Genomic DNA, 57671 nt, shown 5'->3' with positions numbered 1-57671 from the left:
ATTCCGTAATGGGATAAATCTACGTGATAATGATGTTCAATCCAAAACACAATCCATAATACCAATACAAACAACAACGGAAATAAGATTACCGAAGGTGTGAATTTAAATGGGTTGTCTTTAATTGGTTTTTTTTGTTTCAAGGTTTCAGGGTTTCACTTTTTTTTGTTTAAGAATTTCAATCTTTCAATCATTTTAATCCTTAAATCTTTTAATCAATCATTCAAAGATAAAGCCAAATGTTGTTTTATGCTTTTTTGTCAGTTTTTAATTTTGATATTGTACCAATTATTGGTAGTTTTGAATATAATTTATGGATTATGGGCAAAAACACATCAATTGTATTAGGAAGTCATTTTGAAGAATTTATTAAAAAATCTATAAATTCTGGAAGCTTTAACTCTGCTAGTGAAGTCATTAGAGCCAGTTTGCGTTTATTGGAAGAAGAAGAACTAGCCAAACAAGAACTTATTATGCAATTAAAACAAGGAGAAAATAGTGGTTATGTTTCTGACTTTGACACTACTAACTTTTTGAATGAAATGAAATCTAAATATAATAAAAAATGATAATTTATGAATTATCAAGACTTTCAAAATTAGATTTGGAAGAAATTTGGGTTTGGACTTTAGATAATTTTTCTATTAATCAAGCTGATTATTATATTGAAAATTTAATTTATAAGATAGAGGAGCATTGCAAACATCTTGATAATAAAATTGTAGTTGAGCAACACTTTCTTGATTATAAATATGTGTTATATCAATCACATTATATTTTTTATTTAAAAACTTCAGAAAATAAGATTTCTATTGTTCGTGTTTTACATCAAAACAGGAATATTACAAGAATTTTGAAAAACCATTCTTAATAAAACCTACATAAAATCTTTAGCCCTGATGGGAATGGCATCCTTTTTTGAAAAAAAAGATAGAATGGACAGCAGGAAGAAACCTTTCTAAAAATGCCTGAAGTTAGAGCTCCAAAAAAATAAAATTATTGTATTTTTACAAAATGAATGCACCATTAGCAGAACGAATTCGCCCAAAGAAACTATCGGAATATATTAGTCAGTTGCACTTAGTTGGAGAGCAAGGTTCGTTGACACATCAGATAGCGAAAGGAATTATTCCGAGTTTGATTTTGTGGGGACCACCTGGAACGGGAAAAACCACTTTGGCTCAAATTATGGCTGAAGAAAGTAAACGTCCGTTTTATATTTTGAGTGCGATTAATAGTGGTGTAAAGGATATTCGTGAAGTTTTGGATAAAGCGAAGCAAAGTGGTGGTTTATTTACGGCAAAAAATCCGATTTTGTTTATTGATGAGATTCACCGTTTTAGTAAATCGCAACAAGATTCGTTGTTAGCTGCTGTGGAGAAAGGTTGGGTAACTTTAATTGGAGCAACGACTGAAAATCCGAGTTTTGAGGTGATTCCGGCTTTGTTGTCAAGATGTCAGGTTTATGTTTTGAATCCGTTTTCTAAAGATGATTTGGAAGCTTTGTTGCATAGAGCGATTAAAACCGATGCTTATTTGAAATCTAAAGATATTCAACTTAAAGAAACGGAAGCTTTGTTGCGTCTTTCTGGTGGTGATGGTCGAAAATTATTGAATGTTTTTGAATTAGTCATTAATGCCAGTGAAGGCGATTTGATTGAAATTACGAATGAGAAAGTAATGCAATTGGCTCAAAAAAACACAGTTTTATATGACAAAACGGGTGAAATGCATTATGATATTGTTTCCGCTTTTATAAAATCAATTCGCGGAAGTGATCCAAATGGTGCGGTTTATTGGTTGGCTCGTATGATTGAAGGTGGTGAAGATGTAAAGTTTATTGCCAGAAGAATGTTGATTTTAGCCAGCGAAGATATTGGAAATGCAAATCCGACCGCATTAATTATGGCTAATAATACGTTTCAGGCTGCGACAACAATTGGTTATCCTGAAAGTCGAATTATTTTGAGTCAGTGTGCGGTTTATTTGGCAACTTCTGCTAAAAGTAACGCGAGTTATATGGCTATTGGAAAAGCTCAACAAATCGTAAAACAAACTGGTGATTTGCCTGTTCCGTTACATTTACGAAATGCTCCAACTAAACTAATGAAGGAATTAGGTTATGGTGATGAATATAAATATTCGCACGACTTTGCTAATAATTTTGCTGAACAGGAATTTTTACCTGATGATTTATCGGAAACTAAATTCTTTGACCCTGGCGAAAATGCTCGTGAAAAGGAAATTCGTCAGTTTTTGAAGAATCGTTGGAAGGATAAGTATGGGTATTAGTATGAGTTGATATAAACTAAAACTTCGCATCAACTTCTTCAACCACTAAAACATCATTTTGATAACTTTCAAATTTTGAGTTTTTACCGTTGAAAGTAAAAATTCCTTGAATACTTCCTTTTTTAGCAATGAAGATTGCAGGGTTTGTAGTTTTTGAAAGTTCGAATTTTATCTTTTTATTTTCGTCGACTAGATTATAGCCGTTTTTAGTTAGCACAGAAACTAATTTTGCATTTTCAATACCAATTTCCTGTTTACTTGATGTCACTTTCTCTTCGGTTAAAACAGCACTTTCTTTGACTTCTATCTTATTTTCAGTAGAAATAGCATATTTATTTTTAACATTTGTAAATCCTTTCATTGAAATTAATGCAGCTCTCGTTACTTCATTATATGCTGCATTTATATTTTTTTCTCTCGACTCTGTTTCATCACTAAAAGAGACAACATTGTTTTGACAATCTTTTAATTCAATTTTCATTTTTGTTTTAAACATATTGCTGTCTTCAATTAAATCTAAAAACAATGCATTACATCTATTGCTAGCTACTTCTAAAGGTAATTTATCAGTTGTATAAAACACTTGGAAACCTTCTTTTTCAAAGAATGATTTACATAAAACATTTAGATTATATTCATTTTCAGCTTTTAAGAAATCGAATTTCTTTGGCATAATAATAACTTTATAATTTTCTTGTGCTACAGAAAGCATAGAAAAAAACAATATTGATAAAAAAACAATTTTCTTCATTTTATAATATATTTTTTAATTCTAAAAGATGATTTACTTGGTAAACATCGTGATTAATTTCTGTTTTATGCTCGTTGAAAAAGATTGCATCTATACCAAAATCTAAAGCTCCTAAAACATCTGCTTCAAAGCTATCACCAATCATAATGCTTTCTTCTTTTGAAGCTTTTGCAATTCCTAAAGCGTAATCAAAGATAATAGGATTTGGTTTTTTTTGTCCGGCTAATTCTGAATTTGTTATGGTTTCAAAATAATGCCCAATGTTTGAATTATGCAACTTCTTGTCTTGAACTTTACTAAAACCATTAGTTATTATATGCAATTGATAATTTGGTTTTAAATAGTCTAACAACTCAATAGCTCCGTCAAAAAGATGATTGTATTCTGGTAAATACTCAATATAATCATCAGATAATTTGTGAATAATTTCGTCAGAAACTTCAAATTTCAAAGCATCAAAAACATCTTTCAATCTATAATAACGTAAATCTTGATGTGAAATCTGATTGACTTGATACAACTTCCAATAATGTTGATTTCTTGGAATATAAATGTTTAAAAATTCTTCTAGAGAAATATCAAAACCTTGATTTTTAAAAATTGCATCAAACGCAAAACCTGAATTTTTATCGAAATCCCAGAGTGTATGATCTAAATCAAAGAAAACGTGTTTTTTATGTTTGAACATCTTATTTTTTTACAATTACAGCATCTTCGATGTGATAAATCCAATCTTCTATATCTGTTTCGTTGTATCTAAAAGTTCCTTTTAAAGTCACGTATTGATCCGTATTTAGTTTTGGCAAACTTCCTCTGAATTTAATTCCAGCTAAAGTTTCTGGCCCAGATTTTCCACAGAAAAAACAAGCTGCAAATACGTTTTTACTAATCGCATAATTCTTCGAATCAATTGGAATAATAAATCCACTGATTACAACCGTTTTCTTTCCTAAAGTTTTTAATTTTGAATTCACGACAGGAAAATCTACTTCTCCATAATCTTTTACTGTTTTTTTACTGTATGAAATATTCCCTAATAATTTCCATGTCAAAGTATCTTCTGCAACTACTTTATTAGTAGAAGTTTTGAAATTTTTATTTGTTGAATTTGAAAAACTAAATAAGAAAAAAGCAACAAAAAGTGCTACAATAATTTTGGTAAACTTACCCATTTGCTAATGTTTTTGATATATTTAAATTATAGGCTTTTATAGCCGGAATTAACGCTGCAATGATTCCAACAAAGATAGTTAGTAAAAAAAGAATTCCTTCTTTATCCCAAATAAATTCATAAGGATTGAAACTCATTTTAAAATCATCTTCTGCCGAATTGGAAAGCAACATCAAAGCAATTCTTCCAAGAATCGTTCCAAAAAGGAATCCAACCACACATAATAAAAGACTTTCTATCATTACTAATAGTAAAAGCTTAAATCGTCCTGCTCCACTTACTCTTAATAAAGCAAACTCAAATTTTCTTTCTTTTAATGTATTGAATAAAGCTATAAAAATTGAAATTCCAGAAATCAACATAATTCCGTAGGCTAAATATTGAAGAGCATCAATTCCGATTCCGAATAATTTGAATAAACGATTGACTTCAATTGCTGGAGAAGCTACTTGCATTTTTGTATTTTGAGCGATGATTCTTGGCCAAGTTACAATTCCCATTTTATTTCTGAATTTTAATAAAACTGCTGTAATTTCCATGTTTGGTTCGTCAATTGTCAAATCATTTTCATGATCATGTTGAATATGTCCTTGTTCTCCATGAGCTGGATTTTCTGCAACATGATCGTGTTCGTGATCATCATGAATATGTCCTTCTTCTCCATGAGCTGGATTTTGAGAAACTTCTTCCTCATGATTATGTCCTTCATGACTTCCGTGCATTTGCCAAACACTTGGAATGTTACAAATAATTAAATTATCTACAACTTTTCCGGTTTTTTCAGTAATTCCAACAACAGTGTAAGCTTCATTTTCATGAACTTCTCCTTCTGCTGCATCACCATGAGAACCAAAGAACGTATCTCCTACTCTAATGCTTAATTTTTTAGCAATGTCATTTCCAACAACTACTTCAAAATTATGTTCGAATAGTTTTCCTTCAGAAATTTTTGCTCCATATTTCTCTAAATAATCTGGAGTTGTTCCTAAAATTTTATAACCTCTATAATTATCTCCAAAGGCTAAAGGAATTGCTTTTTCTAAAAAAGGGCTTTTCATCCAAACTTTTGCAGAATCATAACTAATATTCCCAGTTGGTGCATCTACTTGATAAACTGATGAAAGTATTAATTGCAAAGGACTTCCTTGTGCTCCCATTACTAAATCTACACCATCAATATTACTGTTGAACTTTTCTTCAAATTGTTTTTCTAATAAAATTAAAACTGTAATTATCGCAACACTTGACATCAATAAAATGACACTCAAGATTGTATTTAAAGGTTTAAACCAAATATTTCTCCAAGCTAATTTTGCTATCATATCATTGTTATTTGGTTGTGAAACTTCTCTTTTATTCTGCTATCGTGTGTTACAATTATTAAAGCCGCTTTGTATTCTTTTGATAAGGTTGTAAGTAATTCAATTACTGTTTCTGTATTTTTATCATCTAAACTTGATGTTGGTTCATCTGCCAATAAAACTTTTGGTTCATTAATCAAAGCTCTAGCAATTGAAACACGTTGTTGCTGTCCAACACTTAATTGTGAAGGCAATTTTGAAGCATGATCTTCTAATCCTAATTGACATAATAGTTTTTTAGCTATTGCCGAATTTTTCTTGCCTGTTGCTAACCAACTTGTCATTTCTAAATTTTCTAAAATAGTTAAAGAAGCTATGAAATGTGGTTTTTGAAAAACTATTCCGATATTTTTCCCTCTAAAAGAATCGTTTTTTCTTTCGGATAAAGTAACAATATCTGTTGAATCAATTTCTATAGAACCTGTTTTTGGACGCAACAATCCTGCTAGAATATGTAAATACGTGGTTTTTCCTCTTCCTGAATTTCCTGTAATTAGAATAACATTTCCAGCCGTGCAAAATAATGCTGGCATGTGAAATAATTCTCCCTTTGGATATTGAAATGTAATGTCTTTAGTACTTATCATACTTTTCTAAATTCTAATTTCTGAATTCTAATTTTATAAGTGGCAAGGTAAGAATTTGAAACGTATTAATTTCTTAAACTTTTCTAAAAAATTCCTTCATCATTAAAGCTATAAAAACCATTTTCTGTTATGATAATATGATCTAAAACCGCAACATCTAAATATTTTGAAGCCTCTTTAATTTTTTTAGTGATTTGAATGTCAGCTTCACTTGCTACTAATTTTCCTGATGGATGATTATGAGTCAAAATGATAGATACAGCATTTTGCTCAAAAGCAATTTTGAAGATTAAACGAATGTCTACAACTGTTCCTGTAATTCCACCTTTTGATAATTGAGCTTTATGAATTACTTTGTTGGAATTATTTAGGTATAATATCCAAAATTCTTCGTGAGGCAATTCACCAATTATAGGTTGCATGATTTCGAAAACCATTTTACTTGAGGTAATCTTTTTTAATTCAACTGCTTCTTCTGCTCTTCTTCGTCTTCCTAATTCTAATGCCGCAGCAATGGAAATGGCTTTTGCTTCACCAATTCCTTTAAAGTTTAATAATTGACTTACTGAAACTTTACCTAAAGAATTCAAGTTGTTATTTGTTGATGCTAAAATACGTTGACATAATTGCACTGCGCTCTCATTTCGAGAACCAGAACCAATTAAGATAGCAAGTAATTCAGAATCCGATAAGGAAGATTTTCCTTTTAATAGAAATTTTTCGCGTGGACGATCGTCTTCCGCCCATTGGTTGATTGGTGTGTACATATTTTATTTGGCTTATATTAAAGTACAAAAGAAAATAATTTTATAATAACTTCAAAATAAAAACGTTAGAATTTTTTATACTTGACACAAATTGCACGAATCATCGCAAATTAAAAATCAAAATGAAACAATTTTTATACATATTTACACTATTATTTACGCTACTTTCATGTAAAAAAGTAGTGAAATCGAATGAAATAGTTTTTTCAAATCCTACAGAAATTATTCAAGATAGTATTATTAAAAAACCGAATTCGTTTGCAGAAAAATTATCAAATGCTGTGATTTCTATAATTGATGATAAAATAGTTTACACACCAAGTTATGTTGCCATAAAATATCCAAATGGTGATGTTCCTTCAAAAACTGGAGTTTGTACTGATGTAATCATTCGTGCTTATAGAAAATTGGGAATTGATTTGCAAAAAGAAGTTCACGAAGATATGAAAGCTAATTTTTTTAAATATCGAAAAACTTGGGGTTTAACAAAAACTGATACAAATATTGATCACAGAAGAGTACCAAATTTGGAAGTGTTTTTTGAACGAAAAGGAGAAAAATTAATTGCTTCTCAAAACGCATCTGATTACAAAACTGGTGATTTAATAACTTGGATGATTAACGGAAAACTACCTCATATTGGAATTGTAACTCATTTAAAATCTGACGATGGAAAACGAAATCTAATTGTACACAATGTTGGTGGCGGACAAATTTTGCAGGATTGTTTGTTTAGTTATGAAATTGTTGGGCATTATAGATATGAGAAATAAATGATTCTAAAATTTAGTTTCTCTTGTTATTTTAATATCATAAAAACCAAACTCTTCAACAAATAATGCTTTAATATTTTTTTCAACTTCATTTGGATTGAAAAAATTTTTATCTTTTTTGCTCTCAATATAATTATCTCTTGCAATCCTTTTAATTAAATTACCGAAAGTCTTATCCTTAAAATCTAACGTAAAAAATCTACCTAAAAACGAAAGTGTAATAAATGATAATATACCTACTATTATATAATTAGTTGAAAATAAATCATGAAAAAAGCTACTTATTAAAAAAATAAAGTTTAATAAAATAAAAAAAGAATAAATATGAGGAGTTCGTAATACATCTAACTTTAACCCTAGCTCATTCTCAATAAATTTAATTGATTTTTTTCTTTTCAATAATGGAAAAATTTTATTCAAGCTTGTTATAGGTTGAATATTTTCATCATTAAAAATTTTGAAATCAATAATTATTTTTTTTACTTTATTAAATAAATAATGTGAAGTACAACTTTTATATTCAATTTCATTTTTTAAAGATAATTTTCCATTAACTAAATCTATTAAATCTCCAAAAGAATTAAGTTTTGAAACTTCATCAGTAAACTTTACTTGAAATGAGTTCTCAAGTTTAGTTAAAAAATCTTCTACATCGAGCGAATCAATATTACTTAGAATTCCTTTCAAATTATTATAGAATTAATTCATCAACCCTTTCACTTCCTCAAAATCCAAACCACCATAATTACCTGAACTCATTAACAATAGAGCAGAATTATCGAAATTTTGTGCAAATAAAAAGTCTTTAAATTCTTTTGGATTGGTGTAAATAATTAAATCTTCTCTTTCAAACGATTGTGCTATTTGGTCGTATGTTACTTCTTCTAATTGTTTTATTTTTACTGCATCTGGTGAATAGAAAACTACAGCAACATCTGCAGAATCTAATGCTCCTTGGTATTCCTTTAAGAATTCTGCATTTAAACTACTATAAGTATGTAATTCTAAACAAGCAATTAATTTTCTATCTGGATATTGATTTTTAACAGCTTTTGTAGTTGCAGAAACCTTACTTGGTGAATGCGCAAAATCTTTATAAGCTACTTTTCCATTTCCTTCTGCGATTTTCTCTAAACGTTTGCTTGCTCCTTTAAAAGTGGCAATGGCTTCGTAAAAATCAGCTTCATCAACTCCCATGTTTTGGCAAATCCATTTGGCACCAGCTAAATTGTTTAGGTTATGTGCTCCAAAAACTTCAATTGGCATTGGACCTTCTGGCGTGTCTAATAAAGTTGTTCCGTTTTCGACTGTGTAACTTGGTGTTTGATAAGGTAATTTTCGAATAGGATTTTCAGTTTCTTCAGCAACTTTTTTTACGGTTTCATCTTCTTCATTGTAAACTAAAATTCCACCTCTAGTGATTTGATTTGCGAAAATTTCAAACTGTTCCACATAATTTTCAAATGTTGGAAATACATTAATATGATCCCAAGCAATTCCGGAAAGCAAAGCAATATTTGGCTGGTATAAATGAAATTTTGGTCGTCTATCAATTGGTGAAGATAAATATTCATCGCCTTCTAAAACGATAAAATCATTCTCGTGCGTTAAATGAACCATCGTATCAAAGCCTTCTAATTGAGCTCCAACCATATAATCCACTTCAATGTTATGAAAGTGCATTACATGTAAAATCATTGAAGTAATCGTAGTTTTTCCGTGTGAACCACCAATTACAACTCGTGTTTTATTTTTAGATTGTTCGTATAAAAATTCAGGATAAGAGTAAATTTTCAAGCCCAATTGTTGTGCTTTTAACAATTCTGGATTGTCTTCTTTTGCGTGCATTCCCAAAATAATAGCTTCAATATCTGAAGTGACTTTTTCTGGAAACCAACCCATTTCATTTGGCAATAATCCTTTTTTATCTAATCTTGATTTCGAGGGTTCAAAAATAGCATCATCGCTACCTGTTACTTGATATCCTTTATTATGTAAGGCTAGAGCTAAATTGTGCATGGCTGCTCCACCAATGGCTATGAAATGTGTACGCATTTGAAATTCCAATATTTAAAATTCCAAATTCCAAAAAAAACTAATTTGGAAATTTAGGATTTGATTATTATTTTATTTTTTAAATTCTTGTTTTAACTGATTTGCTTTCGTTTTATCCTTCATTTTATTCCAATACAAATCATATAATTTTTCATAAGTTGTATTTGAATTTCCTATTTCGTGTGCTTTTTTATAATTTGCTTCTGCTTTTGAATAACGTTCAAAATACACATCAATATAACCTCTTGCTAAGTAACCGTCAACTTTAGACAAGTTCATTAATTGTGTTGCATATTTTTGGGCTTTGGTTTCACTTCCTCCAACAATTCCGGGTAATTCGATATATAACATTACTAAAGCCCAACGCGTATCGATATGTTTTTCGTCTAATTTAGCAGCAGTTAAAAAAGCAGTTTCAATATCAGAAATCATTCCTAATGCTCTGAATTTATTAACACTTTTAGCTTTCATGCCCATTGCACCACCATATTTGTAATGATAATTTGCAGTAGAAGGAAATTTGAGTTTTAATTTTTCATAGAGAGAAATAGCTTCATCCCATTTTTTTTCTTTTCCAGCAATGTCTCCTAAATATTCAATGGTTTTTGAATGATTTGGATTCGTTTTTAAATAGTCTTCAAATAGTTTTTTTGCATCAGAAAGTTTATTTTCTGAATACAATTTTTCTGCTTTTTCAAAACTTGATTGAGCTATCATAACTGAAGAAAATAATAAAAAAAATAATAGTTTAATTTTCATTGCTTTAAATTATGCTCAAAAATACTAAAATGATTTTAAAAAAAATCATTTATACTACTAAACAAAAAAGGCTTTCTAAAAATAGAAAGCCTTTTTTGTTTTTATTGCTAATTAAAAAATTACTCAGCTGGAACATTCAACATTTTCCAAAGCTTATCTTTCAATTCTCCTAATCCTACATTTGTAATTGAAGAAATAAACATATAAGGAGTTCCTTTAAATTCTTTGTCTAATTGCGCTTTTAGTTCGGTTTTTAATTCTTCATCAAGCATATCACATTTTGAAATTACAACCAATCTGTCTTTATCTAACATTTCTGGATTGTATCTTCTTAATTCATCTAACAAAATTTCATATTCTTTTTTAATATCATCAGCATCAGCTGGAACTAAAAATAACAAAGTCGAATTTCGTTCAATATGTCTCAAAAAATAATGCCCTAAACCTTTTCCTTCTGCTGCACCTTCAATAATACCTGGAATATCTGCAATTACAAAGGATTGAAATTCTTTATAAGCAACGATTCCTAAATTAGGCTTTAAAGTTGTAAAAGGATAATCGGCAATTTTTGGTTTTGCAGATGTTAATACTGATAATAAAGTCGATTTTCCAGCATTTGGAAATCCTACTAAACCTACATCAGCTAAAACTTTTAATTCTAAAATGATATCAACTTCTTCAGTTGGCATTCCTGGTTGAGCATATCTTGGCGTTTGATTTACTGAATTTCTAAAATTCCAGTTTCCTAAACCACCTTTTCCTCCTTTTGCAAGAATTTTTGTTTCATCATGTTCTGTAATTTCAAATAAAACATCACCTGTTTCTTTATCTTTTACAATGGTACCTAATGGAACTTCAATGTATTTATCACCACCATCAGAACCAGAACTTCTCGAACTTCCTCCATCACCACCGTGACCAGCCTTTACGTGACGCAAGAATTTTAGACTAAATAATGTCCAAAGATTTTTATTCCCTCTAACATAAACGTGTCCACCACGACCTCCATCTCCACCATCTGGACCTCCTTTTTCAATAAATTTTTCTCTATGTAAATGCGACGAACCCTTTCCTCCTTTTCCGGAAGAAACATATATTTTTACGTAGTCGACGAAATTTCCTTCTGTCATAACTTTAATTAGTGTTTAGCAATTAGTAATTAGTGATTAGCCAATTTCAATGCTAAAATTATTTTTGCAAAGGTAAGATTTATTACTCAAACTACTATTTTATTCTTTATTGATGTTTTTTACTAAAATTTTATCAATTTTTACGCCATCCATATCAATTACTTCAAACTCTAATTTATTCCAAATTAATTTCTGACCTTGTTTAGGAATTGCTCCTAATTCAGTAATGATTAAACCACTAACTGTTGTTACTTCATAATCTGACAAATAATCATCCATTTCAAAATAGGTTAGAAAATCATGTAGTGAGTAATGTCCATCTACCAACCAAGAACCATCTTCTCTTGCTAATAGTTGAAATTCTTCTTGATAAAAATCGGAAGCATCACCAACCAAAGCTTCTAAAATATCATTTAAAGTAATCATTCCTTGAAAAACTCCATGCTCATCAGTCACCAATGCATAATGAATTTTTGAGGTTTTAAAATGTTCTAATGCTTTATAAGCTAAAGTATATTCGATAAAATAAATGGGTTCACTTATAAATTGTTTTAAATCGAAATCTCCAGTTTCAAAATTTGAAAACAATTCTTTTAAGGAAACAATTCCAACTACATTGTCCAAATTATCTTTACAAACAGGGTAAAAAGAATGTAAATTTTCTAAAATTTTAGCTCTAATTTCTTCAGTTGTGTCTTGTTGAGATAAATATACTACTGAATTTCTATGTGTCATGAGAGAGTTTACTTTTCTATCTCCAATATGAAAAACACGTTCAACGATGTCTTGCTCAATTTCCTGAACTTCTCCTCCTTCTGTTCCTTCTTTTATAATGGCTTTGATTTCTTCTTCCGTAACTTTTCCGTCAGCTGAAGGTTTTATTTGTAACACTTTCAATAAAAACTCAGTTGAAATCGTCAACAACCAAATAAATGGCATCGTAATTTTTGACATATATTTCATAGGAATGGCCAAAGCTTTTGCAATTCCCTCTGGATGATTCAAACCAATTCGTTTGGGTAATAATTCGCCTAATACTAATGAGAAAAACGTCAAAATTATTACAACTATAGCAACGGCAATTGAATCTGCATAAGGCTGTAAGACTTCAAACGAACTAACAAAATTTTTAACATCTGTAGTGATTTTATCTCCAGAAAAAATACCTGTTAGAATTCCGATTAAGGTAATTCCGATTTGAACGGTTGATAAAAATTTATTGGGAGAATTAGCTAATTCTAAAGCAGCTTTTGCTTTTATATTTCCTTTTTTGGCAGCTGTTTCTAAACGAGTTTTTCTTGCAGAAATTAAAGCAATTTCAGACATTGAAAAAACGCCATTTAATAGAATTAAGAATAATATAATAAGTATTTCCATAAGTAAAGTTAAAAAAAAAGAGCTATTTAAATGAATAGCTCTTTAATGATTACAAATATCTAAAAAAAATTATAAAGTATCTATAACCTTACTCAATCTTTCTGTTACTTCTGCAATACTTCCAATTCCGTCAACAGATTTGAATTTATATTGTGCCTTGTAGTAATCCATCAATGGAGCCGTTTTTTGGTTATATTCGTCGTAACGATTTCTGATTTTTTCTTCATCTTGATCATCTGGTCTTCCTGATGTTTTTCCTCGTTCTAATAAACGTTGTACTAAAATATTATCATCAGCTTCTAAAGCAACTGTTGCCGTAATTTTTTGATTTTTTGAACTTAGAAAAGCGTCCAATGCTTCTGCTTGTGCAATCGTCCTTGGAAATCCGTCAAATAAAAATCCTTTTGCATCTGGATTTTTATCAACTTCACTTTGCAACATTTTAATGGTTACTTCATCTGGAACTAAATCACCTTTATCCATAAAAGTTTTAGCTAATTTTCCTAAATCGGTATCATTTTTTATATTGTATCTAAAAATATCTCCTGTTGAAAGATGTACTAAACTATATTTCTCTTTTAAAAAATCGGCTTGAGTTCCTTTACCTGCTCCAGGTTTTCCGAATAAAACTATATTAATCATTTCTGTTTGTGTGTTTGCTATGGCTAATTGATATACATCTGGTAAATTTCTTCCTAATCCATCATAATCTAATCCAAATCCAACGATGAATTTATTTGGAATTCGAATTCCAACATAATCTAATTTTATGTCTTTTTTATAAGCTTCAGGTTTAAAAAATAAGGTTGCAATTTTTAAATGCTTTACTTTTTTGTCTTTTAATATTCTTTTTAATTCTTCAATTGTGTTTCCAGTATCAACAATATCTTCAACAATTACAACGGTTTTTCCTTCTAAATCTTCGTTTAAACCGATTAATTGTTTTACTTCATTTGTTGTTTCTGTTCCTTCATAAGAAGCTAGTTTTACAAAACTTACTTCACACATTCCTCTATAATATTTCATCAAATCTGAAATAACTTTAAAAGAACCATTCAAAACTCCAATAAAAACAGGAACTTCGTCAAAAAAATCATCATCCATTTGTTTTGCCATATTTTGAATTGCAAAATCTATTTCGTCTGATGAAATAAAAGGTGTAAAATGTTTATCGTGTAATTGTATCATTGTGTAGTTGTTCCGAAATAAATCGGTTTTGTTGTTTGTAATTAAAAATAAACAACAAATTTACTAAACATGAAAGGATTACGAATAAAGTATTTCAACTTTTTTGCAAAATTGATATATTTACAGCATGAAATCGTCACAAACCCTATTTGCTTTAGCAAAAACCTTAAAAAAAACGATACCATATATGATCTCTAAAAATAAATATTTCCATATATGAATTCAGAAATGTTTGCAAAAATTGACCAAAGTACAGCTCACAAAAAAAGCAGAATTACAGTAAGTAATTTTGCCATGAAAAGTGATGAAAATTTAGCTGAATTAATCGAAATTGCTTTTGATATTTCGCACAAAAATCACGTAAAAGCCTTTTGGTCATTAGAATTAGTTTGCAATAAAAAACTAAAAATGTTCGTACCCTATTTAGATAGGTTTTGTGAAGTTCTTCCTAAATTGAAAGAGGATTCAGCTGTTAGACCAGCCACAAAAATTTGTATGTTTTTAGCCAAAAGCAATCACAGAAAAAACGGAATTGAGTTGTCAAAAGACCAAGAACACACTATTATTGAAAATTTAGTAGATCGATTAATTCAAAATGAAAAAGTAGCTGCAAAAGTATATTCCATGAAAGCTTTATTTGTTTTAGGAAAAAAATACAATTGGATTTACGAGGAATTAAAGCCAATAATCACGCAAGATGCTTTTGAACATTCAGCAGCTTATCAAGCTTGTGCGCGTAATATTTTGAAGAAGTTAAATTAAAATTATATCTTTGATTATCAAACCAATAAGGCGATGAATTTACAAGAAAAAAAACGTGCAATTATTAAAAAAATAGAAGAATCTACTTCAGATGATTTTATTTCAAAAATTTATAACAACATAAATCAAGCGAATTCTTGGGACGAAACAGATGATGGAAAAGATTTGATTATTAAACTTCTAGAAAAATCGCAACAAAGTGCAAAAGAAGGAAAAACACATTCTTTTGATAATGTTTTGAATGAAGTAAGAGATAAATATGGTCTAAAATGATTCAAATTGAAATTTCTTAAGAAGGCAGAATTTCTTTTCTAGATGTCTCAGAATTTGTGCTTTTTAAATGGAATTATAAAATACTTCAAAATTTTATTGATTTAGTAGATCAAACTCAAAAACAACTGCTAATTAATCCTCAATTAGGTAAATTATTTACAAAAACTATCCGAAAAGTTGTGTTGCACAAAAATGCTTCTCTATTTTATGAATATGATGAAGGAAATCAAAAAATCATATTTTTACTTTTTATAGACAATCGACAAAATCCAAAAGATTATTTAAAATTATTGTAACGGAATTTCAAATGTTTATCTTTGTGGAAAGTAAGTTTTAACTAAAAAAGAATCTGAAACAAGTTCAGATTAAATTATATGAATTATTTCTCTTCTGATTTTAAATTAGGAATTTTAGGTGGTGGTCAATTAGGAAAAATGCTTTTGGCTGACACAAGAAAATTTGACATTCAAACTTTAGTGCTTGATCCAAGTGAAGAAGCACCATCACAATTTGGCTGCAATGCTTTCTACAAAGGAAGTCTAATGGATTTTGACACGGTTTACAAATTTGGAAAAATGGTTAATTTATTGACAATCGAAATTGAAAACGTAAATCTTGACGCTTTAGACAAACTAGAAGAAGAAGGTTTAGCTGTTTTTCCATCTCCAAAAACCTTGCGTTTAATTCAAAACAAAGGAAAACAGAAAGATTTTTATGTCGAAAAAAACATTCCTACTTCAAAACATTTGCGTTTCGTAGGTTTAAATGATTTAAAACAATCTCTTGAAAAAGACGAATTAGAGTTTCCTTTCGTATGGAAATGTGCTCAATTTGGTTATGATGGAAATGGTGTAAAAGTTTGTCGTTCTTCTATGGACTTAACAAATCTTCCAGATGTGGAATGTATTGCTGAAGATATGATTCCCTTTAAAAATGAATTGGCAGTAATTGTTGTTCGTTCGTTTTCTGGAGAAGTAAAAACGTATCCTGTTGTAGAAATGGAATTTCATCCTGAAGCTAATCAAGTTGAATACGTAATTTGTCCTGCAAGAATTGACGAAAAAGTAGCTCAAAAAGCCATTGATGTTGCCTTAAAAGTTTCTGAGAGTTTCAATCACGTTGGTTTATTAGCTGTTGAAATGTTTCAAACAGAAGAGGATGAAATTTTAGTAAACGAAGTCGCACCAAGACCACATAATTCCGGACATTATTCTATCGAAGCAAGTTATACATCACAATTTGAAAATCATTTAAGAGCTATATTAAATCTTCCTTTAGGAAATACTTCAAGCAAAGTTGCCGGAATTATGGTGAATTTGGTTGGTGAAGAAGGATTTGAAGGTCAAGTTGTATATCAAAACATTGAAAAAATAATGGCAATTGACGGAGTAACACCTCATATTTACGGAAAAAGACAAACTAGACCTTTCAGAAAAATGGGTCACGTTACAATTGTAAACGAAGATATGGTTGAAGCTAGAAAGATTGCTGAGGAAGTTAAGAAAAGTATTAGAGTTATAAGTTAATTGAAAGATTGAAAAAATTGAAAGATTGAAAAATTAAACAAATCTTTAAATTCTTAAATCTTTAAATCTTTAAATAAAAAAAATGAAAGTAGCCATCATAATGGGTTCAAAATCCGATTTACCAGTAATGCAAGATGCCATCGATATCTTAAACGGATTTGATATTGAAATCGAAGTAGATATTGTTTCGGCACACAGAACTCCAGAAAAATTATTCGATTTTAGTCAAAATGCACATACTCGTGGAATTTCAGTGATTATTGCTGGAGCTGGTGGAGCTGCTCATTTACCTGGAATGGTTGCTTCTATGTCTCCATTACCTGTGATTGGTGTTCCTGTAAAATCTAGCAATTCGATTGATGGTTGGGATTCTGTTTTATCCATTTTACAAATGCCTGGTGGTGTTCCTGTAGCAACTGTTGCTTTAAATGGTGCTAAAAATGCCGGAATTCTTGCTGCTCAAATCATCGGAACTTCTGATAAATGTGTGTTAGATAAAATAATTGCTTACAAAGAAGGATTAAAGCAAACCGTTTTAAAATCTTCGGAAGAATTAAAAAAATAAAAATTTAAACCATTTAAATAGTAAGTTAAATTAAGTTATATATCAATTCTTAATCAATCTTAATACTTTAATGGCAAAAAACATTATAATGAAACTACTTACCCAAACATTCCATACAAAATTCGAAACAGCTCCATTTTTGCAAATTAAAATGGAAGATTACAAACCTGCTTTTGAAGAAAATATCAAAAATGCAAAAGCTGAAATCGATGCCATAATAAATAATCCAGAATCTCCAACTTTTGAAAATACTTTAGAAGCTTTAGATTTTGCAGGAAATCCTTTAGATAGATTATCGTCTATTTTCTTCAATTTAAATTCGGCTGAAACTTCTGAAGAAATGCAAAAAATAGCACAAGAAGTTTCTCCATTACTGACAGAATTTAGCAATGACATTACTTTAAATGAAGATTTATTCAAAAGAATAAAAGCAATTCACGATCAAAAAAATGATTTAACTTTAACTACGGAACAACAAACTTTATTAGACAAAAAATACAAAAGTTTTGTTAGAAATGGTGCTTTGTTGAATGACGAACAAAAAACAAAACTTCGTGAAATTGACACACAATTAGCCAAACTGAAACTGACTTATGGTGAAAATGTTTTAGCTGAAACCAACAATTATCAGTTACACATCACAAATGAAGCCGATTTAAAAGGTTTGCCTGAAGGTGTAATCGAAGCTGCAAAGTCAGAAGCAGAAAACAGAAAACTAGAAGGCTGGGTATTTACTTTAGATTACCCAAGTTATATACCTTTTTTAACGTATGCAGATAATCGTGAATTACGTAAAGAACTTGCTATTGCAGCAGGAAAAAAAGCATTTCAAAGCAATGAATTTGACAATCAAAATAACGTAAAAGATATTGTTCGTTTGCGTCATGAACGAGCTAATTTATTGGGTTATCCTTCACATGCTCATTTTGTTTTGGAAGAACGTATGGCTCAAAATCCAGATAAGGTAATTTCATTTTTGAATGATTTGTTAGAAAAAGCAAAACCTGCAGCAGAAAGAGAATTTGCTGAATTAACTGCTTTCGCTAAAGAATTAGACGGAATTGATCATTTAGAAAAATGGGATGGTGCTTATTATTCTGAAAAATTGAAGCAAAAATTATTCAATTTAGATGATGAAAAACTAAAACCTTATTTTAAATTAGAAAATGTTTTAAACGGTGCATTTACAATTGCTAGAAAACTATACGGATTAACCTTCACAGAAGTTTTTGATATTGAAAAATATCATAAAGATGTTACAACTTACGAAGTAACGGATGAAGATAACCAATTAGTAGCTGTTTTTTATGCTGACTTTTTTCCAAGAAAAGGAAAACGAAATGGTGCTTGGATGACTTCATTTAAATCACAATCGATTAGAAATGGTAAAAACGATAGACCACATATTTCAAATGTGTGCAACTTCACACCACCAACAGTGACTAAACCTTCACTCCTAACCTTTAATGAAGTAACAACTTTATTTCACGAGTTTGGTCATGGTTTGCACGGAATGTTAGCCAACACGGTTTATCCAAGTTTATCTGGAACTTCTGTCTATTGGGATTTTGTGGAATTACCAAGTCAAGTGATGGAAAATTGGTGCTATGAACCAGAAGCTTTAGCATTATTTGCTAAACATTACGAAACTGGTGAAATTATTCCACAAGAATATGTAGAAAAAATCAAAGAAAGTGCGAGTTTTCAAGAAGGAATGGCAACCATGCGTCAAATAAGTTTTGGCTTATTAGATATGACATATCACGGAAAACCACAAACAATAGATAATGTAAAAGCATTTGAAGAAAAAGCATTCGAAAACACAAAACTATATCCAGATGTTGCAGAAAATTGCATGAGTACATCTTTTTCTCATATTTTCCAAGGTGGTTATTCTTCTGGATATTACAGTTACAAATGGGCAGAAGTTCTAGATGCTGATGCATTTGCTTATTTTCAAGAAAAAGGCATTTTTGACAAAGAAGTAGCTACAAAATTCAAAGAAAACGTACTTTCAAAAGGTGGAACAGAACATCCAATGACTTTGTACAAAAAATTTAGAGGCCAAGAACCAAAACCTGAAGCTTTGTTGAAAAGAGCTGGGTTGATCTAAAAATAAGATAACCGAATTTCAATAGTTCGGTTTCTTTTTAAAATAAACTTTCATTTATTTTTGAAACTTTAAAAACTTTTATATATCTTTGTCTCATCAAACTGAAATAAATCCAAAATGGAATTCAAAGAAGCAAAAAATAAATTCGTTCAAACTTGGGGTGCATTAGGTAGTCAATGGGGAATTAATAAAACCATGGCTCAAATTCACGCCCTATTAATGGTTAGCAATGAACCTATTTCTATGGAAGACGTTATGGAAGAATTACAAATTTCTCGCGGAAATGCTTCAATGAATTTACGTGCTTTAATGGATTGGGGAATTGTTTACAAAGAATACAAAGCCGGTGAAAGAAGAGAGTTTTTTACTGCTGAAAAAAATTTAGACGAATTAGCCGTAAAAATCGCAAGAGAAAGAAGCAAAAGAGAAATCAAACCTGCTTTGAAAGTTTTAAAAGAAGTTTCAAGTATAGATTCAAATGCCACAGAAGAAGAAAGACATTTTGTAGATCAAACTACCAAATTATACGATTTTGTTTTAAAAGCTGACAATATGTTAGAAAAAGCTACAGAATTTAAAGACAATTGGTTAGGAAGATTGGTTATAAAAATTATGAAGTAGAAACTGAAACAAAAAAATTTAACTTAAACTTTCATTTTTTTCTGAAAGTTGTAAAAAAAAATAAAACAATATGAGCTTTTTAACTGCAGAATGGAATGATTTACTTTTCATCAATTACGAGATCGATTCAAAATTGCTAGAAAAATATGTTCCAAAAGGAACTGAATTAGATTTATGGAATAACAAGTGTTACATAAGTCTAATAGGTTTTATGTTTGAAAACGTAAAAGTCTTAGGTTTTAAAATTCCATATCACGTAAATTTTGAAGAAGTAAATTTACGTTTTTACGTCAAACGTTTCGAAAATGGAATTTGGAAACGAGGCGTTGTATTTGTCAAAGAAATTGTACCTAAGCATGCTATAACAATTGTTGCAAATACTTTGTACAATGAACATTATCAGACATTACCTATGCGTCACACTAGAACTTCTGATGCTAATTCGCTACAATTCAAATATGAATGGAAAAACGACAATTATTGGAATTCGATTGCAGTAAAAACGAAAAAAGAACTTCTTTCAATTGAAAAAAATTCCGAAGCAGAATTCATATCAGAACATTATTATGGTTATACCAAATCAAACCAAAAGAGAACGGTAGAATATGAAGTTACACATCCAAAATGGCAACAACTAGAAGTTATGGATTATCAAGTTGATGTTGACTTTGAATTGGTTTATGGAAAAGAATTTGCCTTCCTTCAGGATCAAAAACCAGTTTCCTGTTTTATGGCGAAAGGTTCTAAAATTACGATTGAAGGAAAAAAATCCATAAAAGAATAACAACTCAAAACTTAGATTTCTTCCAAAAGAAAACAAAACATTTAACTATGAAAACACTAAACAACCAAACTCTAATTTACGATGAAGATTGTCCAATGTGTAACATTTATACTTCTGGATTCATAAAAGCAAAAATGCTAGATTCTCAGGGCAGAAAATCATTTGCAAACATAACTATTGAAGAAAAAAACTTTGTTGATTTAGACAGAGCTAAAAATGAAATAGCATTAGTTGATTCTAAAAACAAAACTACTTTATATGGAATTGATAGTTTGCTAAAAATAATTGGTTATTCATTTCCATGGATGGAGAAAATAGGTACTTTAAAACCAATTAATTTCCTCTTGAAAAAATTTTACAAATTCATTTCTTATAACAGAAAGGTTATTGCACCTAGTAAAATTAAAAACAGTAGTCAATGTATTCCAGATTTTAATGTAAAATATAGAACTTTATATATACTTTTTGCAACTCTTTTTACGGCAATAACTTTATTTCAATATTCAAAATCAATTGTATTGTTGCCAAAAGCTACTTTCCTTAGAGAACTATTTTTAGCCGTTGGACAAATAGGATTTCAATATTTGTTTATTCAAAAATTAAGCAAACAAAAACAACTTAATTATATAGGTAATTTAGTTACTGTTTCAGTAATGGGAAGTTTATTTTTATTACCAATTATATTCTTAAATAAATTTATTTTTTTAAATGAATATGTGATTTTAGGCTGGTTTGGTTTAACCGTAAATTTAATGATTTTAGAACATTACAGAAGAACAACTATTTTAGAATTGCCTAAACATTTAACCTTAACTTGGATTTTATATAGAGTAATTGCTTTAATAATAATCCTAACTTTATAACAATGAAAAAATTAGTAATCGCAGCAGGAACAGGTTTTTTAGGTCAAGTTATAGTAAATCATTTTAGAGATAAGTTTGAAGAAATTGTAATTCTTACAAGAGGAAAATCTGAAATAAAAAACACTATTAAATATGTAAATTGGAATGCAAAAACGCTTTCTGGTTGGGAAAACGAGCTAGAGAATGCTGATATTTTAATTAATCTTGCTGGAAAATCTGTTGATTGTAGATATACTGATAAAAACATGAAAGAAATTTTATCATCAAGAATTGATAGTACTTCTATTTTAAATAAAGCTGTTTTACAATGTAAAAATCCTCCAAAGCATTGGTTAAATTCATCCACTTCTACCATTTACAGAAATTCTGAAGACAAACAAATGACCGAAGAAAATGGAGAAATTGGAAATGACTTCTCTATGAATGTAGCTAAATCTTGGGAAAAAGCTTTATTTCAAATTGAAACTCCAAAAACACTAAAAACAGCTTTAAGAACTTCAATAGTTTTAGGAAAAAATGGTGGTGCTTTTATTCCGTTAAAAAGATTAGCACAGTTTGGATTAGGTGGAAAACAAGGGAATGGAAATCAATTTATTAGTTGGATTCATGAAAAAGATTTCGCTAGAGCAATTGAATTTATTATTGAAAAAGAAATGATTGGAGTTGTAAACGTTGTTTCTCCAAAGCCTATTCAAAATGAATATTTCATGAGTGAATTAAGAAAAGTATTAAAAATCCCAATCGGAATTCCAACACCAAAAGCAATTTTAAAAATTGGAGCAAAAATTATTGGAACTGAACCAGAATTAGTCTTAAAAAGCAGAAATGTTATTCCGAAAAGATTACAAGAAATTGGTTTTGAATTTAAATTTGATACTTTAGATAAAACCTTTAAAAACCTTTCATCATGAACCTCAACATAATTGGTTACGCTATCTATTTACCAATTGCTAATGCATTAACAACATATGTTGCAAAAACTTTATTCAAAAACAGCTTAATAACATGACAAATATTTTTAAAGTAAAAGAGGAAATTACTAAAGCTACAAACAAATTATTTGAGTCTGGTTTCTATCTATTAAACTTAGGATTTGCATTAATGATTTTAGAACTTTACCTCTACAAAGAAGGCTATCAAGAATTAATTGAAAAACTAAGTTATAAAATTGGAGGTTTTGAAATCTACTTAGGCATCATGCTTTTAGTTAACTTATATTTTTTTTTAGAAGAAAAAGAAAAGCAGGAGAGAATAATCAAGATGATCAAAATGTAATAAAAAATTAATAATAATTTAATGGGAAATCTATAAGATTCTGTTAAAATCATATAATTTACTAAAGACTTAAGTAACATAGTTTTGTTGAAATTAATTATTAAAATACAAATTATGAATCTTAAAAGAATCTTTGGAACAATACTTACTTCTCTTGGAATAGGTGGTTTAATTTACACTGCTGTTTTATTTTCAAACACGTCAGGAAGTAATCAAGATATTAGATCACTAATTATTTTTGGTGTTTTAGGTTTGATTTTCTTCTTAACAGGAATAAGTTTAGTTAGAACAACAAAAGACGAATCATAAACATTTATGAAATTATAAATTGTTTTTGATTAGTTTAAAAATTAAAAACAATGACAACCATAAACCTCATCACAAAAATAAATGCACCAAAGAAAATCGTTTTTGATTTATCAAGAAATATCGATGTGCATCAAAATTCTGCCAGCAAAACTAATGAAAAAGCTATTGCAGGAATTACTTTTGGTTTAATCAACTTAAATGAAACCGTAACTTGGAAAGGCAAACATTTTGGAATATACTTAACACACACAAGTAAAATAACCGAAATGGAACTATATGATTATTTTGTTGATCAAATGGCAAGTGGAAATTTCAAATCTTTTAAACATGAACATTCCTTCATAGAAAAAAACGGAAAAACAGTTATGATTGATAATCTAATGTATGAAACTCCTTATGGAATATTTGGAAAGTTATTTGATAATCTTGTTCTAAAAAAACACATGACTAATTTTCTAAAAACTCGTAATGAGGTTTTGAAGAATTTAGCTGAAAATCAATAACAAAACCAACCAAAAAAAAGGTACACTTTCAACCCAAAAAGAAGTATAATATTTATTCCGTTTTGAATCGGCATAAAAAGTAAAAATGAATAATATTAATGCAACTAAAAAAGTAATTACTAATTGTTGAAACGTAATATTTGGCTTAAAAAAATCTAACACAAAAAAGACTAAAGTTAATAAATAGCTCATATTTTTGGTTTGATTCAATCCTAATTTTTGAGGAATAGTATGAAGTTTTAAATCGTCAAATTGCAAGTCAATAATTTCAAAAATTAACATCAACACAAAAACGAAAAAAAAGCGTTGCATACATTTCAATATAACAATTATTGAAAAATCCATATCTGCATTTAGAACTGGCAAAAGAACGGTTACTCCAACCCAAGCAATAGCTACCAAATAAATTTTTAAACCACTCCAATTTCGCATGTTAGTTCTATGCGGAAAAAAAGGTAATGTATATAAAATTGTAAGTAATAATGCTCCAAATCCAATTAGCTTGGTTTTTGTTTTTAACTCCAAAAAATAATAAAAAGTAGCTATTGCTGATATGACACTTAAAACAATAATAGCCTTAAAAGTTTTAGTCAATTTAATTTTTTTTACTCTTGCTAATTCATCATACTTGATAAAATTATACCCTACAATGGTTCCAAAAAAACCAAAATAAGCTACAGATTCATCATAAGAAATGTTTAACTTGAAAAAAGTTATTCGAATCAAAGCATAAACGGCCAAAGCAACATGAAGACTACTTTGAATGTAAAAATCAAATATGTATTTTAGAATTCGCATTCAACAAAAATAATCAAAGTGTTAATAAGAATGGCTTTTAGTTGATAAAAAGACAAAAAATTGACTCAAATTTAGGAAAAATTAGAAGTATAATAATTACTTTTGCACTTTAATCTGAATTTACTTTAGATTTTAAAAAAACAACACAATTACACACTTTATCTTTACATAAATGAAAACAGACTCATTTGCATTAAGACACTTAGGACCAAGAGAAAACGATTTGCCAAAAATGTTGGAAACCATTGGTGTTGAAACATTAGACCAATTAATTTTTGAAACTATCCCAGCTGATATTCGTTTGAAAAAACCATTGGAATTAGAACACATCATGACGGAATATGAATATGCAAATCACATTCGTTTATTAGGTCGTACAAACAAAGTTTTCAAATCTTATATAGGATTAGGTTATCATCCTACAATAGTTCCTCCTGCAATTCAAAGAAATATTTTTGAAAACCCAGGATGGTACACCGCATATACACCTTATCAAGCAGAAATTGCTCAAGGTCGTTTAGAAGCTATCTTAAATTTCCAAACCACAGTTATTGAATTAACTGGAATGGAAATTGCAAATGCCTCTTTATTAGACGAAAGTACAGCAGCTGCTGAAGCAATGGCCTTATTGTTTGATGTTCGTTCAAGAGATCAAAAGAAAAATAATGTTTGTAAATTCTTTGTTTCAGAAGAAATTTTACCTCAAACTTTATCAGTTTTACAAACACGTTCTGCTCCAATTGGAGTTGAATTAGTAATTGGAAATCACCAAGAATTTGATTTTTCTAGTGACTTTTATGGAGCTATTCTACAATATCCAGGAAAATATGGTCAAGTATATGATTATGCTGATTTCATCAAAAAAGCAAATAAAAATGAAATAAAAGTGGCTGTTGCTGCAGATATTTTATCGTTAGTAAAATTAACTCCTCCAGGAGAAATGGGTGCTGATGTAGTAGTAGGAACAACTCAGCGTTTTGGAATACCAATGGGTTATGGTGGACCACATGCTGCTTATTTTGCAACAAAAGACGAATACAAACGCTCCATGCCAGGAAGAATAATCGGAGTTTCACAAGATGCTGATGGAAATCGCGCTTTACGTATGGCACTACAAACGCGTGAACAACACATTAAACGTGAAAAAGCAACTTCGAATATCTGTACAGCTCAAGTTTTATTGTCTGTAATGGCTGGAATGTTCGCTGTTTATCACGGACCAAAAGGGTTAAATTACATTGCTGACAAAGTTCACGGAATGGCTTCAACTTTAGCTGATGCTTTAAACAAATTAGGTGTTTACCAAACAAACACTTCTTTTTTCGATACAATTGTAGTTAAAGCTGATGCTAAAAAAGTAAGAGCAATTGCTGAAAAAAGCGAAGTAAATTTCTTTTATATTGATGATGAAACGATTTCAATTTCTTTAAACGAAACAGTTTTATTTAATGATATTAATCAAGTAATTGCCATTTTCGCAGAAGCATTAGGAAAAGAAGCTTTTGAAATTTCCGAATATGTTTTAGAGAAAAATTACCCAACACAATTAAGTAGAAAATCAGCATTTTTAACGCATGAGGTATTCAATAAATATCATTCAGAAACGAGTTTAATGCGTTATATCAAAAAATTAGAGCGTAAAGATTTATCTCTAACACATTCTATGATTGCTTTAGGGTCTTGTACTATGAAATTAAATGCAGCGGCTGAAATGTTACCTTTAAGTATGCCTTATTGGAATACAATTCACCCTTTTGCTCCATTAGACCAAGTACAAGGTTACACCAAAATGCTTAAAAAATTAGAACACCAATTGAATGTTATTACAGGTTTTGCAGGAACAACATTACAACCCAATTCTGGTGCTCAAGGTGAATATGCTGGTTTAATGACTATTCGTGCTTATCACCATTCGAGAGATGACGAAAAAAGAACAATTTGCTTAATTCCTGCATCAGCACACGGAACAAATCCTGCATCAGCTGCAATGGCTGGAATGACAATTATCGTAACCAAAACTATGGAAAACGGTAATATCGATGTAGAAGATGTTAGAGAAAAAGCACTTCAATATAAAGATGAATTATCATGTCTAATGGTAACTTATCCTTCAACTCATGGGGTTTTTGAAAGCGCTATTAGAGAGATTACACAAATCATTCATGACAATGGTGGTTTAGTATATATGGATGGTGCCAACATGAACGCTCAGGTTGGATTAACAAATCCTGCAACTATTGGTGCTGATGTTTGTCACTTAAATTTACACAAAACATTCGCTATTCCTCATGGTGGTGGTGGACCAGGTGTTGGACCAATTTGCGTAAACGAAAAATTAGTTCCGTTTTTACCAAGTAATCCATTAGTAAAAGTTGGTGGAGATCAAGCTATCACTGCAATTTCTGGAGCACCTTACGGATCAGCTTTAGTTTGCTTAATTTCTTATGGATACATTTGTATGTTAGGCGCAGAAGGAATTACAAATGCAACTAAATATGCTATTCTAAATGCAAACTACATGAAAGCGCGTTTAGAAGATCATTATCCAGTTTTATATGTTGGTGAAAAAGGAAGAGCAGCTCACGAAATGATTTTAGATTGTAGAGGTTTCAAAGAAAAAGGAATTGAAGTTTCTGATATCGCGAAACGTTTGATGGATTATGGATATCATGCTCCAACAGTTTCTTTCCCAGTTGCTGGAACTTTAATGATCGAACCAACAGAATCTGAAGATGTAGCTGAACTAGATAGATTCTGTGATGCAATGATTTCAATTCGTAAAGAAATTGAAGAGGCTTCAGCAGATGAATCAAACAATGTATTGAAAAATGCACCTCATACATTACAAATGCTAACAGCTGATACTTGGATCTTACCTTATACAAGAGAAAAAGCAGCCTATCCATTAGAATATGTTATAGAAAATAAATTCTGGCCAAGTGTTCGTCGTGTTGATGAAACATATGGTGACAGAAATTTAGTTTGTAGTTGTGCTCCTATTGAAGCTTATATGTAACAATTTGTCAGTACATTAAGTACTAAGATAAAAAAGGTTTCAAATTTATTTTTGAAACCTTTTTATTTTATGATAAATGTCAGTTAAAAAAAAATGAATAGTAGTAACTTTGTTAAAATTTTCAAGAGATGAATGATATTGAAACTAGAGAAGATATTCTTTTAATAATGAGAGGATTTTATGATAAGCTTTTGTTAGATGAAAGTATAAGTTTTTACTTTACTAAAATAACAAATACAGACAAACATTTAGAACACCACTTTGATGTATTAGCTACTTTTTGGGAACAATCATTATTTATGAAAGGTGGATATAGCAACAATATGTTTCAAATTCATAAAAATTTGCATGAGAAACATGCTTTTAAAAAAGAACATTTTGAATCTTGGATTAAACATCTCTACGAAACAATCGATAGTCATTTTAAAGGCAAACACGCAGAAGAGATGAAAACGAATGCCTTAAGTATGGCAACCGTAATGCAAATTAAATTTCAGTAAAATAAGTATTTATTACATTATTATTAGTAATATCTTTGTTCTCTTAATTATTCCATAATAATATGCATGCATAGTACTTTTTAGCATGCCATTAAATTATTTATTATTAATTTAGCAAATTAAATCCTTTACAATGCAAATTAAAATCACAGGTTCAGGAAGTTACATTCCTTCTTTAACAATAACAAATGGAGATTTTGCAAACCATACGTTTTTAAATGAAGATGGTTCCAAGTTAAATCACCCTAATGATGTAATAGCTCAGAAATTTACTGAGATTACTGGAATTGCAGAAAGAAGGTATGTTGACGACAATCAAACTACTTCACAAATTGCTACTATTGCTGCACAAAAAGCAATCGAAGATGCAAAAATTGACCCAGAAACTTTAGACTATATAATTTTTGCTCATAATTTTGGTGATGTAAAAAAAGGTACTATTCAAGGTGATATGTTACCAAGTTTAGCCGCTAAAGTCAAATATAATTTAAGGATAAAAAATCCAAAATGTGTAGCTTACGACATGCTTTTTGGTTGCCCTGGTTGGGTAGAAAGTGTAATTCAAGCACAAGCTTTTATTAAAGCCGGAATGGCAAAAAGATGCTTGGTTATTGGCGCTGAAACTTTATCTAGAGTTGTTGATCCACACGATCGAGATTCAATGATTTATTCTGATGGCGCTGGAGCAACAATTATTGAACAAACAAACGAAACTGGTGGGATTTTAGCAACCAACAGTGCTTCATACACTTATGACGAAGCCAATTATTTGTTTTTTGGAAGTTCTTACAACCAAGATAATGACCCAGACGTTCGTTATATAAAAATGTATGGTCGTAAAATTTATGAATTTGCTTTAGTAAATGTTCCAAATGCTATGAAAGAATGTTTGGAAATTGCAAATCTAGATATCAAACAGGTTAAAAAAATATTGATTCACCAAGCGAATGAAAAAATGGACGAAGCTATCGTTCAACGCTTTTACAAACTATATAAAGAACCTTATCCAGAAGGAATTATGCCAATGAGTATTCATAAATTAGGAAACAGTAGTGTTGCGACTGTTCCAACTCTTTATGACTTAATCATGAAAGGTCAAATAGAAAATCAATCCTTAAACAAAGGTGATATTATACTTTTTGCTTCTGTTGGTGCCGGAATGAATATCAATGCTATTGCTTATCAAATGTAAAAAAGTTGCAAGTTGTAAGTTGTATGTTGTAAGAAAAAATTAAATTTGTTACTTAATCTACTTTTAATGTACGAAAAGACATATCCTAGCAAGCGATTTAATATTACTTTTGATTTTCTAAAAAAACACATTTCCAAAGACGACACTATTTTAGATTTAGGAGTTCCAAATCCTTTTTCTAAAATCATGCTAGAAAATGGCTATACAGTTAAGAACACCAACGGAGAAGATTTAGACAACAATCAATCAACATTACAAAATGAGGATTATAGTGTTGTGACTGCTTTTGAAATTTTTGAACATTTATTAAATCCATATACGATTTTAGAAAATGTTAAGTGTGATAAAGTTTTAATTTCAATTCCAATGCGCTTATGGTTTTCTTCTGCTTATAGAAGCAAAACTGATAAATGGGACAGACATTATCACGAGTTTGAAGATTGGCAATTAGATTGGTTGCTAGAAAAAACTGGTTTCAAAATTATAGATAAGGTGAAATTTACGCATCCAGTAAAAAAAATCGGATTCAGACCTTTGTTGAGATATTTTACAAATCGTTACTATTTGGTTTACGCAATAAAAAATCCCAAATAAAAAATCCCAAATTCCAAAAAAAAACCCATTCAATTGGAATTTGGAATTTTAAAAATTGGAATTTCATTTATGAATTACTACATTATCATTCCAGCTTACAACGAAGAACAATTTATTGAATTAACACTTCATTCAATTGTGAATCAAACTATTTTACCTAAAAAATTAGTTATAGTTGATGATAATTCGACTGATAAAACTTTTGAAATTGCTGAGAAATACGCTGAGAAATTCTCTTTTATTTCTGCAGTCAAAAACAACTCTGAAGCCATTCATTTACCTGGAAGCAAAGTAATTAAAGCCTTTAATAAAGGATTATCGCAATTAGACGATGATTATGGTGTGATCGTAAAACTAGATTCAGACTTAATTTTACCTTTAAATTATTTCGAAACTATATTGAATCACTTTAAAGCTGATGCAGAAATAGGTATGGCTGGTGGTTTTTGTTATATCGAAAAAAATAATGAATGGGTTTTAGAAAGTTTAACCGATAAAGATCATATACGTGGTGCATTAAAAGCTTATAGAAAAGAAACTTTCAAGCAAATTGGTGGACTAAAAACGGCTATGGGCTGGGACACCGTTGACGAATTATTATGTAAATTCTACAATTGGAAAGTGGTTACAGATGAATCTTTACAAGTAAAACACCTAAAACCAACTGGAGCCAATTACAATAAAGCTGCTCGTTATAAACAAGGAGAAGCTTTTTATAGTTTAGGGTATGGTTTTTGGATTACTGCTGTAGCTTCCTTAAAACTAGCTTTAAGGAAGAAAAAACCTTTGCTTTTTATTGATTATATAAAAGGATTTTGGAAAGCTAAATCGTCTGGAAAAGAATTATTTGTGACTCAAGAACAAGCTAAATTCATTAGAAAGTATCGTTGGAAAAAAATGAAGGAAAAGTTGATTTAAATCTGTTTATTTAGATTTCTTAACCTATAAATAATTTTTATAATTGTCATTAAATGTTTTATTTATTCATTTTTTTAACATTTATTATTGCTTTTTATTAGTGTTGTTTTAATTTCTTTGAAAAAACAAAACTATCTAAAATGAAAAAAATCGCTTTACTTGGAATACTGTTCCTATTTACAATTCAGACAAATGCTCAAGATTATGTTGATATTGTAAAATTTAGTCTAAACAATTCAACTCTTGAAAACGGAACAAATTCAGAAACTAATGTAAAAAATTTAAATTTTGAACTTTATTACCCAAGCGTAATAAATGACAAATTAGTACTTCTAACTGGTCTTACAGCAGAAAACACAAACCTTAGCTTCGCTCCTTCGTCAAATAATAGCAATTTAACCATGGCTCGTTTGAATTTGGGAGTAAAATACCAACATTCTGAAAAATGGTCGGGAACTTATGTTTTGCTTCCAAAAATTGCTTCCGATTTTAATAATCTTGGATCAAACGACTATCAATTTGGTGGTATTGCTATTATAGATTATCAAGCTAAAGAAAATTTAAAATATAAATTTGGTCTATATAGTTCTACAGAAAATTTCGGAACTACTTTAACACCAATTATAGGTTTATGGCACAGATCTCAAAACAAAAAACTATACATAAACGCTACATTACCCATTAGAATGGATATTAATTATGCTCTTGGTTCTAAATTCAGTGTGGGTTCTGACTTGTTAACATCTATTAAATCTTATAACATATCCGCTTCAAATTCGAATTTATACATACAGGAAGAATCTATTCGTTTTGGACTTTATGCTTCTTATGGCCTAATGAATAATGCTCTTTTAATGAGAGCCAAGGTAGGTTACGACACTACTGACTATGGTTTATATAATCAAAATGATACTGTAGGCCTTCAAGTTCTAACTTTACAAGTTTCTGGTGATAAGAGAAACCGATTAAACACTGAGTTTGTTGCTGCGCCATATATAGGTGGAGATATTATTTACAGATTTGATTTAAATAAAATGAAATAAAAAATATTATTTACTCCTTAAACACTTTAAGAACTTTGATAGACTTAAAGTGTTTTTGGTATAATAGAAAATTTTAACCTTACGAGATCTGCGTTAGTGATGGGAACGGCATCCTTTTGTGTAATGCAATGAAGCAAAAGATATAGTGGACAGTACGACCTGAAAGGGAACGCCCAAAAAAATCATAAGACATAACACAAAACTCATAACTTCTTAGTATTTTTGATGATATTTTAAAACTATGATGTTAATTAGATACCTAACTCAAATAGGTCGTTACTTTATAATGTTGAAAGAGGTTTTCAAGCAACCTACCAAATGGAAAGTCATGCGACAACTTATTTTTAAGGAAATTGATGATTTAATTATTGATTCTTTGGGAATTGTGGCATTTATTTCATTTTTCGTTGGTGGTGTTGTAGCGATTCAAACTGCTTTGAATTTAACAAATCCTTTAATTCCAAAATATTTAATTGGTTTTGCTACCAGACAATCTGTGATTCTTGAATTTGCTCCAACCTTTATTTCGATAATTATGGCTGGAAAAATGGGTTCTTTTATAACATCTAGTATAGGAACTATGCGTGTTACCGAACAGATTGATGCTCTTGAAGTAATGGGTGTCAATTCACTTAATTATTTAGTTTTTCCTAAACTTATTGCCTTGTTATTATATCCATTCCTCATTGGAATTAGTATGTTTTTAGGTGTACTTGGTGGCTGGATGGCTGGTGTTTATGGAGGATTTACTTCTAGCGCCGAATTTATACAAGGTATTCAAACGGATTTTATTCCTTTTCATATTACTTATGCTTTTATTAAAACATCTGTTTTTGCTTTTATTTTAGCTACAATTCCTTCTTTTCATGGTTTTTATATGAAAGGTGGTGCTTTAGAAGTTGGAAAAGCCAGTACTGTAGCATTTGTTTGGACTTCAGTTGTAATTATTTTGGTAAATTATTTATTAACTCAACTCCTTTTAAGCGCATGATAGAAGTAAAAAATATAGAAAAGACGTTTGGTGATCAAAAAGTTTTAAAAGGAATTTCAACTAGTTTTGAAGCTGGAAAAACAAATTTAATCATAGGACAAAGTGGTTCTGGAAAAACGGTTTTTCTAAAATCATTATTGGGTATTCATACTCCAGAAACCGGTACAATTTCGTTTGATGGTAGAATCTACTCTGAGCTTTCCAATGATGAAAAAAGAGCTCTAAGAACAGAAATAGGGATGGTTTTTCAAGGAAGTGCCTTATTTGACAGTATGACCGTTGAAGAAAATATTGGTTTTCCTCTAAAAATGTTTACTAAAAAAACACCTCAAGAGATAAAAGAGCGTGTTGATTTTGTAATAGCCAGAGTGAATTTGATAGATGCTAACGACAAAAAGCCTTCAGAAATTTCGGGTGGTATGCAAAAACGTGTTGCTATTGCAAGGGCTATTGTAAACAAACCCAAATATCTTTTTTGTGATGAACCCAATTCGGGTTTAGATCCAAAAACGGCTATTGTTATTGACAATTTGATTAAAGAAATTACTGAAGAATATAATATCACAACCGTTATTAATACGCATGATATGAATTCTGTAATGGAGATTGGAGAGAAAATTGTCTTCTTAAAAAATGGTCTAGTAGCATGGGAAGGTTCTAATAGAGAAATATTCAAAACCGATAACGAAGCAGTTACCGATTTTGTTTATTCATCAGAATTATTCAAGAAAGTTAGACAAATGTATTTGGAAGAAGATCAGAAATAAAAAAACTACAATTTAGAAACAATTTTTTTAATATCTTGTTCTTTACTTTTTGGATAAATTAGTAAAACATCATCCTTATCAACAATGATATAGTCGTTTAATCCATCAATTACAATTACTTTCTTATTGTCTGCCCTTATTATATTATTAGATGCATTTTCTAAAACTACAGTTGCGTTAACAACAGCATTTTTATTCTCATCTTTATCTAATTTTTCGTGTAATGAACCCCAAGTTCCAAGATCGTTCCAATCGAAAGTTGCTGGCAATACATAAACATTTTTTGCCTTTTCTAAAACGGCATAGTCAATAGATATGTTTTCTGCTAGACCATAATTCGAATTAATAAAATCTCTTTCAGAACTTGTATTATATTTTTCTAATCCAGATTGAAATAACTTATTCATCACAGGTTGAAATTCAGCAAATGCTTCTGTAATTGCTTTTGCACTCCAAATAAAAATTCCTCCATTCCAAAGAAAATTTCCACTAGCTAAAAATGCTTTTGCTGTTTCATAATTTGGTTTCTCCCTAAATTGATTAACTATTTTTATTGGATTTGAATCTGCTTTATCATATTCAATGTAACCAAAACCTGTATTTGGAAAAGTTGGTTGTATTCCTAATGTCATCAATGCATTTTCTGAACCACAAAAATCAAAACATTGTTTTAAATTGTTTGCAAATTCTTCTTCATCTTCAATCCAGTGATCACTTGGTGCAACAACCATAACTGCATCTGGATTTTGTTTTTGGATTTTTAGTGAAGCATATAAAATACAAGGTGCTGTATTACGCATAGCAGGCTCTAACAAAACTTGCTCTTGTTTAACCATTGGCAATTGCTCTAAAACCAAATTATTATACTTCTCATTAGTTAAAATTAGTATATTTTCGACTGGAATTATTTTTGCTAATCTAGAAAAAGTCTTTTGAATTAAAGTATCACCAGTTCCTAACATATCGTGAAATTGTTTAGGAAAATCTACTGTACTCACGGGCCAAAATCGAGAACCAACTCCACCGGCCATTAATATTGCGTAATAATTTTTATTCATTTTATTTTTTTCTTTGTAATTATAAGTACAAAAATAATAGCTAAATATACAAATTAATCTGTTATTCTATTAAACGAAATGATGTTTCTTTGAATAACGTTTTGCTATAGACAAACTAACCTGGGATAATTTCAACTTCAGCATTAGCATTGAATAAATAGGTTTTTCCAGAACTCATTTCTGTACATTCATATCGCTTTACCCGAAGTCCGATTTTTTGAAAAATTCTACCATTTTTTATTCTAAATAAACTACCACTTGGCACTTCATGTATAAAATAAACATCTGGTTTTCGTTCATCAAACTGTTTTAAAGCATATGCTAATCTAGCATCAGTATCGCTACTTGCTGTTGGATTTCTAAAATGATTTGCTACTAAAGACAACACTGAGTTTGGAAATATTTCTGGTCGGATAAAAGGAACCATAAGTCTTTGAAAAGTATGTTTCCACTCTACTCCATGTGGTTTTATGTTTCTTCCAAATTTCTGAAAAGCTACCAAATGAGCAATTTCGTGAATTAGTGTGATTAGAAATCTATATTTATTTAAATTAGAATTTACTGTAATCAAATGGAAACCTTGCGCATCTTTTCGATAATCACCATGACGAGTTTGCCTCTCATTTACAATTTTTAAATGTACATGATTAGCTTTTACAAGTTCAAAACAAGATTCGACTGCATGAGAAGGTAAGTATTTTTCTAAAACGTTACTCAAACTATGGTGTTGTTGATGAAACTTGCAGTACTTTTCCGTTATAATATTTATTTCCGGTTAAAGCAAAATCGTGAATATAATTTGCCATTTCTTGAGCAGAAAGTGGTGCTTCATATCCTGGAAAAGCTTCTTGCAACATTTCTGTATTTACGGAACCTAAAGCTAAAACATTAAAACTAATGCCTTGCTCTTTGTACTCTTCTGCAAGTAATTCTGACAAAGTAATAACTGCTCCTTTACTTGAACTGTAAGCTGCTAAACCTGCAAATTTCATACTTCCTTGAATTCCTCCCATTGAACTTATTGTTACAACATGACTTCCTTTTTGAAGAAATGGAATGCAAATTCTAGTTAAACTCGCTACAGCAAAAACATTTACTTTATAGATGTTTTCAAATTCACTTGAAGATATTTGTTCAAATGGTTTATGTAATAAAGCTCCAGCATTGTGAATTAGAACATCCACTTTCTTGAACGTGTTTTTGATAAAATCTTCTACTTCCTCAATTGCTGAATCTAAAGATAAATCAACAGACAAACAAGTTATATTTTTGTGTTCGATTAAAATTTTAGGAGTTTTTCGTGATAAAGCTAAAACATTATGACCTTCATTTGCGAATTGCAAAGCCATTTCGTAGCCAATTCCTCTTGAAGTTCCTGTGATTATTATATTTTTATTTGACATTTATTGTAATTTCTTTTGTGGGTTTGTTCATCATTATCTCCAAAACTGGAATCATTGTATTTACGACATTGGTCATGTGTTTTGGATCCATTAATTCAAATTCATCATCTGGTTTGTGATAAAAATCGAAGTTTTCAAAATCAAATGTTGAAACCGTTTGAGCAGGAACTTCAAACTCTGTAAAGAACGGATAATTATCCGAAGCTCTAAATAATTGGTATTTAGTTTCAGCTGGAACATATCCGATCACTTTTTCACCCGCATATTCATTCATTTTTGAAGCCATATTCGTTTTTCCAAAACCAGTTAAGTAAAGAATAAAATCTTTGTTTTGCATTGGAACTCCAATCATTTCAAAATTAAACATGAAGTATAAATCTAAATTGGCTGCTTTTAATTTTTTAGCTAAATGTTTTGAGCCTAGCAATCCTTTTTCTTCAGCTGAAAAGAAAGTAAAAATTACACTTCTTTTATTTGCTTTATTTTTAGCAAAATACTTCATGACTTCTGTAACAGCAGTTGAACCTGAAGCGTTATCGTTTGCACCATTAGCAATATCGTCACCATTTACAGCAGCAATTTTACCGATATGATCGTAATGAGCTCCAATGATCACGAATTCATTTTTAAGTTTCGGATCATTTCCTTCAATATATCCAACTATATTGTATGCTGGTTTATCAAAATTTGAAAGTGTATCTCTATAAGTATTGAAATAAGGTTTGATGTCATTTTCTTTCATCATATTTTCTAAAAAAATACTGGCTTTTTCAATTCCTTTACTTCCTGAATCTCTTCCTTCATTATCGTCAGAAGCTAAAAATTTTAAGGTTTTAGCAACGTTTTCTTCTTTAGCAAAATCAACTTTGGTTATTCCTGAAGTTGACTCTGTTACAACTGGATTAGTTGTCGAAATTAACTTTGGTGAACCACATGCAATAATTAATAAAGAAGCAAAAAAATATAATTTTCTCATTTTATGTAAGTTTTAGTAAAAATAAAAAAAATCGGAGAAAATCAGGACTTTATTGCTATAGTTTATTGTTAAATCTATCAACAATTTAGATTTTAAACTTCAAAAAGTGTAGAGATTTTATCTTTATTTACATAAATTAAAATCGCACAGCTAACAAAAACGACTATAGCCATTGTAAACAAAGCTCCACCATCGTTATTAACTTCTATTCCTAATTTGGTTACATGTGACAAAATTGCACCCGTCATAGTCCCTAAACCTATAATTGCTCCCAATAAAGTTGTTCTTGGAATTAAAATTAAGACAGAAGCAATTAATTCAACTATACCAGAACCAATTCTTCCATAAGGTTCTATACCTAAAGTTGAAAATATATAAACACTTTCTGGTGCAGCTGTGAATTTAAAAAATAACGTTTGCAATAAAATTATTGCTACTACCAAACGTAAAACCCAAATGAATATTTTTTTACACATAACTCAAAATTTATTTATTCAAAAGTACACTACTCAAATTTACTCAACTGTTAGTCAGACAACAAAATTTGAATTAGTTACATAAAAAAAGTCCCGATAAAATCGAGACTTTCTTATTATATATAAATAGAAGTTTAAGCTAACATTGTAACTGGATTTTCTAAATAACTTTTTAAGGTTTGTAAGAATAGAGCTCCTGTTGCACCATCAACTGTTCTGTGGTCGCAAGCAAGTGTTACTTTCATTACATTTCCAACAACAATTTGACTGTTTTTAACAACTGGTTTTTCAACAATTGCTCCAATAGATAAAATTGCTGAATTAGGTTGGTTTATAATTGAAGTAAATTCAATAATTCCATAAGCACCTAAATTAGAAATAGTAAATGTACTACCTTCCATTTCTGCAGGTGATAATTTTTTAGCTTTAGCTTTTCCTGCTAAATCTTTAACACTAGAAGAAATTTGCGTCAAACTCATCTGGTCAGTGAATGGCAAAACTGGTACTAACAGTCCGTCTTCAACAGCAACAGCAACACCAATATTAACATGATGATTTAATATTGTTTCTTTTTCTGTCCATTGTGAATTTACACGAGGATGTTTTTTTAAAGCCATTGCACAAGCTTTAACAATCAAATCATTGAATGAAACTTTAGTATCAGGCAGTGAATTAATAGTAGTTCTTGAAGCAATTGCATTATCCATATCTAACTCAATTGTTAAATAATAATGTGGTGCCGTAAATTTTGATTCTCCCAAACGACGAGCAATAGTTTTTCTCATTTGAGAATTTGCACTCGTTGTTATTAACTTTTCTCCTACCGGAACAAACGGTTGGACATTTGCAACAGTTTCTTTTTTATCTTGAGCAACTGTTTCTGGTACTGAGCTAGTATTTATATTAGTAGAAGGTACATAGTTTTCAACATCAGATTTAACAATTCTTCCGTTTTCACCAGAACCAACAATTTGATTTAAATCAATTCCTTTTTCCTTTGCTATTTGTTTGGCTAAAGGCGATGCAAAAATTCTTCCACCGGCGTTATTCGTTGATGAAGAATGAGAAGCAGTAGTTTCTGTTTTTGTTTCTGTTTTTACGTCTTTTACTTCCTCTTTAGTATCTGTATCATTTGAAAAATTTTCCGCAATTCCTGACACATCTGTTCCTTCAGGTCCAATGATTGCTAAAATAGTATCAACTGGAGCTGTTTCTCCTTCTTGAATTCCAATATATAGTAAAGTTCCTTCATTGAAAGACTCGAACTCCATTGTTGCTTTGTCTGTTTCGATTTCAGCTAAAATATCTCCCTCACTAACTTTGTCTCCCACTTTTTTTAACCAAGTTGCTACAGTTCCTGTAGTCATGGTATCACTTAAACGAGGCATTTTTACTACTTTAACTCCTTTTGGTAATTCAGCAGATTTTGGTTCTGATTCAGAAGCTGATTTTTCTTCAGCTTTTGACTCATCTTTTTTATCATTTGAAGCACCACCTGCAATAAGAGCTGCAATATCTTCACCTTCTTCACCAATAATTGCTAAAAGTGAATCAACTGTTGCTGTTTCTCCTTCTTGAATTCCAATATGTAATAAAGTTCCTTCGTTAAAAGATTCAAATTCCATTGTAGCTTTATCGGTTTCGATTTCGGCTAAAATATCTCCTTCACTAATTTTATCCCCAACTTTTTTTAACCAAGTTGCTACAGTTCCTTCTGTCATTGTATCGCTTAAGCGAGGCATTGTTACTACTGTTGCCATGTTTTATAATTTATGAGGTATAAATGGATAATTTTCTTGTTCGTACACCACATCATATAACTGACTTACTTCTGGGAAGTCAGATTCTTCTGCAAATGTTACACATTCTTCTACTAAGTCTTTTACTCTTTGGTCGATTGTTTCAATTTCAGTTTCAGTAGCGTAATTACTTTCTTTAATGACATCTAATATTTGGGTAATAGGGTCAATTTTCTTATATTCTTCTACTTCGTCTTTTGTTCTATATAATTGCGCATCAGACATTGAGTGACCTCTATATCTGTAGGTTTTCATTTCCAAGAAAGTTGGTCCGTCACCTCGTCTTGCTCTATCCATTGCTTCTTCCATTGCTTCAGCAACTTTTACAGGATTCATTCCGTCAACAGGTCCGCAAGGCATCTCATACCCTAAACCAAGTTTCCAAATGTCTGTATGATTTGCTGTTCTTTCAACAGAAGTTCCCATTGCATATCCATTATTTTCACAGATAAATACTACTGGTAATTTCCATAGCATAGCCATATTAAAGGCTTCGTGCAAAGAACCTTGACGAGCAGCACCATCACCAAAATAGGTTAAGGTAACTCCACCAGTTTCAAAATATTTATCCGCAAAAGCCATACCTGCACCAACTGGAATTTGAGCCCCTACAATTCCATGTCCTCCATAAAAACCATGTTCTTTAGAGAAAATGTGCATAGAGCCACCCATTCCTTTAGAAGTACCAGTTACTTTTCCTAATAACTCAGCCATTACTCTTTTTGGATCAACACCCATTCCGATTGGCTGAACGTGGTTACGATAAGCCGTAATCATTTTATCTTTTCCACCTAATTGCATTACATGTAATGCTCCAGCTAAAACAGCTTCCTGACCATTATATAAATGTAAAAATCCTCTAACTTTTTGTTGAATATAAAGTGCAGCTAATTTGTCTTCGAATTTTCTCCACAATAGCATGTCTTCGTACCACTTTAGGTACACTTCTTTTGTAATTGGCTTCATTGTTTGATGTTATTTGATGAAATTTACTTCATATTTAGCAAAAATACTATTTCCTAGCTTATTGAAAAAATTAAATTTCATGATTTTTAAGTTTTTTACTGACAATTTGATAAAAATAGTTAACGAAATCGTTATAGATGATTTTTATCGAACATAAATGGCAACAAGTTCTTTAAAGAATCTGATTTATAGATTTCACCTTTTGCGCCCATAAAATAAATTTCGATAGCTGTTTCTTGTTTAAATTCATATTCTGCAATTGATTGTCTACATGCTCCGCAAGGTGGAATTGGAATATCAGAATCTCTATCATTTGGAGAAGCAGTTATACAAAGCTTTAAAACTTTAGCATTTGGAAATTGTGACCCTGCATAAAAAATAGCCACGCGTTCAGCACATAATCCCGATGGATAAGCCGCATTTTCTTGATTAGTTCCAGTTATAGTTTCTCCGTTGTCTAAATTTAAAGCAGCACCAACAGAAAAGTTTGAATAAGGTGCATAAGCTGTTTTTCTAGCTTTAATTGCTTTTTGCATCAACTTTTTTGTTTCTGTATCTAATTCATCAATTGAATCATATACTTTAAAAGACGTATTAATATTTAATTCTCTCATGTTTATTTCTTTAATAGGGGAAAAAAAATCCAAACTCTAAAAATTAGAATTTGGATCTTGTTGCTTTTATTTAATATTGATTAATATTCATCATATTCATCACCAAAGTTAAACGTTAAAGAAAAACGTAATGTGTTTTCTAATGGGTTTTTTACTTTTGATGCAGAGAATAAATAAGATAAATCAACTTTTACTATTTGATACTTGAAGCCTGCTCCAAGTGTTAAGTATTTTCTTGCTCCTTTTTCTACACTTTCATTGAAGTATCCTAAACGCAGTGCGAATGAATCTTGATAACTGTATTCTGCGCCTAAAGCCCAAGTAAATTCTTTCAACTCTTCTGATAATCCATCTGGTGCATCACCAAAAGATTTAAAAATTCCTGAAACCCAGCCAATTTTTTGATAATCACTATATAATTGCGAAGAATCTTCACTATCAATAACTCCATCACCATTTACATCTGTAATTTCTGGTGGAGTTGGCACCAATAACTTTGTAACCTCTCCTGTTAAAGCTACTTTATTATATTCATCAAATATAAAATCAAAACCTGTTCCAAGTCTTAAGTTTGAAGGTATAAAGTTAGTATTTGTTACATCATTATCATATTTAATTTTTGGCCCTAAATTTTGCAAATTGAAACCTGCTCTCCAACGACCATTAAAATCAGCATATGCTTCTTCTTCTGATTGATAATACCCTGCAACATCTACAGCAAAAGTTGAAGCCGCAGAAGCATCTGTTGTTCCATCAGGAATTTTTAGGTTTGAACGTATAAACCTACCTCCAATTGCCATTGCAAATCTTTCACTTAATTTTAAAGAATAAGATCCATCCAATGCTAACTCGTTAGGAGACACTGTTCTTGGCGTATCATCGAAAGATTGTCTTAATTCTATATCTCCTAAACCAAAATACCTTAAACTTCCAGCAAAAGCACTTTTTTCATTTATTCGATTGTAGTAAGTTACTTGCCCCAACGAAATGTCGTTTGCAATATCTGTCAGATATGGTGTGTAACTTAAAGAGAAACCTTGCTCTCTTAAAGAAAAAGCATATTTTGCAGGATTGTATTGTTGTGAATAAGCATCTGGAGAAGTAGCAACACCCATGTCAGCCATACCCGCAGAACGTGCATCAGCAGCAATCAACAAAAACGGAACTCCTGTAGTTATTACTCTATCTTGAGCTTGGATTTTAAATGTTGTGATTATTAATATTATTAAAGCAATTTTTTTCATTGTATTCTTCTTATTTAATTGACAAATATACTATTTTATTAAAGTATTACAAGTTTCTCATGTTTTTCTGATTTTTTCCCATCAATAGTCGAAACTACTGTCAGTTTGTATACATAAACACCTTTTCCAATTTTATCCCCAAAATCATCTCTTCCATCCCACTTAATTTCTCTTGATAAAAAACCTTCTGTCAAAACAGATTGATTAATTGTTTTAACCACTTTTCCTGTTATTGTGAAAATTTGAACTTGAACATCTAACATTTCAAAAGGTCGATTATGGTTGAACCAAAACTCAGTATAACTCACAAAAGGATTTGGATAATTTAAAACATTACTTAGGGTGATGTCATCATTTCCTACTACTATAAATTGTATTTCGGAAGTAATTAAATTATTATAAACATCCCACGCTTTAAATGTAATAGTATGCAATCCTGGCTCTAAATCCCTGAAAGGAAAACGCACATTCCCTTTTTGATAATTATCTAGCTCCGTTTCATAATAATCATTTAACACATAAGGATTAAGTTCATCACCATCTAAAATAGCAACAATATCATGCCCAATTCCGCTTGCTGTGTTAATACCATGTTCATCTTCTAGAAATGCTAAAAATATTGGAGAATCATTTGTTATTCCACCATAAACAAAAGACTCATCATTCATGTATAACCTAACTGTTGGTGGTGTTGTGTCTTCTGGTGCATTGAGGTTAATTCCACCTATTTTTATAGAAAAATCGTGACCTGTTTGATCTTGAAGCGATGGATTAGCCGATTTTGCATAAAAACTAACTTTTCCTGTTCCTTCGGCAATTTTAATATCTTTTGGCACTACAAAACCAAATTCAAATTTTCCATTTACTACAGATGCATTCCCTCTAAAAATAGTTTCTCCTAATGTAGTAAAGCTCATTGTAATTAAATTTCCTGAAGAATCTGTAACTCCATCATTTCCCAAAGTTTGTCTTTGAATATTTTTATCAAAAATTTGAACCGCTAAATCACCATTATAACTTGACAATAAATTATCATTTGTATTTCTAACTTCTCCGGAAAGCGTAACATAACTTAAAGCATTTAAAACATCTGTTGGTTGACTTACATCTACACCATTTATTTTTGTTAAAACTACTTTTGGTTTTGGAATTGCTAATTTTAGAGCGGGATCACCTATATTAAAAACAACCCTTCTATTATCACTATTGTTCATGTTTTTAGCCTTTCTCAGAGCTTCACCTATAGAAACTTGTTGATTGTTAGCATCAGGATATAAAAAAAAGTTAAAATTAACATTCATTGTTGAGGCAACTGGGACAAATATCAGTCTAGTTGTTGTGACTAAATTTATCGCTCCACCTTCTGGATTCCAAAAAGTAAACTCTCCTCCAGTTTGTAAGTAAGGATTATCAAAACGACTAAAATCACATGTCATTGTAATAAACAACGGTAAATTGTTAAAATTATTCAAGCTTAAGGCTTCACTTATTTCATAAATTCTTTCTTGAGCAAAACCATATTCACCTCCATGTCCATAATAATTAACAACTAAAGCACCTAATTCAATTGCATCTACAAAATCTTGCTTAGCTTTCGGATACCTATTTCCACCTGCTGAAACCTCTTGTACATAAGCATCTGTATGAATTTTTTTTGCGTTTATAAATGGATAATTATTGTTTAAATTATCAATCATTCCATTTAAACCAAATTGTAAAGAAGAATCAGATTCAGAATCAGCATCATCAGTCAAAACCACATAACTATTTCTCCACCTTCCATATGACTTCTCATCATAATAATGAATAACTTTATTCACAACATCATCAGCTTCTTGAGCAGTGCTTACAACCATTCTTCCTACTGCAATATCTATACCTTCACTACCATTGGGCAACATTTGCCCTTCATTGTCATCCATTAATCCAAAAAAATCATCCGACATAAACGTAGTCAAAACAGAGTAATTGGAAGTATTGTTTGTCATATTTGCCAACGGATTCAATCCATGAAAAACAGGAACTATGTTTGTGTTGTTTGGTATTCTATTTTTATAATCAAATGAAGCATCACCAAATAAATTAACATATTTTATTCTATTTTGTGTGGTTGAAGCATTATTATAGATATACTTTATAAAATTTCTAATAGCTGCAACATCCTGCTTACCTGATGAAAATTCTTGATAAATACTCTCAAGCGTAACGGTTCTTACTTTTAAACCACTATTGTTTCGGTGAAAATTTGCTAATTTTTCTGCTTGACCATACAAAAAACTGGGAGTTACTATTACATAATCTACATCTTCAATAGTTCCTTGAGAAGAATTGAAAATTGTACCTTTTAAATTTTGATTTATGACTTTAGAATTAGATTCTTTTAATGGATTAAAGTAGTCATTAACATCAACAGCGATATATTTTTTTGATTGACCTAAATTAACTTTATAGGAAAAAGTAGCTTGATTGTTACTGTATTTTTTAGCATTATAAATATCAGAAACATCCCAAACTTGGGAAATAGAAGAAGCGTTTGAAATTGTATATTGTCCTACACCTATATTGCTTTCTTCCTCTAAATTTCGAAAAACAAACTGGTTTCCATAACCTGTTAAATTTCTTTTGGCTTGCAAAATAATATAATCAACATAACCTCTTGACGCAGGAACTCCACCGTTACTATAAGTTAATTTAACTGCTATATTTGAACTAGAAGTATTAAATGTTGTTTCCAGAAAATTCTCAACAGCTGAAACAAAATCAACATTTGCTAAAGATGTAAATGAGACATTTCCGATAGTTTGCTGATTTACCTGAACTTGAAAATTAGAACTTCCGTAAGAAGCTGATGCTAAATTAGCATAAAATTTTACTGGTGAAGACGTTACAATATTTGGGATATTAAATTCAAACGTTTTTTCGTTTTCTATGCCAAATTGATCTCCAAGCCATTTTCTACCAATTTTTCCTGGATTAAATAAATCCTTTTCATAAAATTTATAATCATCAAAAACAGTGAAATTTAGTGAAGGAGTTCCTGTTGGCTGAATAATTTCTTGTATTCGTTTACCAGAACCTAAAGAAGAAGTGACATAATAATATGATTTGTCTGCAAACAAATTTAAATGCGTTCTATTTTCTGCACTCCAAGTATCTGTTCCTTCAGCATAAAATAAGATGTAATCTTGACTAGAAAAATTCCCATCTTCTTCTCCAATAAACTGAATGGCATTTTCTTCTAAATCCATTGGATAAGAAGTGCTATTTAACAATGGTACCATTCGCCCACCATTACCATAAATTCTTATGTTTCTTGGATCAACATTTGTATTAAAACCTAAACTTTCTAAAAATCCTTTGCTAATTTTATAAACACCCGATTTTTCTATATAAAAACGATACCAATCACCCGTTGCTAAAACAGAATTTTCAATGTTTTGAGTAAATTGAGTGTTTACATTATTTCTTTGACTATTTATAATTTCATATTCAAAAGAAACAACTCTTTTAATTATCCCATTCTCCATATAAATTGGGTTAAAAGAATAAGAAATATAAAAATCTTCTCTAGCTTTTGAAAAAGAAGTTTGAAAATTAATTTTTGGCTCTAATTTATTCTTTTCCAAGTCATATAAATCCTTTTCGCTTATAACCTCTGTTTTAAAATCAATAAGTCTGATAGTATTTGAGTAGGATGAAATAAAATTACTTTTAAAAAATAATTTTTTATTAACTAAATCGACATCATAGAATTTTTCTTGAAAACTTGGAAAAACATATTGCTTTTCTAGTATAGAATAGTTAGATAGCTTCCATTCAATTTTAACTGCTTCTTTATTTTGAGCAAAAATTGTAATGGAAAACAAGAATAGAACTAAAACAGCAAAAATTTTCTTTTTCATCAATAGCAAAACGAAAAACTTAATATTATATTACAAAGAGAGAATATTTTTTTCTACTAAACAATAAAAAAACAATAAAAATATTTTTCTGACGTTATAGACTTGTATGCAAAAACATACCAATTAAAAAAAAAATAAAAAAATGTTGCGATTTAATGGTTAATTATTATCTTGCGAACCAAAATTTATTACCTACTTAAAGTATGAAAAGTATCAAATTCAAGGCCTTACCTGTATTATTAGCTGTTGCAGCAACAGTAAGTTTTACAAGTTGTAGCAAAAAAGGTAGTTCTAAAGGAGCTTCCTCAGCTACTGGATGGAAGATTAACGACAAAAAAGGTGGATTTCAGTATAATGCGAAATACAAAAAAGCAGAAACTCCCCCAGGAATGGTCCCAGTTGAAGGTGGAACATTTACTATGGGTAAAGTTCAAGATGATGTAATGCATGACTGGAATAATTCTCCTAATCAACAACACGTACAATCATTCTTTATGGATGAAACTGAAGTTACAAACTTCATGTACACAGAATACCTATTCTGGGTTAAGAAAGTTTTTCCTCCAACAGAAGAAAGTTACAAAAACATATATGACGGTGTTGTTCCAGATACATTAGTATGGAGAAATCGTTTAGGTTATAATGAGACAATGACTCTTAACTATTTAAGACACCCTGCTTATGCAAATTACCCAGTAGTTGGGGTTAACTGGATTCAAGCAGTTGAGTTTAGCAAATGGAGAACAGATCGTGTTAACGAAAATATTCTTGAAAGAGAAGGTTTCTTAAAAAGAGATGCAAAAATTACTGATGTAGCTGCTGACGCAAACTTCAGTACAGAAACATATCTTGCAGCTCCAACGCAAACTTATGGTGGAAACGAAGAAATCGTTTTACAAAAAGGTGCTAGAGGTTCTAGCGGAAGAAGTGGTCAAAATGCAGATGAAACAGCAACAAATGTTTATGCTCAAAGAAGTTCTGGTTTAATTTTACCAGAATATCGTTTACCAACTGAAGCAGAATGGGAATATGCTGCTCTTGCATTAGTAGGAAACAGAGAATACAATTTATATAAAGGACAAAAGAAATATCCTTGGAATGGTCAATACACTCGTTCTGGAAAAAGAAAGAAAAGAGGAGATCAATTAGCCAACTTTAAACAAGGTAAGGGTGATTACGGTGGAATTGCTGGATGGTCAGATGATGGTGCAGATATTACTCAATACGTAAAAGCTTATGCTCCAAATGATTTTGGATTATATGATATGGCTGGTAACGTTGCTGAATGGGTTGCCGATGTTTACAGACCAGTTGTAGATGATGAAGCAAATGACTTCAACTACTATAGAGGTAACGTTTATATGAAAAATAAAATTGGAGAAGACGGAACAGTTGAATTAGTAACTATGGATAACATTGCTTACGATACTTTAAGTAATGGTAAAATTGTTGCTCGTAACTTCCCTGGTCAAATAGCTCAAGTACCAGTTGATGAAAATGAAACTTACTTAAGAACTCAATTCTCAACTTCTGACAACAGAAACTATAGAGATGGTGATAGACAATCAACTCGTTACTTTGATTTCGGTAATACTGAAGAAGAATCAGAAGCTGAAAAAGACAAACACAGAATGTATGACTCTCCTGAGCACTCAGTTTCTAGAGATAGTTTAGGTGATTTATTAAAACAATATGACAAATCAAGTAAAAGAACAACTTTAGTAGACGATAACGTTAGAGTTTACAAAGGTGGTTCTTGGAGAGATAGAGCATATTGGTTAGATCCAGCATCAAGAAGATATTTCCCACAAGATATGTCAACTGATTATATCGGATTTAGATGTGCAATGTCTAAAGTTGGACCTAAATCAAACAAAAAGACTGCAAGAAATTAATTTTTCTACTACTTTATAAAAAAAAGCCCTTTTCAAAAAGGGCTTTTTTTATATCTTTACTTTATGGAAATCGCAACTAACTATTAGTTTGTTTTAACAAACACCGATAAAAACAAGCGATACCATATTACCCATAAAAAACAATGGACAACTTATATATGGAAATAAATACTATTTATTCTAAATTTTTAGAATGCTCATCTGTTTCAACAGACACAAGAAGAATTGACAACAATTCATTATTTGTTGCATTAAAAGGAGAAAACTTTGATGCAAATACTTTTGCTAAAGATGCCTTAAATAAAGGTGCTAAATATATTATTATAGACAATAAAGAATTCTATATTGATGATAGAACAATTTTAGTCAATGATAGTTTAAAAACACTTCAAGAATTAGCAAATTTCCATAGAAAAGCACTAAAATTATCTATAATTGGTTTGACAGGAAGTAACGGAAAAACTACCACCAAAGAACTAATAAACGTAGTTTTATCTAAAAAATACAAAACAATTGCCACCATAGGAAATCTAAACAATCACATTGGTGTTCCTTTAACTTTGTTAAGATTAACAAATGAAACGGAAATTGGCATAATAGAAATGGGTGCCAATCATCAAAAAGAAATTGAGTTCTTATGCGAAATTGCCGAACCTGATTTCGGCTACATCTCTAATTTTGGCAAAGCTCATCTAGAAGGTTTTGGAGGAACAGAAGGTGTTATAAAAGGCAAAAGCGAAATGTACACTTTTCTAAACAACAACAAAAAAACTGTTTTTGTAAATTTAGATGATAGTATCCAAAAAGAAAAAACGTTAGGATTGAATCGTTTTACTTTTTCACAAAACGACAAAAAATCGAATGTTTTTATTTCATCAGTAGAGGCAAATCCGATGGTAAATATTAAATACAATGATGTTTTTATACAATCACATCTTATTGGAATTTACAATGCAAACAACATAAGCGCAGCTATAACAATTGGTAAATACTTCAAAATTGATGATTTAGCCATTAAAGAAGCCATTGAAAATTACATTCCTGAAAATAATCGTTCGCAAATGATTCAAAAAAACGGTAATGAAATTATTATGGATGCTTACAATGCCAATCCAAGTAGTATGAATGCCGCTTTAATCAACTTTTTTCAATTAGATAAAAATCCAAAAATTGCTATTTTAGGTGATATGTTTGAATTAGGCGATGAAAGTTTTGAAGAACATCAAAAAATTGTAGAATTAGTCTCAAATTATTCAGAAGTTGAAGTTTACTTTATTGGAAAACATTTTTATAAAACTAAAAAAGACAGCAATCACATTAACTTTTTTGAAGATTTTGAGTCTTTTTCAAACGCATTAAAAGGAAAAGATTTCAAAAACAGCTTACTATTAATTAAAGGTTCACGAGGAATGGCTTTAGAAAGAACCTTAGATTTTATTTAAATGAAATTAATTAGAACCTTTTTTACCAGTATTTTGATCTTATTCCTGTTTTTTTGGAGTTGCGGTTCTTCATTAAAGGAAGATTTAATGGTGAAATATAAATTGCCTAAATCGTTAAAAGAAGTTTCCGGAATTGCCATTACAAACAATTCAACTTGGGTAATTGAAGATGCAGGAAACAAAAATATCATTTATGGTTTAACAGAAAAAGGGAAAATTGAAATCGAATCTAAAGTGTCAAATATTAAAAATATTGATTGGGAAGATTTAACGACAGATATAAAAGGCAATCTATATATTGGTGATTTTGGCAATAATGAAAATGAAAGAAAAGATTTATGCATTTATTCCATTGCTAAAAATAACTTAAAAAAGGACATAATTTCAGTTGATAAAACTACTTTCTCCTATCCTGAGCAAACTAAATTTCCACCAAAAAAGAAAGATTTATTATTTGATTGTGAAGCATTTTTTGAATGGAATGGAAATTTTTATCTGTTTACTAAAAACAGAAGTAAAGATTTCGACGGAACTTGTTTAATTTATAAAATTGCTAATCAAAAAGGAGCACAGAAAGCTGAATTAATATCGAGTTTTAAAACTTGTCTTAACGACCACAATTGCACTATAACAAGTGCTGCTATAAGCTCAGATGGAACAAAAATTGTTCTCCTGACACATGATGCTGTTTTTCTATTTGAGAATTTTAAAAGTGATGCTTTCACTAATGGCACTCTAAAAAAATTAGAGTTAAATCATGTTTCGCAAAAAGAATCCATTTGCTTTAAAGATGATGCAACTTTATTAATTGCTGATGAAAGAAACGGCAAACAAGATGGTAATGTTTACGAAGTCAAATTGCAAGATTTAAAAACCAAATCCTAATTTAAAAGCTACTCTAACTCCATCTGAAGAATTAAAAACTCCTAGATTAGCTGTCAACAATTCAACTCCATTCAAGAAAAATCCGCCACCATAAGAATTGTTCCATTTATTTGAATCTTCTCCATTTAACCAAACTCTACCGTAATCAAATGCGCCATAAACACCAAGTCTTAGAGGAATTACTCTTGTTTTTTGTGAACTAAAGCTATACCGTAAATCTGTATTATTATAAAATGACTGATTTCCTAGAAAACGTTGGTTTCTAAAACCACGAAGTCCATCTACTCCACCAATTGAAGCTCCTTGATAAAATTCAAAATCATCACCAAAATTCATTTGACTTTTAAAAAGAGTAGCTAAAACTAAATTTCCTGCTGGATCAAATTTTTGAGTAAAACTAACTTCAGGAATAAAATAAGCATAAGCTCTGTTCTTTATATCCAAATTAGATTTATACCCTAAAGTCATTGAAGTTTTAATTCCATTTGTAGGATAGGCTTTGCTGTCTGTATTCTCAAATTCATAATTTGCTTCTGCTCCAATAAACTGAACTTCATTAAAAATATAAGTTGGTAATTGAATGTTGTTCTCAACAAATCTTCCGGATGTATTGTTTACTTCAATAGATTCATAATTGAATTGCAAATAAGCCTTACTTCCTGAACGGCTTCTCCATTTTAAAGAAGGATTGATCGTAAATTTTCTAACTTTAATTCGATTAAAATTCAAATTATCATCATCGTTTTCGTTTAAAGTCTCGTTACCATAACCAAAGAAATTTTGCGTAAAATTAGGACTTTGTAATGATGAAAGAAATTCAAAATTCATATTTCCAATCACATTTGCAACTTCAAAACGATAAGCAATTTCAAAACCATTTGTAGCAAAATAATAAGCGCCTTTTATTTGATGTTGACTCGAAAACGGATTACGTTCAAAACCATATTTGGTATATAAATCTGAAATTCCAATCTTAAAACCATCATCAGGATTGTATCCAATAACTGGAATTATTCTGTTTGTATTGTTTTTTATTTTTTTATAATCATACACGTTAATTGAATAGTCATCTTGCAAATTTAACGTGGCTTTTTTAGCTTTACTAATGTCATTTTTTTTAGATTTATAGTCATAAATAATAATATTTTTACCACTTTCTACTATATAATTATCGTTGTTTTGTCCTCCAATTAGTCTTATTTTAATTTTAGAACTTTCTCCAAAAACCTCAAAAGTATCGTCATCATCTAAACCATAAATCCAAATCTCTTTGGTTTGATTGTGATCATAGGTTCGTTTATGAAAAATATCTTTATAAGTTTTGTCTTTTTTTCTTAAGAAAGTCACTTCAATATTTCCATTTTCTAGACAATTAATTTTAATATAATCATCTTTATTGGTTGCTGTTAAAACTGCAAAACGATTTACTAATTTAAAATATCTGTCAGCTATAGCTTGTAAATTATCCCTACGTTCTTTTAATAATTCTTTAATTAATTTAGTTTTTTCGTCTTTAACTTCATTCGGAACTTGATTAAAAGCTCTATCTATAATTTCATCTGTAATTCCATTTTGAATAATAGCTACCTGTTCATCCCAAATTGACTTATCCGATTGATTAATAAATGCCATATCCAAAGGAAAAGGCTCTATATTAAATCCTCTAACATCTTTTAAATCACTATCATATTTACGAAGTAATTTAGCCATTGGAATTAATTTAACTGTAGCACCAAGTACAAATCCATCAGACATAATTGAAAAAGATTGATCTCTATCTCTTGGTAAAGGTTTGTAAATAGTTTTTCCAATTTCTTTATATTCTAGCCATCTCCATTGATCTTGATGCCTATCCCAATCGCCAATTAACATATCAAATAGTCTTGCTCTAATGTATTCTTTTTCATCAATAACTTTAGACTCATCCGATTGAATTTCTTTAAAAACATCATAAGTACTTATAATTTCCCCAGTGAAATTTTTTCCGCCTAAATTCATATGACCTTCCGAAGCATGTTCTTCAAAAAGATATAATTCATCGCCAAATTCATCATTAAACTCTTTTAATGCTTTTTGTTTTGGAATGTAATATAACTTAGCATTTAAATGACTGATAGCAATAGCGTCAGAAAGCACTCCAATTGTTAAACCAGCATAAGGATAAGAACCTGTAAAAACATCCTGAACCAATTCTTCTGAAACAGTATTTTCAAATTGACGTTCAACATATTGATCTTTAAAAACTGCCGCTTGTATATATTGAGAAGCTTGTTTTTTTAGGGCACGAATTACGTATTGCCTACCATCTTTTGCTTCGAGTCTAAGCGATTTTGATTGCGTTCCGCCACCTTTTCTGATGGGTTTTAATCCACCAAAAAGCGTATCTAGATCAACCGTTTTTGCAGTTACTTCTTGACTAAAATGCTTTCTATAACGTTCTCCCCATAAAAAGGTGTAAAATTTATTTTTTGTCGTTTCTTCTTTAGAATAGATTGAAGCTTTTACTGAATCTTTTTCAATCGGTTCAAAAACAGGTTTTAGCTTTACTTTATCCGCACTATAAATAGCCGTTTTAAATTCAATTGAATCTATTATTGCATTGATAAATTTAACGTTTGACGAACCATTTTTATGGACTTCTAAAACCGCAAAACCATTTGCCGCATGAGCATAAATTCCTGATCCTACATTTTTAACTGGACTTGTTTTTGAACCAGAACCGCTAACTATTTGTGGTAAATTATCCTGAATTAAATATTGTAAATTATGTTCGTGGCCTGAAACAAAAATTACTTTATCATTAAATTGTGAAGCAGCTACAAGATTTTTCTTTAAATCATTATAATGCACGTTTTGCAAATCTGCATTGCTAACACCTGTAGTTTTTCTTAGTATATTTTTTAAAATTCCTAATACTGGAAAAGGTTGAAAATAACTTTTAAAGGAATATCTTCCACCATGAGAACCATTTGTAAACATTGGATGATGCACCGCAACTATTGTCGTTTTTCCTCTAGCTTTTTTAATTTCATTTCTAAATTCATCTAAAAATTGAGCTCTAGTTTTTATATCGCAATCGTCATTAATTGTTGGATTATCATCCCAATTTGTAATGTACCATTGTGAATCTACCAAAATCAAAACTACATCATCACCATATTTTATAGTTTCAATTGGACAACCATCTTTTGGAAGAAAAGCTTTTTTTCCTAAAGCATCTTCAACATATTCTTGTTGACGCTTTAACCCTTTTACACCATCGTTATACCAATCGTGATTTCCTGGCAAAAAGATGGTTTTTCCTTTTATTTTTTTTACAACATCCATTTGCACGTTTAAATGATGTTCTGCTAAAGCTCTTTCTTTTGTGTTTTTTTCAGGTAATCCTTTTGGATAAATATTATCTCCTAGAAACAAAACCGTTGCATTTTTATCTTGAGAATCTAATCTATTTGTTAAGTTTTTTAAAGCAATTGTTGTACTATCTATAGCTGTATTTCCTGCATCGCCCATTAAATAAAATGTATAAGCTACAGCAGAGCTATCTTCGACAATGTTATTTTGGGATATTTTATCTTTATTAATTTGTAAATTTGTTGTAGCACAAGAATTTAATAGCAATAGAAAACAAATCCCTATTAAATTGACACGAAAACCTATACCTTTAGCGTTAAATAAAAACATTTTCCTAAATTAGTAGCTTAATAACAATCCAATGAGTTTAATAATAAAAGCAGAAAAATTTGTAGAGGAATTATTTAATGAAAAACTTTCCTCTGATTTTACCTATCATAATTTTGATCATACTAATGAAGTGATTCAAGCTGTGATAGAAATGGCTGATTATTATCAAATATCCGACGAAGATAAAGAAAAATTAGTTATTTCTTCTTGGTTTCATGATACAGGTTATGTTGAAAGCACTGCAAATCATGAAGGAATTAGCTGTCAAATTGCTGAAAATTTTCTAAAACAAAATAATATTGATCAAAATTACATTGGTTCTGTAAAAAAATTGATAAACGCAACGGTTTTTAATTATGTTCCTGTAACAAAACTTGAACAAATAATGCGCGATGCAGATTACCATCATTTTTCTAAGAAAAACTATCTTGAAACTTGTGAAAAGCTACGCTTAGAATGGAAAAAAACCTGCAACAAGTCTTTTACAGATGAAGAGTGGGCAATTGAAAATTATACTATGTTAACACAAAAACATAAATATTATACTTCTTTTGCAAAAGCTAAGTGGAAACCCAAAAAAGAAAGAAATATAAAAAAAATAGCAACTTTAATAGAAGAAAATAATCAATCAAAAGAAACTTCAGGCAAAAAAAGAAAGGAAATAAAACCTGACAGAGGAATTGATACAATGTTTAGAGTCACACTTAACAATCACACACGATTAAGTGAAATTGCTGACAGCAAAGCCAATATATTATTATCTGTAAATGCCATTATAATTTCTATTGCGCTTTCTACGATAATTCCTAAATTAGACAGTATAAGTAATCAACATTTGATCATTCCAACTTTTATTCTATTGCTATTTAGTGTAACAAGTATCATTTTTGCTATACTATCAACGCGTCCTAAAGTGACAACTGGAAGTCATAGCCTTCAAGACATTAAAGACCGAAAAGTGAATTTATTATTTTTTGGGAATTTCTACAAAATGCCTTACGAACAATACGAAGATGCTATAAATGAAATGATGGGCGATAGAAATTATCTTTACAATGCTATGATTAGAGATTTATATCTTTTGGGAATCGTTTTAGAACGCAAATATAGATTATTAAGAATAACTTACAATATATTTATGATTGGAATTATCGTTTCTGTAATTGCGTTTGTATATGCTTTTGAAATCAGACCTTTAGTTTAATTCTTCTAAAAGTTCTTGGTAAGAATATTTTTTTTCTGAAACAGTAGTATTAAGTACTTTTACACGAATTGCTTTTAGACCTGAAACACCTTGTAATTCTTCAACTTCAAATTGCTCAACGGCTTCTTCTAGAAGATTTATATGTTGTAAATATTTAATGTAATTCAAATATTCTTTCTCTTCTTGATTGTTAGAATAAACAATTGTAATTTTTTCTTGTTGTGTTATTCGCTCACTTGTTCCCAGAATAAATGCTTTGTCGATTCGTTTTTTTATGACTTCATATCTTGCATTATAAGAACCATCAACATCAAAACGTTTTTCGTCCATTCTAAATCTTATGGACAAAGGAGAACTAAAAACTAAAATTAAGGATGTTACTTCAAGCGAATAAGGTAAAGTATCTTTTATACGATGATGTTCTAACTCCATTTCACATAAAGTTTGCAATTGCCACAACCTTAAATTGCTAATAAATATTTTATCAAATGCTAAATTTGGCGCAATCGATTGACCAATATAAAGATTGTGTTCAACACCGTCCGTTTTAAATCTTTCGTAATAATGTGGAAATATATTTTGAGCTTCAATTTGTTTTTCATCAATAATTGAGGCCATTTTTTTATTGATAATGGTTAATGTGTAATCAAAATCTTTTCGATGTTTATAAAACATTCCGGTTTTTGGATCTAAACTTTGAAAATACTTTTCAATTAAATCTTTTACTGAAATGGTATCTTGATTTGCTTTTAAAACTGGATGAATTTCCGATTCTATATAACGCTGAACTTGTTGCTCCGTATCTGCTTTTAATGGTAAACTTAATTCGTCTAAAGATTCTTTTAATTCAAATTCAAGTTGACCAAAAACAAGTAAACTACTAGATGCTTTAATCTTATTAAAAATTGTGATTAATGTTTCTAGCTGTGTAACTAAATCTTTCTTTACAGTTTCATTTCTTTTATCAGAAGATCCTTTGATATCGATTTGACCGTATAAAGGATAGACATTTTTAAAGCTAATTTCTTTGAAAATATACTCTTTAGACTGATTCATCGAATCAATATAGTTTTTGACTTCATGTTTAAATTTCCAATAAACGCTTGAATGAATAGCTGTATATTCTTTCTGAATGATTGCTTCTTCTAAATTTTTTAAATCACTGTAAGATCGATCTATTGCATCTGAAATAAAAGGAAGCACTAAATCTAATTTATTTGCATTAATAGAATTAAGAGTTCCAGTAGTTGCAGAAACAATTTCCATAATACCTAATAGGTTATTTCCCTTAACAATTGGTGCAAGCACACAGCTTTTAACTCCTTGAGAAAGGAACTTATTGGCCAATAAACTTAAACTAGTATTTTCCTTATATAATTCAACGTTTGAAAAAATTAAAGGCTTAGAATGTTCAATTAATGATTCATATGTGTAATTACAAAGTATTCCCATACAAGGCTCTTGTTCTTCTTTATTCAATAAAAAACTTGTAAAAGTATTGTCATTAAAAGGCGGCTTTACAAAAGATTTTTCTTCTTTATCAAAAGAAGTAAATCCAATTTTTAAATCAGGAACCCTAAATATTGATCTAAATATTTCTTCTACAGTTTCCCCTTCTTCTTTTGATTTATAACCTGTTTGTAAAAGGTTTGTTTTTAATTTTGAAATGGCATTTTCTGTAGTAACATCTATTAAAGTAGCAATGACAAAACCTTTTAAGATCCAAGATTGTTCAGGAAAATATTTTTTCCATAAGTCTAAATTATCATAATTATCAATTAATAACTTAATTTCTTCTTCTGATAAATTTATTGAATTTTCTGTAGGTAAAATTTCTACGAAGTCAGCATTATATAAAATTCTATAATGTCTTATAATTCCATTACTATCAGGAATATCAAAAAAGATCGGACTTGTGAATTCAATTTTTTGTTTAAAAATCATATTCAAAATTAAACAACAATTGAGTACATAAAATTGATGGTCATCAAAGTCACTGATATTAATATCTAAAGAATAACCGACATCGGTTAAAATTTTGCGATAACGTTCAGAATAATTAAACGTAAATTTCTTAAAAGGAATAGTTGCAACTTTTATTTCATTATGAGTCAAAGCTGTAGGGAACAAATCTGCTAATAAATATTTTATTAATTCTTCGTTCTCTTTAACTATGGATAAATCTTCAATTCCAGTTCTAAATTCAGGTTTATCCTCAATCTCTTTTAATAGGCTTTTAGCATAATTTGAACGATAATCAACATTTGACATAGCAATCTCTTCTAAACTTTCTATAAGCTTATGAAAAGATATTAATGTTTTGAAAGGACTAGCGTTTTGATATTCTAAAGGCATTGCATTTAATTTTCTACAAAATTAAACATTATAAAATTAATAAGACCTTAATTTTAAGATTGAAGCACAATTCACTTAATTGTATTAAATAAAAAAACTCCAACATTTCTGTTGAAGTTTTTTGTGGGCGATGAGGGGTTCGAA

54 protein-coding genes (1 of these 54 only partly in view) are annotated in these 57671 nt (G+C 30.0%); 28 read left to right on the top strand and 26 right to left on the bottom strand.

The window, feature by feature from the left end; genetic code table 11:
• Positions 1–125: the beginning of a rhomboid family intramembrane serine protease gene (locus G507_RS0112745; protein ID WP_026717845.1), read on the bottom strand. 625 nt of this gene lie to the left of the window's left edge; 125 of the gene's 750 nt are visible here — the first part of the coding sequence; the start codon lies at positions 123–125; its stop codon lies beyond the left edge, outside the window.
• Positions 126–239: 114 nt separating this feature from the next.
• On the opposite strand from G507_RS0112745, the gene G507_RS0112740 reads away from it, so the two are divergent.
• The 3 genes from G507_RS0112740 to G507_RS0112730 all read left to right on the top strand — a co-directional run bounded on the left by G507_RS0112740 (position 240) and on the right by G507_RS0112730 (position 2292).
• Positions 240–569 (top strand): type II toxin-antitoxin system ParD family antitoxin, encoded by a 330-nt coding sequence (locus G507_RS0112740; protein WP_342662435.1) that lies wholly within the window; start codon positions 240–242, stop codon positions 567–569.
• Entirely contained in the window at positions 566–871 is a 306-nt protein-coding gene (locus tag G507_RS0112735; protein WP_026717843.1) for a type II toxin-antitoxin system RelE/ParE family toxin, read from the top strand. Before G507_RS0112740 ends, G507_RS0112735 begins: the two co-directional genes overlap by 4 nt.
• Before the next feature lie 143 nt (positions 872–1014).
• The gene (locus tag G507_RS0112730) at positions 1015–2292 is read left to right on the top strand and encodes a replication-associated recombination protein A (RefSeq protein ID WP_026717842.1); all 1278 of its coding nucleotides are present in this window, start codon (positions 1015–1017) and stop codon (positions 2290–2292) included.
• A gap of 16 nt (positions 2293–2308) precedes the next feature.
• On the opposite strand, the gene G507_RS0112725 is transcribed toward G507_RS0112730, so the two are convergent.
• From G507_RS0112725 to radC, 6 genes are all read right to left on the bottom strand, one after another.
• Positions 2309–3043, bottom strand: coding sequence for a hypothetical protein (locus G507_RS0112725; protein ID WP_026717841.1), 735 nt, complete (start codon positions 3041–3043; stop codon positions 2309–2311).
• 1 nt (position 3044) lies between these two features.
• Entirely contained in the window at positions 3045–3731 is a 687-nt protein-coding gene (locus tag G507_RS0112720; protein WP_026717840.1) for a YjjG family noncanonical pyrimidine nucleotidase, read from the bottom strand.
• A 1-nt stretch (position 3732) separates the two neighbouring features.
• Positions 3733–4215, bottom strand: coding sequence for a hypothetical protein (locus G507_RS0112715; protein WP_026717839.1), 483 nt, complete (start codon positions 4213–4215; stop codon positions 3733–3735).
• Complete coding sequence (locus G507_RS0112710; RefSeq protein ID WP_026717838.1) at positions 4208–5536, bottom strand: ABC transporter permease; 1329 nt, start codon at positions 5534–5536, stop codon at positions 4208–4210. The genes G507_RS0112715 and G507_RS0112710 overlap by 8 nt, the downstream gene beginning before the upstream one ends.
• Positions 5533–6162: an ABC transporter ATP-binding protein gene (locus G507_RS0112705; protein ID WP_026717837.1), complete on the bottom strand. Its 630-nt coding sequence runs from the start codon at positions 6160–6162 to the stop codon at positions 5533–5535. Before G507_RS0112705 ends, G507_RS0112710 begins: the two co-directional genes overlap by 4 nt.
• Positions 6163–6245: 83 nt before the next feature.
• Positions 6246–6929, bottom strand: coding sequence for a RadC family protein (gene radC / locus G507_RS0112700; RefSeq protein WP_026717836.1), 684 nt, complete (start codon positions 6927–6929; stop codon positions 6246–6248).
• Between the two features lie 122 nt (positions 6930–7051).
• Here radC and G507_RS0112695 point away from each other — a divergent pair, with 122 nt between their 5' ends.
• Positions 7052–7702: a DUF1287 domain-containing protein gene (locus G507_RS0112695; protein WP_084518982.1), complete on the top strand. Its 651-nt coding sequence runs from the start codon at positions 7052–7054 to the stop codon at positions 7700–7702.
• A gap of 6 nt (positions 7703–7708) precedes the next feature.
• Here G507_RS0112695 and G507_RS0112690 read toward each other — a convergent pair whose 3' ends face one another.
• From G507_RS0112690 to G507_RS17575, 6 genes are all read right to left on the bottom strand, one after another.
• Positions 7709–8389, bottom strand: coding sequence for a hypothetical protein (locus G507_RS0112690; RefSeq protein ID WP_026717834.1), 681 nt, complete (start codon positions 8387–8389; stop codon positions 7709–7711).
• A gap of 12 nt (positions 8390–8401) precedes the next feature.
• A complete protein-coding gene (locus G507_RS0112685) occupies positions 8402–9757 on the bottom strand; it encodes a UDP-N-acetylmuramate--L-alanine ligase (RefSeq protein WP_026717833.1) in 1356 nt (451 codons plus the stop codon).
• Positions 9758–9829: 72 nt separating this feature from the next.
• Positions 9830–10516, bottom strand: a complete 687-nt coding sequence (locus G507_RS0112680) for a tetratricopeptide repeat protein (protein WP_026717832.1) — start codon at positions 10514–10516, stop codon at positions 9830–9832.
• A 119-nt stretch (positions 10517–10635) separates the two neighbouring features.
• A complete protein-coding gene (gene obgE, locus G507_RS0112675; protein ID WP_026717831.1) occupies positions 10636–11646 on the bottom strand; it encodes a GTPase ObgE in 1011 nt (336 codons plus the stop codon).
• Positions 11647–11745: 99 nt separating this feature from the next.
• Positions 11746–12972 (bottom strand): hemolysin family protein, encoded by a 1227-nt coding sequence (locus G507_RS0112670; protein ID WP_026717830.1) that lies wholly within the window; start codon positions 12970–12972, stop codon positions 11746–11748.
• 120 nt (positions 12973–13092) lie between these two features.
• Complete coding sequence (locus tag G507_RS17575) at positions 13093–14211, bottom strand: adenylate kinase (protein ID WP_084518980.1); 1119 nt, start codon at positions 14209–14211, stop codon at positions 13093–13095.
• Positions 14212–14427: 216 nt separating this feature from the next.
• On the opposite strand from G507_RS17575, the gene G507_RS0112655 reads away from it, so the two are divergent.
• The 12 genes from G507_RS0112655 (at position 14428) to G507_RS0112595 (ending at position 23805) form a co-directional block, all read left to right on the top strand.
• Complete coding sequence (locus G507_RS0112655) at positions 14428–14973, top strand: hypothetical protein (RefSeq protein WP_026717829.1); 546 nt, start codon at positions 14428–14430, stop codon at positions 14971–14973.
• A 33-nt stretch (positions 14974–15006) separates the two neighbouring features.
• Positions 15007–15246, top strand: a complete 240-nt coding sequence (locus tag G507_RS0112650) for a hypothetical protein (protein WP_026717828.1) — start codon at positions 15007–15009, stop codon at positions 15244–15246.
• A 374-nt stretch (positions 15247–15620) separates the two neighbouring features.
• On the top strand, positions 15621–16772 hold the full coding sequence (locus G507_RS0112640) for a 5-(carboxyamino)imidazole ribonucleotide synthase (RefSeq protein ID WP_026717826.1): 1152 nt from the start codon (positions 15621–15623) through the stop codon (positions 16770–16772).
• An 82-nt stretch (positions 16773–16854) separates the two neighbouring features.
• Positions 16855–17337, top strand: coding sequence for a 5-(carboxyamino)imidazole ribonucleotide mutase (gene purE, locus G507_RS0112635; RefSeq protein WP_026717825.1), 483 nt, complete (start codon positions 16855–16857; stop codon positions 17335–17337).
• A gap of 88 nt (positions 17338–17425) precedes the next feature.
• Entirely contained in the window at positions 17426–19450 is a 2025-nt protein-coding gene (locus G507_RS0112630) for a M3 family metallopeptidase (RefSeq protein ID WP_026717824.1), read from the top strand.
• A gap of 117 nt (positions 19451–19567) precedes the next feature.
• Positions 19568–20071, top strand: coding sequence for a GbsR/MarR family transcriptional regulator (locus G507_RS0112625; RefSeq protein WP_026717823.1), 504 nt, complete (start codon positions 19568–19570; stop codon positions 20069–20071).
• A 70-nt stretch (positions 20072–20141) separates the two neighbouring features.
• Complete coding sequence (locus tag G507_RS0112620) at positions 20142–20855, top strand: YqjF family protein (RefSeq protein WP_026717822.1); 714 nt, start codon at positions 20142–20144, stop codon at positions 20853–20855.
• Positions 20856–20902: 47 nt separating this feature from the next.
• On the top strand, positions 20903–21718 hold the full coding sequence (locus G507_RS0112615; RefSeq protein WP_026717821.1) for a DCC1-like thiol-disulfide oxidoreductase family protein: 816 nt from the start codon (positions 20903–20905) through the stop codon (positions 21716–21718).
• Positions 21719–21720: 2 nt separating this feature from the next.
• On the top strand, positions 21721–22629 hold the full coding sequence (locus tag G507_RS0112610) for a TIGR01777 family oxidoreductase (RefSeq protein WP_026717820.1): 909 nt from the start codon (positions 21721–21723) through the stop codon (positions 22627–22629).
• Positions 22630–22723: 94 nt separating this feature from the next.
• Positions 22724–22993, top strand: coding sequence for a hypothetical protein (locus tag G507_RS16950; protein WP_342662434.1), 270 nt, complete (start codon positions 22724–22726; stop codon positions 22991–22993).
• Between the two features lie 114 nt (positions 22994–23107).
• Positions 23108–23302 carry a hypothetical protein gene (locus tag G507_RS0112600; protein WP_026717819.1) on the top strand — a complete coding sequence of 65 codons (195 nt, stop codon included), beginning with the start codon at positions 23108–23110 and terminating at the stop codon, positions 23300–23302.
• Positions 23303–23352: 50 nt separating this feature from the next.
• The gene (locus G507_RS0112595; RefSeq protein ID WP_026717818.1) at positions 23353–23805 is read left to right on the top strand and encodes an SRPBCC family protein; all 453 of its coding nucleotides are present in this window, start codon (positions 23353–23355) and stop codon (positions 23803–23805) included.
• On the opposite strand, the gene G507_RS0112590 is transcribed toward G507_RS0112595, so the two are convergent.
• Complete coding sequence (locus G507_RS0112590) at positions 23788–24603, bottom strand: UbiA prenyltransferase family protein (protein WP_026717817.1); 816 nt, start codon at positions 24601–24603, stop codon at positions 23788–23790. The genes G507_RS0112595 and G507_RS0112590 overlap by 18 nt on opposite strands.
• 172 nt (positions 24604–24775) lie before the next feature.
• Between G507_RS0112590 and gcvP the strand changes: the two genes are divergently transcribed.
• From gcvP to G507_RS0112550, 8 genes are all read left to right on the top strand, one after another.
• The gene (gene gcvP, locus G507_RS0112585; protein WP_026717816.1) at positions 24776–27619 is read left to right on the top strand and encodes an aminomethyl-transferring glycine dehydrogenase; all 2844 of its coding nucleotides are present in this window, start codon (positions 24776–24778) and stop codon (positions 27617–27619) included.
• Positions 27620–27747: 128 nt separating this feature from the next.
• Positions 27748–28119 (top strand): group III truncated hemoglobin, encoded by a 372-nt coding sequence (locus tag G507_RS0112580; protein WP_026717815.1) that lies wholly within the window; start codon positions 27748–27750, stop codon positions 28117–28119.
• Between the two features lie 133 nt (positions 28120–28252).
• Complete coding sequence (locus G507_RS0112575) at positions 28253–29311, top strand: 3-oxoacyl-ACP synthase III family protein (RefSeq protein ID WP_026717814.1); 1059 nt, start codon at positions 28253–28255, stop codon at positions 29309–29311.
• Between the two features lie 66 nt (positions 29312–29377).
• Complete coding sequence (locus G507_RS0112570; protein WP_026717813.1) at positions 29378–29905, top strand: class I SAM-dependent methyltransferase; 528 nt, start codon at positions 29378–29380, stop codon at positions 29903–29905.
• Positions 29906–29974: 69 nt separating this feature from the next.
• Positions 29975–30823: a glycosyltransferase family 2 protein gene (locus tag G507_RS0112565; RefSeq protein ID WP_026717812.1), complete on the top strand. Its 849-nt coding sequence runs from the start codon at positions 29975–29977 to the stop codon at positions 30821–30823.
• Between the two features lie 140 nt (positions 30824–30963).
• Positions 30964–31866, top strand: a complete 903-nt coding sequence (locus G507_RS0112560) for a DUF6268 family outer membrane beta-barrel protein (protein WP_026717811.1) — start codon at positions 30964–30966, stop codon at positions 31864–31866.
• Positions 31867–32107: 241 nt separating this feature from the next.
• Positions 32108–32857 carry an MlaE family ABC transporter permease gene (locus tag G507_RS0112555; protein ID WP_026717810.1) on the top strand — a complete coding sequence of 250 codons (750 nt, stop codon included), beginning with the start codon at positions 32108–32110 and terminating at the stop codon, positions 32855–32857.
• On the top strand, positions 32854–33624 hold the full coding sequence (locus G507_RS0112550; protein ID WP_026717809.1) for an ABC transporter ATP-binding protein: 771 nt from the start codon (positions 32854–32856) through the stop codon (positions 33622–33624). The genes G507_RS0112555 and G507_RS0112550 overlap by 4 nt, the downstream gene beginning before the upstream one ends.
• Positions 33625–33629: 5 nt before the next feature.
• Here G507_RS0112550 and G507_RS0112545 read toward each other — a convergent pair whose 3' ends face one another.
• From G507_RS0112545 to porU, 10 genes are all read right to left on the bottom strand, one after another.
• Complete coding sequence (locus G507_RS0112545; protein ID WP_026717808.1) at positions 33630–34682, bottom strand: mannose-1-phosphate guanylyltransferase; 1053 nt, start codon at positions 34680–34682, stop codon at positions 33630–33632.
• A 115-nt stretch (positions 34683–34797) separates the two neighbouring features.
• Positions 34798–35400, bottom strand: coding sequence for an ImmA/IrrE family metallo-endopeptidase (locus tag G507_RS0112540; RefSeq protein ID WP_026717807.1), 603 nt, complete (start codon positions 35398–35400; stop codon positions 34798–34800).
• A 1-nt stretch (position 35401) separates the two neighbouring features.
• Positions 35402–36085: an SDR family NAD(P)-dependent oxidoreductase gene (locus tag G507_RS0112535; RefSeq protein WP_026717806.1), complete on the bottom strand. Its 684-nt coding sequence runs from the start codon at positions 36083–36085 to the stop codon at positions 35402–35404.
• Complete coding sequence (locus G507_RS0112530) at positions 36075–37061, bottom strand: M28 family metallopeptidase (protein WP_026717805.1); 987 nt, start codon at positions 37059–37061, stop codon at positions 36075–36077. The genes G507_RS0112535 and G507_RS0112530 overlap by 11 nt, the downstream gene beginning before the upstream one ends.
• Positions 37062–37153: 92 nt before the next feature.
• On the bottom strand, positions 37154–37537 hold the full coding sequence (locus G507_RS0112525; protein WP_026717804.1) for a DoxX family protein: 384 nt from the start codon (positions 37535–37537) through the stop codon (positions 37154–37156).
• 134 nt (positions 37538–37671) lie between these two features.
• Positions 37672–39297 (bottom strand): pyruvate dehydrogenase complex dihydrolipoamide acetyltransferase, encoded by a 1626-nt coding sequence (locus G507_RS0112520; protein ID WP_026717803.1) that lies wholly within the window; start codon positions 39295–39297, stop codon positions 37672–37674.
• Between the two features lie 3 nt (positions 39298–39300).
• A complete protein-coding gene (gene pdhA / locus G507_RS0112515; protein WP_026717802.1) occupies positions 39301–40302 on the bottom strand; it encodes a pyruvate dehydrogenase (acetyl-transferring) E1 component subunit alpha in 1002 nt (333 codons plus the stop codon).
• A gap of 131 nt (positions 40303–40433) precedes the next feature.
• Positions 40434–40916, bottom strand: a complete 483-nt coding sequence (gene cdd, locus G507_RS0112510) for a cytidine deaminase (RefSeq protein ID WP_026717801.1) — start codon at positions 40914–40916, stop codon at positions 40434–40436.
• 80 nt (positions 40917–40996) lie between these two features.
• Positions 40997–42160 carry a type IX secretion system outer membrane channel protein PorV gene (gene porV / locus G507_RS0112505; RefSeq protein ID WP_026717800.1) on the bottom strand — a complete coding sequence of 388 codons (1164 nt, stop codon included), beginning with the start codon at positions 42158–42160 and terminating at the stop codon, positions 40997–40999.
• Positions 42161–42198: 38 nt separating this feature from the next.
• On the bottom strand, positions 42199–46062 hold the full coding sequence (gene porU, locus G507_RS0112500) for a type IX secretion system sortase PorU (RefSeq protein ID WP_026717799.1): 3864 nt from the start codon (positions 46060–46062) through the stop codon (positions 42199–42201).
• 203 nt (positions 46063–46265) lie between these two features.
• Here porU and gldJ point away from each other — a divergent pair, with 203 nt between their 5' ends.
• From gldJ to G507_RS0112485, 3 genes are all read left to right on the top strand, one after another.
• Positions 46266–47957, top strand: coding sequence for a gliding motility lipoprotein GldJ (gene gldJ / locus G507_RS0112495; protein ID WP_026717798.1), 1692 nt, complete (start codon positions 46266–46268; stop codon positions 47955–47957).
• A 158-nt stretch (positions 47958–48115) separates the two neighbouring features.
• The gene (locus G507_RS0112490) at positions 48116–49399 is read left to right on the top strand and encodes a UDP-N-acetylmuramoyl-tripeptide--D-alanyl-D-alanine ligase (RefSeq protein ID WP_026717797.1); all 1284 of its coding nucleotides are present in this window, start codon (positions 48116–48118) and stop codon (positions 49397–49399) included.
• An 87-nt stretch (positions 49400–49486) separates the two neighbouring features.
• Positions 49487–50284, top strand: a complete 798-nt coding sequence (locus G507_RS0112485; RefSeq protein WP_245575621.1) for a hypothetical protein — start codon at positions 49487–49489, stop codon at positions 50282–50284.
• On the opposite strand, the gene G507_RS0112480 is transcribed toward G507_RS0112485, so the two are convergent.
• Positions 50267–53968 (bottom strand): metallophosphoesterase, encoded by a 3702-nt coding sequence (locus G507_RS0112480; protein WP_051191684.1) that lies wholly within the window; start codon positions 53966–53968, stop codon positions 50267–50269. The genes G507_RS0112485 and G507_RS0112480 overlap by 18 nt on opposite strands.
• Before the next feature lie 31 nt (positions 53969–53999).
• Here G507_RS0112480 and G507_RS0112475 point away from each other — a divergent pair, with 31 nt between their 5' ends.
• Positions 54000–55172, top strand: a complete 1173-nt coding sequence (locus tag G507_RS0112475; RefSeq protein ID WP_026717794.1) for a Pycsar system effector family protein — start codon at positions 54000–54002, stop codon at positions 55170–55172.
• Here the strand turns inward: G507_RS0112475 and G507_RS0112470 are convergent.
• On the bottom strand, positions 55164–57527 hold the full coding sequence (locus G507_RS0112470) for a GAF domain-containing protein (protein WP_026717793.1): 2364 nt from the start codon (positions 57525–57527) through the stop codon (positions 55164–55166). The two genes, G507_RS0112475 and G507_RS0112470, sit on opposite strands and share 9 nt — an antisense overlap.
• Positions 57528–57671 lie beyond the last annotated feature (144 nt).

Origin of the sequence: Flavobacterium gelidilacus DSM 15343, assembly GCF_000422685.1 — a bacterium.
In the GTDB taxonomy this organism is placed as follows: Bacteria; Bacteroidota; Bacteroidia; order Flavobacteriales; family Flavobacteriaceae; genus Flavobacterium; species Flavobacterium gelidilacus.
This window is presented reverse-complemented; position numbering and strand designations above follow the sequence as displayed.

Bases quoted from the DNA above. Each gene is read 5' to 3' on its own strand.
- G507_RS0112740 (WP_342662435.1), top strand. From the start codon at position 240: ATGTTGTTTTATGCTTTTTTGTCAGTTTTTAATTTTGATATTGTACCA.
- G507_RS0112735 (WP_026717843.1), top strand. From the start codon at position 566: ATGATAATTTATGAATTATCAAGACTTTCAAAATTAGATTTGGAAGAA.
- G507_RS0112730 (WP_026717842.1), top strand. From the start codon at position 1,015: ATGAATGCACCATTAGCAGAACGAATTCGCCCAAAGAAACTATCGGAA.
- G507_RS0112725 (WP_026717841.1), bottom strand. From the start codon at position 3,043: ATGAAGAAAATTGTTTTTTTATCAATATTGTTTTTTTCTATGCTTTCT.
- G507_RS0112720 (WP_026717840.1), bottom strand. From the start codon at position 3,731: ATGTTCAAACATAAAAAACACGTTTTCTTTGATTTAGATCATACACTC.
- G507_RS0112715 (WP_026717839.1), bottom strand. From the start codon at position 4,215: ATGGGTAAGTTTACCAAAATTATTGTAGCACTTTTTGTTGCTTTTTTC.
- G507_RS0112710 (WP_026717838.1), bottom strand. From the start codon at position 5,536: ATGATAGCAAAATTAGCTTGGAGAAATATTTGGTTTAAACCTTTAAAT.
- G507_RS0112705 (WP_026717837.1), bottom strand. From the start codon at position 6,162: ATGATAAGTACTAAAGACATTACATTTCAATATCCAAAGGGAGAATTA.
- radC (WP_026717836.1), bottom strand. From the start codon at position 6,929: ATGTACACACCAATCAACCAATGGGCGGAAGACGATCGTCCACGCGAA.
- G507_RS0112695 (WP_084518982.1), top strand. From the start codon at position 7,052: ATGAAACAATTTTTATACATATTTACACTATTATTTACGCTACTTTCA.
- G507_RS0112685 (WP_026717833.1), bottom strand. From the start codon at position 9,757: ATGCGTACACATTTCATAGCCATTGGTGGAGCAGCCATGCACAATTTA.
- G507_RS0112680 (WP_026717832.1), bottom strand. From the start codon at position 10,516: ATGAAAATTAAACTATTATTTTTTTTATTATTTTCTTCAGTTATGATA.
- obgE (WP_026717831.1), bottom strand. From the start codon at position 11,646: ATGACAGAAGGAAATTTCGTCGACTACGTAAAAATATATGTTTCTTCC.
- G507_RS0112670 (WP_026717830.1), bottom strand. From the start codon at position 12,972: ATGTCTGAAATTGCTTTAATTTCTGCAAGAAAAACTCGTTTAGAAACA.
- G507_RS17575 (WP_084518980.1), bottom strand. From the start codon at position 14,211: ATGATACAATTACACGATAAACATTTTACACCTTTTATTTCATCAGAC.
- G507_RS0112655 (WP_026717829.1), top strand. From the start codon at position 14,428: ATGAATTCAGAAATGTTTGCAAAAATTGACCAAAGTACAGCTCACAAA.
- G507_RS0112650 (WP_026717828.1), top strand. From the start codon at position 15,007: ATGAATTTACAAGAAAAAAAACGTGCAATTATTAAAAAAATAGAAGAA.
- G507_RS0112640 (WP_026717826.1), top strand. From the start codon at position 15,621: ATGAATTATTTCTCTTCTGATTTTAAATTAGGAATTTTAGGTGGTGGT.
- purE (WP_026717825.1), top strand. From the start codon at position 16,855: ATGAAAGTAGCCATCATAATGGGTTCAAAATCCGATTTACCAGTAATG.
- G507_RS0112630 (WP_026717824.1), top strand. From the start codon at position 17,426: ATGAAACTACTTACCCAAACATTCCATACAAAATTCGAAACAGCTCCA.
- G507_RS0112625 (WP_026717823.1), top strand. From the start codon at position 19,568: ATGGAATTCAAAGAAGCAAAAAATAAATTCGTTCAAACTTGGGGTGCA.
- G507_RS0112620 (WP_026717822.1), top strand. From the start codon at position 20,142: ATGAGCTTTTTAACTGCAGAATGGAATGATTTACTTTTCATCAATTAC.
- G507_RS0112615 (WP_026717821.1), top strand. From the start codon at position 20,903: ATGAAAACACTAAACAACCAAACTCTAATTTACGATGAAGATTGTCCA.
- G507_RS0112610 (WP_026717820.1), top strand. From the start codon at position 21,721: ATGAAAAAATTAGTAATCGCAGCAGGAACAGGTTTTTTAGGTCAAGTT.
- G507_RS16950 (WP_342662434.1), top strand. From the start codon at position 22,724: ATGACAAATATTTTTAAAGTAAAAGAGGAAATTACTAAAGCTACAAAC.
- G507_RS0112600 (WP_026717819.1), top strand. From the start codon at position 23,108: ATGAATCTTAAAAGAATCTTTGGAACAATACTTACTTCTCTTGGAATA.
- G507_RS0112595 (WP_026717818.1), top strand. From the start codon at position 23,353: ATGACAACCATAAACCTCATCACAAAAATAAATGCACCAAAGAAAATC.
- G507_RS0112590 (WP_026717817.1), bottom strand. From the start codon at position 24,603: ATGCGAATTCTAAAATACATATTTGATTTTTACATTCAAAGTAGTCTT.
- gcvP (WP_026717816.1), top strand. From the start codon at position 24,776: ATGAAAACAGACTCATTTGCATTAAGACACTTAGGACCAAGAGAAAAC.
- G507_RS0112580 (WP_026717815.1), top strand. From the start codon at position 27,748: ATGAATGATATTGAAACTAGAGAAGATATTCTTTTAATAATGAGAGGA.
- G507_RS0112575 (WP_026717814.1), top strand. From the start codon at position 28,253: ATGCAAATTAAAATCACAGGTTCAGGAAGTTACATTCCTTCTTTAACA.
- G507_RS0112570 (WP_026717813.1), top strand. From the start codon at position 29,378: ATGTACGAAAAGACATATCCTAGCAAGCGATTTAATATTACTTTTGAT.
- G507_RS0112565 (WP_026717812.1), top strand. From the start codon at position 29,975: ATGAATTACTACATTATCATTCCAGCTTACAACGAAGAACAATTTATT.
- G507_RS0112560 (WP_026717811.1), top strand. From the start codon at position 30,964: ATGAAAAAAATCGCTTTACTTGGAATACTGTTCCTATTTACAATTCAG.
- G507_RS0112555 (WP_026717810.1), top strand. From the start codon at position 32,108: ATGATGTTAATTAGATACCTAACTCAAATAGGTCGTTACTTTATAATG.
- G507_RS0112550 (WP_026717809.1), top strand. From the start codon at position 32,854: ATGATAGAAGTAAAAAATATAGAAAAGACGTTTGGTGATCAAAAAGTT.
- G507_RS0112545 (WP_026717808.1), bottom strand. From the start codon at position 34,682: ATGAATAAAAATTATTACGCAATATTAATGGCCGGTGGAGTTGGTTCT.
- G507_RS0112535 (WP_026717806.1), bottom strand. From the start codon at position 36,085: ATGTCAAATAAAAATATAATAATCACAGGAACTTCAAGAGGAATTGGC.
- G507_RS0112530 (WP_026717805.1), bottom strand. From the start codon at position 37,061: ATGAGAAAATTATATTTTTTTGCTTCTTTATTAATTATTGCATGTGGT.
- G507_RS0112525 (WP_026717804.1), bottom strand. From the start codon at position 37,537: ATGTGTAAAAAAATATTCATTTGGGTTTTACGTTTGGTAGTAGCAATA.
- G507_RS0112520 (WP_026717803.1), bottom strand. From the start codon at position 39,297: ATGGCAACAGTAGTAACAATGCCTCGCTTAAGCGATACAATGACAGAA.
- pdhA (WP_026717802.1), bottom strand. From the start codon at position 40,302: ATGAAGCCAATTACAAAAGAAGTGTACCTAAAGTGGTACGAAGACATG.
- cdd (WP_026717801.1), bottom strand. From the start codon at position 40,916: ATGAGAGAATTAAATATTAATACGTCTTTTAAAGTATATGATTCAATT.
- porV (WP_026717800.1), bottom strand. From the start codon at position 42,160: ATGAAAAAAATTGCTTTAATAATATTAATAATCACAACATTTAAAATC.
- porU (WP_026717799.1), bottom strand. From the start codon at position 46,062: ATGAAAAAGAAAATTTTTGCTGTTTTAGTTCTATTCTTGTTTTCCATT.
- gldJ (WP_026717798.1), top strand. From the start codon at position 46,266: ATGAAAAGTATCAAATTCAAGGCCTTACCTGTATTATTAGCTGTTGCA.
- G507_RS0112490 (WP_026717797.1), top strand. From the start codon at position 48,116: ATGGAAATAAATACTATTTATTCTAAATTTTTAGAATGCTCATCTGTT.
- G507_RS0112485 (WP_245575621.1), top strand. From the start codon at position 49,487: ATGGTGAAATATAAATTGCCTAAATCGTTAAAAGAAGTTTCCGGAATT.
- G507_RS0112480 (WP_051191684.1), bottom strand. From the start codon at position 53,968: ATGTTTTTATTTAACGCTAAAGGTATAGGTTTTCGTGTCAATTTAATA.
- G507_RS0112475 (WP_026717794.1), top strand. From the start codon at position 54,000: ATGAGTTTAATAATAAAAGCAGAAAAATTTGTAGAGGAATTATTTAAT.
- G507_RS0112470 (WP_026717793.1), bottom strand. From the start codon at position 57,527: ATGCCTTTAGAATATCAAAACGCTAGTCCTTTCAAAACATTAATATCT.